General features: G+C 72.3%; 43 protein-coding genes and 1 riboswitch (2 of these 44 running past the window's edge). Of the genes, 18 read left to right on the plus strand and 25 right to left on the minus strand.

Going from position 1 to position 57,671, the window contains the following annotated elements:
* A protein-coding gene (locus tag ACIQWA_RS11475; protein ID WP_402481052.1) for an acyltransferase family protein crosses the window boundary here: on the plus strand, positions 1–178 show its final stretch. The gene continues 1,241 nt to the left of window position 1, outside the view; 178 of the gene's 1,419 nt are visible here — the last part of the coding sequence; its start codon lies beyond the left edge, outside the window; the stop codon is at positions 176–178.
* A gap of 93 nt (positions 179–271) precedes the next feature.
* Here ACIQWA_RS11475 and ACIQWA_RS11480 read toward each other — a convergent pair whose 3' ends face one another.
* The 7 genes from ACIQWA_RS11480 to ACIQWA_RS11510 all read right to left on the minus strand — a co-directional run bounded on the left by ACIQWA_RS11480 (position 272) and on the right by ACIQWA_RS11510 (position 8,692).
* On the minus strand, positions 272–1,309 hold the full coding sequence (locus ACIQWA_RS11480; protein WP_360232949.1) for a dipeptide ABC transporter ATP-binding protein: 1,038 nt from the start codon (positions 1,307–1,309) through the stop codon (positions 272–274).
* 34 nt (positions 1,310–1,343) lie between these two features.
* Positions 1,344–2,414 (minus strand): ABC transporter ATP-binding protein, encoded by a 1,071-nt coding sequence (locus ACIQWA_RS11485; RefSeq protein WP_402481055.1) that lies wholly within the window; start codon positions 2,412–2,414, stop codon positions 1,344–1,346.
* Positions 2,411–3,421, minus strand: a complete 1,011-nt coding sequence (locus ACIQWA_RS11490; RefSeq protein WP_360232943.1) for an ABC transporter permease — start codon at positions 3,419–3,421, stop codon at positions 2,411–2,413. The genes ACIQWA_RS11485 and ACIQWA_RS11490 overlap by 4 nt, the downstream gene beginning before the upstream one ends.
* Before the next feature lie 99 nt (positions 3,422–3,520).
* A complete protein-coding gene (locus ACIQWA_RS11495; RefSeq protein ID WP_402481058.1) occupies positions 3,521–5,290 on the minus strand; it encodes an ABC transporter substrate-binding protein in 1,770 nt (589 codons plus the stop codon).
* A gap of 65 nt (positions 5,291–5,355) precedes the next feature.
* Positions 5,356–6,345 (minus strand): ABC transporter permease, encoded by a 990-nt coding sequence (locus ACIQWA_RS11500; protein ID WP_360232937.1) that lies wholly within the window; start codon positions 6,343–6,345, stop codon positions 5,356–5,358.
* Between the two features lie 456 nt (positions 6,346–6,801).
* Positions 6,802–7,767, minus strand: coding sequence for an enhanced serine sensitivity protein SseB C-terminal domain-containing protein (locus tag ACIQWA_RS11505; RefSeq protein ID WP_402481063.1), 966 nt, complete (start codon positions 7,765–7,767; stop codon positions 6,802–6,804).
* 115 nt (positions 7,768–7,882) lie between these two features.
* Entirely contained in the window at positions 7,883–8,692 is an 810-nt protein-coding gene (locus ACIQWA_RS11510; protein WP_402481065.1) for an enhanced serine sensitivity protein SseB C-terminal domain-containing protein, read from the minus strand.
* Positions 8,693–8,878: 186 nt separating this feature from the next.
* Positions 8,879–8,983: riboswitch (glycine riboswitch) on the plus strand.
* Positions 8,984–9,229: 246 nt separating this feature from the next.
* On the opposite strand from ACIQWA_RS11510, the gene gcvT reads away from it, so the two are divergent.
* The 4 genes from gcvT (at position 9,230) to ACIQWA_RS11530 (ending at position 13,747) form a co-directional block, all read left to right on the plus strand.
* A complete protein-coding gene (gcvT, locus tag ACIQWA_RS11515; RefSeq protein ID WP_402481068.1) occupies positions 9,230–10,351 on the plus strand; it encodes a glycine cleavage system aminomethyltransferase GcvT in 1,122 nt (373 codons plus the stop codon).
* Between the two features lie 99 nt (positions 10,352–10,450).
* A complete protein-coding gene (gene gcvH, locus ACIQWA_RS11520; RefSeq protein WP_360232925.1) occupies positions 10,451–10,831 on the plus strand; it encodes a glycine cleavage system protein GcvH in 381 nt (126 codons plus the stop codon).
* Between the two features lie 81 nt (positions 10,832–10,912).
* A complete protein-coding gene (gene glyA, locus ACIQWA_RS11525; RefSeq protein WP_402481071.1) occupies positions 10,913–12,193 on the plus strand; it encodes a serine hydroxymethyltransferase in 1,281 nt (426 codons plus the stop codon).
* A 186-nt stretch (positions 12,194–12,379) separates the two neighbouring features.
* Positions 12,380–13,747, plus strand: a complete 1,368-nt coding sequence (locus ACIQWA_RS11530; protein ID WP_402481074.1) for an L-serine ammonia-lyase — start codon at positions 12,380–12,382, stop codon at positions 13,745–13,747.
* A 150-nt stretch (positions 13,748–13,897) separates the two neighbouring features.
* On the opposite strand, the gene ACIQWA_RS11535 is transcribed toward ACIQWA_RS11530, so the two are convergent.
* The 6 genes from ACIQWA_RS11535 to ACIQWA_RS11560 all read right to left on the minus strand — a co-directional run bounded on the left by ACIQWA_RS11535 (position 13,898) and on the right by ACIQWA_RS11560 (position 20,681).
* On the minus strand, positions 13,898–14,353 hold the full coding sequence (locus ACIQWA_RS11535; protein WP_402481077.1) for a nuclear transport factor 2 family protein: 456 nt from the start codon (positions 14,351–14,353) through the stop codon (positions 13,898–13,900).
* Between the two features lie 124 nt (positions 14,354–14,477).
* On the minus strand, positions 14,478–15,338 hold the full coding sequence (locus ACIQWA_RS11540) for a DMT family transporter (protein ID WP_402481080.1): 861 nt from the start codon (positions 15,336–15,338) through the stop codon (positions 14,478–14,480).
* 632 nt (positions 15,339–15,970) lie between these two features.
* Positions 15,971–16,468, minus strand: coding sequence for an ATP-binding protein (locus ACIQWA_RS11545; protein WP_360232907.1), 498 nt, complete (start codon positions 16,466–16,468; stop codon positions 15,971–15,973).
* A gap of 209 nt (positions 16,469–16,677) precedes the next feature.
* Positions 16,678–17,904 carry an Ig-like domain-containing protein gene (locus tag ACIQWA_RS11550; RefSeq protein WP_402481083.1) on the minus strand — a complete coding sequence of 409 codons (1,227 nt, stop codon included), beginning with the start codon at positions 17,902–17,904 and terminating at the stop codon, positions 16,678–16,680.
* Between the two features lie 175 nt (positions 17,905–18,079).
* A complete protein-coding gene (locus ACIQWA_RS11555) occupies positions 18,080–19,270 on the minus strand; it encodes an Ig-like domain-containing protein (RefSeq protein ID WP_402481085.1) in 1,191 nt (396 codons plus the stop codon).
* 205 nt (positions 19,271–19,475) lie between these two features.
* A complete protein-coding gene (locus ACIQWA_RS11560; RefSeq protein ID WP_402481088.1) occupies positions 19,476–20,681 on the minus strand; it encodes an Ig-like domain-containing protein in 1,206 nt (401 codons plus the stop codon).
* Positions 20,682–21,094: 413 nt separating this feature from the next.
* On the opposite strand from ACIQWA_RS11560, the gene glgX reads away from it, so the two are divergent.
* Positions 21,095–23,305: a glycogen debranching protein GlgX gene (glgX, locus tag ACIQWA_RS11565; RefSeq protein ID WP_402481091.1), complete on the plus strand. Its 2,211-nt coding sequence runs from the start codon at positions 21,095–21,097 to the stop codon at positions 23,303–23,305.
* Positions 23,306–23,375: 70 nt separating this feature from the next.
* On the opposite strand, the gene ACIQWA_RS11570 is transcribed toward glgX, so the two are convergent.
* Positions 23,376–24,803, minus strand: coding sequence for a family 2B encapsulin nanocompartment shell protein (locus tag ACIQWA_RS11570; RefSeq protein WP_402481094.1), 1,428 nt, complete (start codon positions 24,801–24,803; stop codon positions 23,376–23,378).
* A gap of 235 nt (positions 24,804–25,038) precedes the next feature.
* Between ACIQWA_RS11570 and ACIQWA_RS11575 the strand changes: the two genes are divergently transcribed.
* Together ACIQWA_RS11575 and ACIQWA_RS11580 are read left to right on the plus strand one after the other, a co-directional pair.
* Positions 25,039–26,916: an ABC transporter ATP-binding protein gene (locus ACIQWA_RS11575; RefSeq protein WP_402481096.1), complete on the plus strand. Its 1,878-nt coding sequence runs from the start codon at positions 25,039–25,041 to the stop codon at positions 26,914–26,916.
* Positions 26,913–28,793, plus strand: a complete 1,881-nt coding sequence (locus tag ACIQWA_RS11580) for an ABC transporter ATP-binding protein (protein WP_402481099.1) — start codon at positions 26,913–26,915, stop codon at positions 28,791–28,793. Before ACIQWA_RS11575 ends, ACIQWA_RS11580 begins: the two co-directional genes overlap by 4 nt.
* Before the next feature lie 88 nt (positions 28,794–28,881).
* Here ACIQWA_RS11580 and ACIQWA_RS11585 read toward each other — a convergent pair whose 3' ends face one another.
* On the minus strand, positions 28,882–29,781 hold the full coding sequence (locus ACIQWA_RS11585) for a hypothetical protein (RefSeq protein ID WP_402481102.1): 900 nt from the start codon (positions 29,779–29,781) through the stop codon (positions 28,882–28,884).
* Positions 29,782–29,869: 88 nt separating this feature from the next.
* Positions 29,870–32,533: an alpha-glucan family phosphorylase gene (gene glgP / locus ACIQWA_RS11590; protein ID WP_402481104.1), complete on the minus strand. Its 2,664-nt coding sequence runs from the start codon at positions 32,531–32,533 to the stop codon at positions 29,870–29,872.
* Between the two features lie 1,061 nt (positions 32,534–33,594).
* Between glgP and ACIQWA_RS11595 the strand changes: the two genes are divergently transcribed.
* From ACIQWA_RS11595 to ACIQWA_RS11615, 5 genes are all read left to right on the plus strand, one after another.
* A complete protein-coding gene (locus ACIQWA_RS11595; RefSeq protein WP_360243767.1) occupies positions 33,595–35,550 on the plus strand; it encodes an alpha-1,4-glucan--maltose-1-phosphate maltosyltransferase in 1,956 nt (651 codons plus the stop codon).
* Positions 35,547–37,271 (plus strand): maltose alpha-D-glucosyltransferase, encoded by a 1,725-nt coding sequence (gene treS / locus ACIQWA_RS11600; RefSeq protein WP_360243698.1) that lies wholly within the window; start codon positions 35,547–35,549, stop codon positions 37,269–37,271. The genes ACIQWA_RS11595 and treS overlap by 4 nt, the downstream gene beginning before the upstream one ends.
* A 253-nt stretch (positions 37,272–37,524) precedes the next feature.
* Entirely contained in the window at positions 37,525–39,015 is a 1,491-nt protein-coding gene (locus ACIQWA_RS11605; protein WP_360243701.1) for a maltokinase N-terminal cap-like domain-containing protein, read from the plus strand.
* A 64-nt stretch (positions 39,016–39,079) separates the two neighbouring features.
* Complete coding sequence (glgB, locus tag ACIQWA_RS11610; RefSeq protein ID WP_402481109.1) at positions 39,080–41,515, plus strand: 1,4-alpha-glucan branching enzyme; 2,436 nt, start codon at positions 39,080–39,082, stop codon at positions 41,513–41,515.
* Between the two features lie 46 nt (positions 41,516–41,561).
* Complete coding sequence (locus ACIQWA_RS11615; RefSeq protein ID WP_402481112.1) at positions 41,562–42,233, plus strand: hypothetical protein; 672 nt, start codon at positions 41,562–41,564, stop codon at positions 42,231–42,233.
* A 39-nt stretch (positions 42,234–42,272) separates the two neighbouring features.
* On the opposite strand, the gene ACIQWA_RS11620 is transcribed toward ACIQWA_RS11615, so the two are convergent.
* Complete coding sequence (locus ACIQWA_RS11620) at positions 42,273–42,677, minus strand: type II toxin-antitoxin system VapC family toxin (RefSeq protein ID WP_402481116.1); 405 nt, start codon at positions 42,675–42,677, stop codon at positions 42,273–42,275.
* A complete protein-coding gene (locus ACIQWA_RS11625) occupies positions 42,674–42,955 on the minus strand; it encodes a type II toxin-antitoxin system prevent-host-death family antitoxin (protein ID WP_360243713.1) in 282 nt (93 codons plus the stop codon). Before ACIQWA_RS11625 ends, ACIQWA_RS11620 begins: the two co-directional genes overlap by 4 nt.
* Before the next feature lie 179 nt (positions 42,956–43,134).
* Between ACIQWA_RS11625 and pta the strand changes: the two genes are divergently transcribed.
* The 3 genes from pta to pyk all read left to right on the plus strand — a co-directional run bounded on the left by pta (position 43,135) and on the right by pyk (position 48,006).
* Positions 43,135–45,264, plus strand: a complete 2,130-nt coding sequence (gene pta / locus ACIQWA_RS11630) for a phosphate acetyltransferase (RefSeq protein WP_402481119.1) — start codon at positions 43,135–43,137, stop codon at positions 45,262–45,264.
* On the plus strand, positions 45,261–46,484 hold the full coding sequence (locus ACIQWA_RS11635; protein ID WP_360243719.1) for an acetate kinase: 1,224 nt from the start codon (positions 45,261–45,263) through the stop codon (positions 46,482–46,484). The genes pta and ACIQWA_RS11635 overlap by 4 nt, the downstream gene beginning before the upstream one ends.
* 94 nt (positions 46,485–46,578) lie before the next feature.
* Positions 46,579–48,006, plus strand: a complete 1,428-nt coding sequence (gene pyk, locus ACIQWA_RS11640) for a pyruvate kinase (RefSeq protein ID WP_360243722.1) — start codon at positions 46,579–46,581, stop codon at positions 48,004–48,006.
* Between the two features lie 75 nt (positions 48,007–48,081).
* On the opposite strand, the gene ACIQWA_RS11645 is transcribed toward pyk, so the two are convergent.
* The 4 genes from ACIQWA_RS11645 to ACIQWA_RS11660 form a co-directional block, all read right to left on the minus strand.
* Positions 48,082–49,569, minus strand: a complete 1,488-nt coding sequence (locus ACIQWA_RS11645; protein ID WP_402481122.1) for a hypothetical protein — start codon at positions 49,567–49,569, stop codon at positions 48,082–48,084.
* Positions 49,566–50,294 (minus strand): DUF6114 domain-containing protein, encoded by a 729-nt coding sequence (locus ACIQWA_RS11650; RefSeq protein WP_402481125.1) that lies wholly within the window; start codon positions 50,292–50,294, stop codon positions 49,566–49,568. Before ACIQWA_RS11650 ends, ACIQWA_RS11645 begins: the two co-directional genes overlap by 4 nt.
* A gap of 133 nt (positions 50,295–50,427) precedes the next feature.
* On the minus strand, positions 50,428–51,099 hold the full coding sequence (locus ACIQWA_RS11655; RefSeq protein ID WP_360243731.1) for a DUF6230 family protein: 672 nt from the start codon (positions 51,097–51,099) through the stop codon (positions 50,428–50,430).
* A gap of 750 nt (positions 51,100–51,849) precedes the next feature.
* A complete protein-coding gene (locus ACIQWA_RS11660; protein WP_360243734.1) occupies positions 51,850–52,842 on the minus strand; it encodes a tetratricopeptide repeat protein in 993 nt (330 codons plus the stop codon).
* Positions 52,843–53,226: 384 nt separating this feature from the next.
* On the opposite strand from ACIQWA_RS11660, the gene ACIQWA_RS11665 reads away from it, so the two are divergent.
* Entirely contained in the window at positions 53,227–53,871 is a 645-nt protein-coding gene (locus ACIQWA_RS11665; protein WP_402481601.1) for a TetR/AcrR family transcriptional regulator, read from the plus strand.
* Between the two features lie 56 nt (positions 53,872–53,927).
* Here the strand turns inward: ACIQWA_RS11665 and ACIQWA_RS11670 are convergent, their stop codons facing one another.
* The 3 genes from ACIQWA_RS11670 to ACIQWA_RS11680 form a co-directional block, all read right to left on the minus strand.
* Positions 53,928–55,613: a methylmalonyl-CoA mutase family protein gene (locus ACIQWA_RS11670; protein WP_360243737.1), complete on the minus strand. Its 1,686-nt coding sequence runs from the start codon at positions 55,611–55,613 to the stop codon at positions 53,928–53,930.
* Positions 55,614–55,864: 251 nt separating this feature from the next.
* On the minus strand, positions 55,865–56,203 hold the full coding sequence (locus tag ACIQWA_RS11675; protein ID WP_360243740.1) for a DUF3817 domain-containing protein: 339 nt from the start codon (positions 56,201–56,203) through the stop codon (positions 55,865–55,867).
* A 76-nt stretch (positions 56,204–56,279) separates the two neighbouring features.
* Entirely contained in the window at positions 56,280–56,816 is a 537-nt protein-coding gene (locus ACIQWA_RS11680; protein ID WP_360243743.1) for a MarR family transcriptional regulator, read from the minus strand.
* Positions 56,817–57,313: 497 nt separating this feature from the next.
* On the opposite strand from ACIQWA_RS11680, the gene ACIQWA_RS11685 reads away from it, so the two are divergent.
* On the plus strand, positions 57,314–57,671 hold the beginning of the coding sequence (locus ACIQWA_RS11685) for a M4 family metallopeptidase (RefSeq protein ID WP_402481131.1). The gene runs 1,271 nt beyond the window's last position; 358 of the gene's 1,629 nt are visible here — the first part of the coding sequence; its start codon is at positions 57,314–57,316; its stop codon lies beyond the right edge, outside the window.

The following is a 57,671-nucleotide window of genomic DNA, read 5'->3' on the forward strand; positions in this document are numbered from 1 at the left end:
CCCGTTCCAGAACCTGGGCCGCAAGGTGATCAAGGCGCTGAACCGCCGCTTCCCGGCCGAGCTGCCGTCGGCCCGACCGGCCGCCCCGGGCACCCCCGCCGCGCGCGCGCCGCAGCCGGCCGGCCCGGCCGCGGAGGCCGAGGCGCAGCCCGTCCTGGACGGCGCCGGGCGCGGCTGACACCCGCCCGCCACGACGTGAGGCCGCCCGCCCCCGATTCCCGGGAGCGGGCGGCCTCTCTTTCGTCGGTACTGGGCGTTCTCAGGGCTGCGCCTAGTCGGTCCCCTCGGGGAAGTGACACGCCACCTGGTGCCCGGTCCTCGCCACCGCCAGCGGCGGCTCCTGGCTCGCGCACACGTCCTGCGCCTTCCAGCAACGGGTGCGGAACCGGCAGCCGCTGGGCGGGTTGATCGGCGAGGGCACGTCGCCCTTGAGCAGGATCCGCTCGCGCCCGCCCTGCTGGCGCCGGCGCGGGTCCGGCACCGGGACGGCCGACATCAGGGCCGTGGTGTACGGGTGCATCGGGCTGCGGTAGAGCGAGTCGCGGTCGGCGATCTCGACGATCTTGCCGAGGTACATCACCGCCACCCGGTCGGAGACGTGCCGGACCACCGAGAGGTCGTGCGCGATGATCAGGTAGGTCAGGCCGAGCTCCTGCTGGAGGTCGTCGAGCAGGTTGACCACCTGCGCCTGGATCGACACGTCCAGCGCCGAGACCGGCTCGTCCGCGATGATCATCTTCGGCTTGAGCGCGAGTGCCCGGGCGATGCCGATGCGCTGGCGCTGGCCGCCGGAGAACTCGTGCGGGTAGCGGTTGTAGTGCTCGGGACTGAGCCCGCACAGCTCCAGCAGGTCCTGGACGGCCTTCTTGACGCCGCCCTCGGGGTGGACCCCCTGGAGCTTGAACGGCGCGCTGACGATGGTGCCGACGGTGTGCCGGGGGTTCAGCGAGGAGTACGGGTCCTGGAAGATCATCTGGATGTCTCGGCGCAGCGGCCGCATCGCCCCGGTGCCGAGGTGGCTGATGTCGGTGCCCTCGAACTCGATCGTCCCGCCGGTGGGTTCGTCGAGCCGGGTGACCAGCCGCCCCATCGTCGACTTGCCGCAGCCGGACTCGCCGACGACGCCCAGCGTCTCGCCGGCGTTGACGGTGAAGTCGATGCCGTCGACGGCCCGCACCGCGCCGGTCGGGCGCCGCAGCAGTCCGCCGCGGATCGGGAAGTGCCGGGTCAGGCCGGTGACCTTCAACAGCGGCTCGCGCTCGGGGGCGGGCGCCGGTGCAGGGATGGTGGCCCCCTGAGTGTCCGTCATCGGTTCTCTCCAGAATGGTGGTACGGGGCCGGGCTCACAGCCGGGGCGCGATCTCTTCGGCGAAGATGCGGTGCCGCTCGTCGGCCGCCAGGTGGCAGGCCGCGAAGTGCCCGGGTGCGGCCTCGGTGAGCACCGGGACCTCGCCCGTGGAGCGCCCGCCGGTCAGGGCGGCGTACGGGCAGCGCGGGTGGAAGGCGCAGCCGGACGGCACGTTGATCAGGCTGGGCGGGGTGCCCCGGACCGGCACCAGCCGGTCCTGCAGTTCCCGGTCCAGTCGCGGCATCGAGCCCAACAGGCCCCAGGTGTAGGGGTGTTCGGGCGCGTCGAAGAGGGTCTCGGCGGGCCCGCGCTCGATGCACTTGCCGCCGTACATGACCAGGATGTCGTCGGCGAGCTCGGCGACCACCCCGAGGTCGTGGGTGATGATGATGACGGCGGAGCCGAACTCCTGCTGGAGGTCCCGGATGAGGTCCAGGATCTGCGCCTGGACGGTGACGTCCAGGGCGGTGGTGGGCTCGTCGGCGATCAGCAGCGAGGGGTCGTTGACCAGGGCCATGGCGATCATGGCGCGCTGGCGCATGCCGCCGGAGAACTGGTGCGGGTAGTCGTCGACCCGGCGGTCCGGCTGCGGGATGCCGACCCGGTCGAGCATCTCGATCGCGCGGGTCCTGGCCTGCTTCTTGGAGGCCTGGGGGTGGTGCACCCGGTAGGCCTCGACGATCTGCTGCCCCACCGTGTAGTAGGGGTGCATCGCGGTCAGCGGGTCCTGGAAGATCATCGCCAGTTCCCGGCCGCGCAGTTGGCGCACCCGGTCCGGTCCGGCGGCGATCAGGTCCTCGCCGTCCAGCCGGATCTCGCCGCTGATCCGGGCCCGCTTGGAGCGGTGCAGGCCCATGATGCCGAGCGAGGTGACGGACTTGCCGGAGCCGGACTCGCCGACGATGCCGAGGGTGCGGCCCTTGTGCAGGTCGAAGCTGACCCCGTCCACCGAGCGGACCAGGCCGTCGTCGGTGTCGAAGTGGATCCGCAGGTCGCGCACGGACAGGAAGGGGTCGCCCGCAGAGCTGGGCGCGGCGTCCGCCGGGTTCTTCTGGAGGTCGGTCACGAGAGCCTCACGCGGGGGTCGACGAGGGCGTACAGGAGGTCGACCACGAGGTTGCAGGCGACGATGAAGAAGGCGGCCAGCAGGGTGACGCCGAGGATCTTGGGCAGGTCGTTGTCGGAGATCGCCTGGACGGCGAACTGGCCGATGCCCTTGAGCGAGAAGACCTGCTCGGTGATCAGTGCACCGCCGAGCAGCAGGCCGAGGTCCATGCCGAAGATGGTGACGATCGGGGTGAGCGCGGAGCGCAGACCGTGCTTGACCACCACCTTGCGCTCGACCAGGCCCTTGGCCCGGGCGGTGCGGATGTAGTCCTCGCTCATCGTCTCCAGCATCCCGGCGCGGGTGAGCCGGGCGTAGAGCGCGGAGTAGAGGAAGGCCAGCGAGATCCACGGGAGGATCAGGTTGCGGGCCCACATCAGCGGGTCGGCGGTGAAGTCGACGTACTCCAGGTTGTCCAGGATCGGCCACTCGTAGCTGAACACGGTCAGCAGCAGGGCGCCGGTGAAGAAGACCGGGAGCGAGACGCCGGCCAGCGCGATGCCCATGGAGAGCCGGTCGAAGATCGAGCGCGGCTTGAGGGCGGAGATCACGCCGGTGGTGACGCCGGAGACCAGCCAGAGCACCGCCGCGCCGATGGCGAGCGAGATGGTGACCGGGATCCGGCTGGTCATCTCCGGCCAGACCTCCAGGTGGTTCTTGAAGGAGTAGCCGAAGCAGGGCACGTGGCAGGTGGCCGGTTCCGGGCCGAACTTGTACTCGGCGCCGCTGACCAGCGCCTTGAGGAAGTTCCAGTACTGGGTGTACAGCGGCTGGTCGAAGCCGAGGTTCTGCTTGACCGCCTGGATCGCCTCGGGCGAGGGGTTCTTCCCGATGTACTGCGCGGCCAGCTGGTCGGTGGTCTCGCCGGCGATGCGCGGGAGCAGGAAGAAGATCGCGAAGGTGACCGCGCTGACGACGACCAGCAGTGCCGCGGCCGCGAGGATCCTGCGGATGATGTAGGCAAACACAGTTGGGCGGCTCCGGCGGCCCGCCGCCGTCCGGGGTCTTCCGGACGGCGGCGGGCGCCGCTGCCTTCACCTGCCTTCAGGGATGCGGAGCCAGGCTCTTTACTTGGTGGTGCCGATGTTCAGGTAGTCGTACTCACCCGAGAAGGCCGGGGTGGACGCCAGGTTGGTGGCGCTGTCCGGGCGGTACAGGAAGACCTTGAAGTCGGTCAGCGGGACGTACACCGCGGACTCCATGACCTTCTTGTCGATGTCGCCGTAGATCTTCTCGCGGGCGGCCCGGTCCGGGTTGACCGCGGCGTCGTCCAGCAGCTTGTTGACGGCCGGGTCGTTCAGCTGGGCCAGGTTGCTGTTGCCGGAGGCCTTGATCGCGCGGCCGTCGACGATCTGCTGCAGGAAGCCGTAGCCGGTCGGCCAGTCGGCGCCCCACTGCATCATCATCAGACCGATGTTGTGGTCCTGGGTGTACTGCGGCGCACCGGCCGAGTCGGTCAGGTACTTGCCCTGCGGGAACTGCTGGATCTCGGCGTTGATGCCGATGTTCTTGAGCTGCGCCTGGATCGCGGTGGCCGCGGCGACCTCGGTCGCGCGCTCGGTGCGGGCGGACAGCACGGTGGTGAAGCCGCCGTCCTTGCCGCAGGCCTTCAGGGCGTCCTTGGCCTTGGCCTGGTCACCCTTGTTGTCCTTGGTCTCGAACAGGTTGAAGTCCTGGTGGCCCGGGATGTCCGGCGGGAGCACGGTGTTGGCCACCTGGCCGCGGATCGGGCCGCCGAGCGCGGTCTGCACCGCGACCTTGTCGACCGCGAACTGGACGGCCTTGCGGCACTCGATGTTGTCGAACGGCGCGACCTTGGTGTTGATCGCCATGTAGACCAGGCGGCCGCCGTAGGCGTTGTCGGTCTTCGCCTTGAGCTTCGAGTCGCGCAGGATCTGCGCCTGGGTCTGCGGGTCGACGCCGCCGCCGACCAGGTCGACCTGGGCGTTGCCGGCCAGCAGGTCCTTGTCGATGGTGGCCTGGTCGATGTTCATCTTGAGCACGATCTTGTCCGGCAGCTGCTTCCGGATCGGGTCGGTGCTCTTGTCCCAGTTGGTGTTCGGGACCAGGACGGCCTGCTTGCCGTCCTCGTAGGACTCGAACTTGTAGGTGCCCGAGGACGCGATGTGCTTCACGTAGTCGGCACCGGTGTCCTTGGCCTGCGGGACGGGCGCCGTCTGCGGGGCGCTGACCAGGTAGTCGAAGTCCGCGAACGGGTGCTGCAGGTGGAAGACGACCGTGGTGTCGTCCGGCGTCTCGATCGACTTGAGGTCGCCGGTCTTGTCCTTGTACGGGCCCTGGTACGGCGTCGGGTTGTCGACCAGCAGGTCGTGGAAGTACGTCGGGCCGTTGGAGTTCACCTCGGGCGCGAAGTTCGAGCGCTCCACGGCGTACTTGACGTCCTTGGAGGTGATCGGGGTGCCGTCGTCGTACTTGAGGCCGGCCCGCAGCTTGTACGTCCAGGTCAGGCCGTCCGTGCTGGGCTGGCCCAGCGACTCGGCGAGGTCCGGGACCAGCTTGTTGCCGTCCGCGCCGGCGGCCGGGTTGAAGGTGGTCAGCGGACGCCCGTACAGGCGCGAGAAGTTGTAGATGTAGGCGTAGTAGGTGTTGCCCGGGTCGAGGGAGTCCGGGGTGCCCTTCATCTCGTAGGTGACCGTCCCGCCCTTCTTGTCCGAGGCGTTGACGATCTGCTTGGTGGCCGCGTCGGCGCCGCCACCGTTGGAATCGGCCGAGTTCGAGCTTCCGCCGTTGTTCTTGGTGCTGGACGAGCAGCCGGTGACGACCAGGACCGCGGCTGCGGCCACGGCGGTCAACGCGACGGTACGGGACCTACGCATGGGTGAGATCAACCCCTTGAGGATGTGGAGGAGGAAGGGCCTGGCGCCTGCGCATTGACGCAGGGTCAGTTGCTCTTGGGATCGAGGGCGTCACGCAGCCCGTCGCCGAGCAGGTTGAACGCGAGCACGGTGATGAAGATCGCCACACCGGGGACCACCATGTACTGGGGGTCGACCTGGTAGTAGTTCTTCGCGTCCGCCAGCATGCCGCCCCAGGAGGACTGCGGGGGCTGGATGCCGACGCCGAGGAAGCTCAGCCCGGCCTCGAAGAGGATGTTGGTCGGGATCAGCAGGGTCGAGTAGACCAGGATCGGGCCGACCAGGTTGGGCAGCAGTTCCTTGAACAGGATGAACGGGCCGCGCGCACCGAGGCTGCGGGCCGCGAAGACGAACTCCCGCTCGCGCAGCGAGAGGGTCTGTCCGCGCACGATCCGGCCCATGTAGGGCCAGTTGAAGAAGCCGATCACGAAGATCAGCACCAGGATGTGCAGCGGCAGGCCGTGCAGGCCGAACGCGCCGCCCTGGAGCGAGGCGGAGATCGCGATGGCGAACAGCAGCAGCGGGAACGCCAGGAAGACGTCCATCAGCCGGCTGATCAGGGTGTCCACCCAGCCGCCGTAGTAGCCGGCCATCACGCCGAGCACGGTGCCGATGGTGTTGGAGAGCACGGTCGCGCCGAAGGCGACCAGCAGGGAGACCCAGGAGCCGTCGACCACGCGGGCGAGCAGGTCGCGGCCCTGCAGCGGGTCGATGCCGAGCAGGTGGTCCCCGCTCATCCCGCCCCAGTCCCCGAGCGGGAGTCCGCCGAGGTTGGCGTCCAGCAGGTCCGGGTTCGGCTGGTCGGGGTCGAGCCCGAACAGGGCCTCGATCGGGCCGGACAGGACGGCCAGGAGGATCAGCAGGATCACCACGACGCCGCCGGCGACGGCGGCCTTGTCCCGCTTGAAGCGGGTCCAGGCGATCCGCCCGAGGGAGCGGCCCTCGATCGTGGTGGCCGGGCTCGGGGAGGCGGGCGCCTCGGGTTCGTTCCCGGCGGTAGTGATGGGTGCGGTCATGGTCAGTTGGTCCCCTCGCCGACGGTGGCCGGCCCACGGGTGCCGGGCGCCGGCTTCGGCGGTACGGCTGCGGACGTGCGGAGGTGCTAGGAGCAGGTGGTCGCGGCAGTGCGTCGTGCACGGGCACTGCCTCCACGCGGGATGGGCTTCGCGTGGATCGAGCGGTCGGCGTGCGCGTTCACCTTCGTGGGGTTTCCAGTACGCGCGATGCGTTGCGCAGAACTCTCTGTCATCCGAACTGGCTTGCGCCAGCCCTGACAACCGACAGATGCCCAACTGTGATCTGCCTGCATGCACGCCTCCGATCTTCGGCATATACCTCTTCACACGGGTGTAACTGCCATGTCAAGATGCCTCTGCGGAGAGTGCGGAAATTCGTCCGGAAAGCACCGAAGCCGACCTGTTGGTGAATCAAGTCGGCTTCGGGTGAGCGATTTTGGCTATTGGGTCTACCGGTCAGCGCCCGGGGTAGCCGGGCCACTGCGGCTGGGGCTGCTGCCCCCAGCCCGGCGCGGGCGGCTGGGTGCCGTACGCGTAGCCCGGCATCGACTGCCCGGGCACCGGCCGGCCCGGCACCGGCTGCCCCGGCATCGACTGGCCCGGGTACGGCGGCGGCACCGGCGGGTACGGGCCGGTCGGCGGGCGCCCGGCCTCCCGGTCGAAGAACGGCCGCGCGTTGGCGCGCATCCACAGCGCCACCGGGTCGAACTCGTCCGCCATCGCCACCGTGGACACCGCGAGCCCCTCCGGGGCCACCGCGATCGCGCGCTGCATCAGCGCCCGCACCGCCTCCACGGCCGGCGGCGAACTCTCGTACAGGTCCAGACCGATCGCCAGGTACGGCTCCCCCACCGCCGGCTGCACCCAGGCCCGGCGCAGCGCCCGCACCGCGCGCACCTCACCGGCCTGCCGCTCCAGCAGGGCGAAGAACTGCTGCGCGTCGACCTGCGGCTCGCTCAGCTTCAACGGACCGGCCGGCAGCCGGTCCAGGCCCGCGGCGACCCGCCGCAGGTCCGCCCAGGGCACGCCCACCCCGCCGCCCGGCGCGTGCGGGTTCAGCCACAGGCCCCAGCGGGTGCGGTACAGCGAGGCGGCGATCTCCCGCCCCGAGATGACCTCGTGGGCCCGCGCCCAGCCGGAGGCCGTCAGCTGCTCGGGCGAGGTCACGGCCGGCGCGTAGCCGTGACCGCTGATCTCCATGTTCCCGTACTGCGCGTCCGGGCTGCCCGGCGTACCGTGCCAGAGCAGCATCCAGACCTGGCCGTCGGCCAGCGCGTGCAGCAGCCGCTCGTACGCGTCGAAGCGCTCCGGCGCGACCTCGCGCAGAGCCTGCTCCAACCCGCCCGGGTCCGCGCCCGGGCGCCCGGCCGGTGCCTGGCCCCAGGGCCCCGGCGCCCCGCCCGCTCCCGTTCCCGCACTCATGCGCCCACCTCGCCGCGCCTCTTTCCTGAACCCGCCGGCCCGTCAGCCGCCTGCACGCACCCTATGGCGCGGCACCGGCCGCCGCCACGGCGACGTGCCTGTGAAGGATCCCCGCTCACACCCGCGAGTAGAAGGGCATGACCCGGGTCAACAGCCACTCGACCACCGGGTCGTCGGCGAGGTCGAGCAGCACGAGGTGGACGCCGCCCGGCAGCGGTGCGGTTCCCAGCGCCCGGCCGAGCGCCTCGTTCACCGCCCCCGGGTCGGCCGGGGCGGCCGGATCCAGCTGCACGCCCACGAACATCACGGTCGGCTCGCCCTCGATGCTGGCCAGCGCCCGGCGCGCGGTCAACACCCCCGGCAAGGCCGACAGTTCCGCCCGGCAGGCGGCCAGGAAGTGCTCCGGGTCCTCGCCCGGCACCGGCTCGCGCAGGGCCACCCGGCCACCGGTCGGCCCCTCCGGCGCGTTCTCGGTGTGCTCCCACCGAGCGGCCTCCCGGGGCCCGCGGCGCAGCTCCGCCACGCCCTGCGGCGGCACCGGGATGCCCACCGCCGCCTCCGGGTTGACCGCGATGCCCACGCCCAGCGGCAGCCCGCGGGCGAACTCCCAGGCCGGCGCGACCGCGAAGGCCATCCCCGGCGCCTGCTGCAGGAAAACCTCCTGCGAGGAGAACACCGGCACGTACGGGGCCCCGGCCAGCTCGACGGTCGGCAGGTCCAGCGACTGCCCGGCCGGGTCGCCCCCGGCCGGCAGCGGGATCCACACCTGGCTGCGGGCCAGCACCTCGATCACCCGCGGGGTCGCCCCCGGGTCACCCAGCGCGGCCATCAGCACCTGCTCCAGCTCGTTCGCCGGCCACGTGCCGCCCGCCGGCGCCGCCTGCGGCCCGCCCCACCCCTGCTGCTGCTCCACCGGGTACTCCATGCGCCGCCGATCCGGCCCACGGCCGGGTCGGCCGCCCACTGCTGCGCCGACGCGATGATTTTAGGGCCCGGGTCCGCCCGGCCGTGGTGTGACCGGGTCCCCTCTCCCCTCCTCCGCGAGGACGTGCCATGATGTGCGCGTCCGACGGCATGCGCCGCGGGCCCCCACAACTCCACACCGGCCGCTCGAACCCGCGCGGGAGAGCCCGGAGTGCCCCTCAGGGAGCACAGCCGGCGCCGAAGGAGCAAGTCCTCCCCGGAATCTCTCAGGCCCCCCTACCGCGCGGGTTAGGCACATCTGGAAAGCGGCGCACGACCGTGTCGCGCGCCCACCCACGGTGCAAGCCGCCGTCCTGTCCCCGATGCTGGAACCAGCCGACGCTGGTGCCGGCTGCGGGCAGGTGGGCGGTGAAGCTCTCAGGTTCGACGACAGATGGGGAGACCCACGCCGCCGCATGCCCGCGCGCGGGGTCGGTCCCCCAGCGGGTCCGGTCCGGCGCGTGCACCCCTGAGTGCCCCGACCGAGGAGTTCCTGGCCATGTCGTCCCTCCGCCTGACCGCGCTCGACGCGCTGCACCGCGCCCTCGGCGCGACCATGACCGACTTCGCCGGCTGGGACATGCCGCTGCGCTACGGCAGCGAGCGCGAGGAGCACCTCGCGGTCCGCACCAAGGCCGGTCTGTTCGACCTCTCGCACATGGGCGAGATCACCGTCACCGGCCCGCAGGCCGGCGAGATGCTGGACCACGCGCTGGTCGGCTTCGTCTCCGCGCTCGGCGAGCTGCGCGCCCGCTACACCATGATCTGCGCCGAGGACGGCGGCATCCTGGACGACCTGATCGTCTACCGGCTGCGCGAGGACGCCTTCCTGGTCGTCGCCAACGCCTCCAACGCCCAGCTGGTGCTGGACGAGCTGATCGCCCGGGCCAAGGGCTTCGACGCCGTCGTCACCGACGACCGCGACACCTACGCGCTGATCGCCGTCCAAGGCCCGGAGGCCACCGCGATCCTGGCCGACACCACCGACGCCGACCTGCCCGGTCTCAAGTACTACGCGATCCTCCCGGCCACCGTGGCCGGGAAGGACGTGCTGCTGGCCCGCACCGGCTACACCGGCGAGGACGGCTTCGAGATCTTCTGCGCCCCGGCCGACGCCGAGCCGGTCTGGCAGGCGCTGACCGCCGCCGGCGAGGGCCGCGGCCTGGTCCCGTGCGGCCTGTCCTGCCGCGACACGCTGCGCCTGGAGGCGGGCATGCCGCTGTACGGGCACGAGCTGTCCACCGACCTGACCCCGTTCGACGCCGGTCTGGGCCGGGTCGTGCGCTTCGACAAGACCACCAACGAGGGCGCGTTCATCGGCCGCAGGGCGCTGGAGCAGGCCGCCGCCGCGGCCGAGACCAACCCGCCGAAGGTGCTGGTCGGCCTGGTCTCCGAGGGCAAGCGGGTGCCGCGCGCCGAGTACACGGTGGTCTCCACCGAGGGCGCCCCGATCGGCCGGATCACCTCGGGCGCGCCGTCCCCCACGCTGGGCAAGCCGATCGCGATGGCCTACGTGGACGCGGCCCACGCCGCCCCCGGCAGCACCGTCGCGGTGGACGTCCGCGGCAAGCACGAGCCGGTCCAGGTCGTGGCGCTGCCGTTCTACAAGCGCGCCCGCTGAGGCCGTCGGCGCCCCTCGTTTTCCCATCCGCGCACGTCGGAGCCGTCCGTGCGGCGGCCCGCTGCGTCGTACCCGCTTCCCATCCTGGAGAATGACGCCATGAGCAACCCCCAGCACCTGCAGTACACCAAGGAGCACGAGTGGCTGACCGCCGCCGAGGACGGTGTCTCGACGGTCGGCATCACCAAGCACGCCGCCGACGCGCTCGGTGACATCGTCTACGTGCAGCTGCCCGCGGTCGGCGACACGGTGACCGCCGGCGAGACCTGTGGCGAGCTGGAGTCGACCAAGTCGGTCAGCGACCTGTACTCCCCGGTGACCGGCGAGGTCACCGAGGTCAACGAGGACGTCCTGGACGACAACAGCCTGGTCAACAGCGCCCCGTTCGAGGGCGGCTGGCTGTTCAAGGTCCGCGTGGAGGCCACCGACACGCTGCTCAGCGCCGCCGAGTACGACGCGCTCACCCACGCCGAGGGCTGAGCCACCCCGGGACGGACCGCAGCACGGCGGTCCGTCCCACTCCCACCGTCCCTCCGCTCTCCTCCCCGGGAAGACCACACCATGACGGTTCTCAACCAGTCCCTGCACGCCCTCGACCCGGAGATCGCCGCCGCGGTCGACGCCGAGCTGCACCGCCAGCAGACCACGCTGGAGATGATCGCCTCCGAGAACTTCGCCCCGGTGGCGGTCATGGAGGCCCAGGGTTCGGTACTCACCAACAAGTACGCCGAGGGTTACCCCGGCCGCCGGTACTACGGCGGTTGCGAGCACGTCGACGTGGTCGAGCAGATCGCGATCGACCGGGTGAAGGCCCTGTTCGGCGCCGAGCACGCCAACGTCCAGCCGCACTCGGGCGCGCAGGCCAACGCCGCCGCGATGTTCGCGCTGATCCAGCCGGGCGACACCATCCTGGGCCTGAACCTGGCCCACGGCGGTCACCTGACCCACGGCATGAAGATCAACTTCTCCGGCAAGCTCTACAACGTGGTCGCGTACCACGTCGACGAGAAGACCGGCCAGGTCGACATGGCCGAGGTCGAGCGCCTGGCCAAGGAGCACCAGCCGAAGCTGATCATCGCCGGCTGGTCCGCCTACCCGCGCCAGCTGGACTTCGCCGCGTTCCGCCGGGTCGCCGACGAGGTCGGCGCCCTGCTCATGGTGGACATGGCGCACTTCGCCGGCCTGGTGGCCGCGGGCCTGCACCCGAACCCGGTGCCGTACGCGGACGTGGTCACCACCACCACCCACAAGACCCTGGGCGGCCCGCGCGGCGGCGTCATCCTGTCCAAGGCCGAGTGGGCCAAGAAGATCAACTCCGCGGTCTTCCCGGGCCAGCAGGGCGGTCCGCTGGAGCACGTGATCGCGGGCAAGGCCGTCGCCTTCAAGGTCGCCGCCTCGGAGGACTTCAAGGAGCGCCAGCAGCGCACCCTGGAGGGCGCAAAGATCCTCGCCGACCGCCTGCTCCAGGCCGACGTCGCCGAGGCCGGCGCCACCGTGCTGTCCGGCGGCACCGACGTCCACCTGGTCCTGGTCGACCTGCGCAACAGCCAGCTCGACGGCCAGCAGGCCGAGGACCGGCTGCACGAGGTCGGCATCACGGTCAACCGCAACGCCGTCCCGAACGACCCGCGCCCGCCGATGGTCACCTCGGGCCTGCGGATCGGCACCCCGGCCCTGGCCACCCGCGGCTTCGTCGCCGAGGACTTCCGCGAGGTCGCCGACGTCATCGCCGAGGCGCTCAAGCCCGCCTTCGACGAGACCGTCGCCGCCGCGCTCAAGGCCCGGGTCACCGCCCTGGCCGAGAAGTACCCGCTCTACCCGAACCTGGCCGACCAGGGCTGATCCGGAGCGGCCCGGTCCGCCGGGCCGTCCGGCTCCGGGTGACCGGCCTCACTCCGCCGGCGTACCGGGGACCCCGGGGCACCGCGCACACTGGACAGTGCGCGCGGTGCCCCGTCCCTTGTCAGCCCGCCCCGCCCGCCGCCCTGCCCGCAAGTCCTTCCACGAGACCAGACAAGGACGTCCTCCGTGGCCATCAGTGTCTTCGACCTCTTCTCCATCGGCATCGGCCCGTCGAGCTCCCACACCGTCGGCCCGATGCGCGCCGCCCGGATGTTCGCCCGCCGCCTGCGTTCCGAAGGCCTGCTGGAGCAGGTGACCGGCCTGCGCGCCGAGCTCTACGGCTCCCTGGGCGCCACCGGCCACGGCCACGGCACCCCGAAGGCCGTCCTGCTGGGCCTGGAGGGCAACTCGCCCCGCACCGTCGACGTCGACCAGGCCGACAAGGACGTCGAGCGGATCACCGCCGAGAAGCGGATCTCCCTGCTCGGCGAGCACACCGTCGACTTCGACCCGGACGACCGGCTGATCCTGCACCGGCGCCGCTCGCTGCCGTACCACGCCAACGGCATGACCCTGTGGGCGTACGCGGCGGACGGCTCGACGCTGCTGGAGAAGACCTACTACTCGGTCGGCGGCGGCTTCGTCGTGGACGAGGACGCGATCGGCGCGGACCGGGTCAAGCCCGACGACACCGTGCTCAAGTACCCCTTCCGCACCGGCGACGAACTGCTGCGGCTCAGCCGGGAGACCGGGCTGTCGATCTCCGGCCTGATGCTGGAGAACGAGAAGGCCTGGCGCAGCGAGGAGGAGATCCGCACCGGGCTGCTGGAGATCTGGCGGGTCATGCAGGAGTGCGTGCGGGCCGGCATGTCCCGCGAGGGCATCCTGCCGGGCGGCCTCAAGGTGCGCCGCCGGGCGGCGGCCGCGGCCCGGGCGCTGCGGGCCGAGGGCATCGGCCCGGCCAACGCGATGGAGTGGGTGACCCTCTACGCGATGGCGGTCAACGAGGAGAACGCCTCCGGCCGCCGGGTGGTCACCGCGCCGACCAACGGCGCGGCCGGGATCATCCCCGCCACCCTGCACTACTACCTGAACTTCATCCCGGGCGCCGACGACGACGGCATCGTCCGCTTCCTGCTCGCGGCCGGCGCCATCGGCATGCTCTTCAAGGAGAACGCCTCCATCTCCGGCGCCGAGGTCGGCTGCCAGGGCGAGGTCGGCTCCGCCTGCTCGATGGCCGCGGGCGGCCTCGCCGAGGTCCTCGGCGGCACCCCCGAGCAGGTCGAGAACGCCGCCGAGATCGGCATCGAGCACAACCTCGGCCTCACCTGCGACCCGGTCGGCGGCCTGGTCCAGATCCCCTGCATCGAGCGCAACGGCATGGCCTCGGTCAAGGCCGTCACCGCGGCCCGGATGGCGCTGCGCGGCGACGGGCGCCACCACGTCTCGCTGGACAAGGCGATCAAGACGATGAAGGAGACCGGGGCGGACATGAAGATCAAGTACAAGGAGACCTCGCGCGGCGGCCTCGCCGTGAACGTCATCGAGTGCTGATCGCGGCGCGCTGACGAGCGGCCCCCGGGTGGATCGGATCCACCCGGGGGCCGCTCGTGCATCGAATTCTCCCTGGACACTCCCCGGACCCGTCCTCGACGGCATCGCCACCCACTTCGCCATCTGAGCCGCAGGCCTGGGGCCCGGCCCTCAGGCCCGGCCCTCCAGGCGCGCGGCCACCGCGCCCAGCCGCCCCATCGCGTGGGCGACGCCGAGGCCGTCCATGTAGTCCCGGACGTGCACCAGCAGCCCGTCCCGGGCCCGCAGCACCAGCAGGCCCGGGAGGGCGAACGGCGCACCGGTGGTGGCGACCGTCCCGATCACCACCTGCTCGACGGTGAGCACCTCGGGATCCGCCCCCGGATGGACGGCCACCTCCCTGATCTCCCGCGGCCGGGCCTCGCTCGCCCCCCACGCGGCCCGGTACCCGGCTCGGACCTCCTCCCGCCCCCGGTAGCACTCGGGCATCCCCGGGAACAGGAACGGGAACTCGTGCACCCCGTCCTCGGCGTACAGCCCGGCCAGCGCGTCCGCATCCAGCTCGAGCATCGCCCTCCGGTACCGGGCCAGCAGCTCCACCGGACCGGGCACAGCGAATTCCGACATGACGAGCGCCCCCTTCGATGTCAGAGGATCAGTCAGGACACCGTCACAGCACCAGACTTGGCCCCCCGCAGCTCATTCGGTCCGCCTCAGCCTACCCAGCACCGGCCGTACGTCGAGACACGCCTCAGCGCCGGCCGGGGAGCGTGAGCGCGGCCAGGCCGCCCGCGAGGACGGCGAGGCCGCACCAGGAGAGGGCCGGGAGGCGCTCGCCCAGGGCCGCGACGCCGAGGACGGCGGCGACGGCGGGTTCGGCGAGGGTGAGGGTGGTGGCGGTCTGCGCCGGGGTGTGGCGCAGGCCGTGGCCGAAGAGCCGGTAGGCGAGGAAGGTGGTGACCACGCCGAGGTGCAGCACGATGCCCGCGCCGCGCGCCGAGAGCAGCCAGCCCACCGGGCCCAGGGCGAGCACGGGCAGCACCAGCACCGCCGCCCCGCCGAACATCGCGCCCATCACCCCGCCGGCCGGGCGCCCGGCCGCGATCAGCCGCCCGGCGATCAGCGAGTACACCGCGTACGAGAGCCCGGCGAGCGCCGCCAGCAGCACCCCCGGGAGGTCCACCGCCGCGCCGTCGCCGAGGAGTTCGGGCCCGAGCACCAGCACCGCGCAGCCGAGCACGGCCAGCCCCGTGGCCCCGGCCCACCGCCCGGACGGCCGCCCCTGCCGGGCGAGCCACCCCAGCAGCCCGGTGAACACCGGCGCGCTGCCGAGCGCGATCACGGTGGAGACCGCGACCCCGGTCCGGGTCACCGCCGGGTAGAAGGTGACCGGGTACCCCACCACGGCCACCGCCCCGACCAGCAGCAGCCACCGCTCGCCCGCCCCGCACACCCGGGGCAGCGACCAGGCGGCGCGGTCGGTGAGGAACAGCAGCATTCCGCCGAGCATCAGGGCCGCCGCCCCGATCCCGGCCGCCGGAGCGCCCGCGGGCGCGAACGAGGCGGCCGTCCCGGTGGTGCCCCACAGCAGCGCGGAGGCCAGGATCGGCACCGGCCCGTCGATCGGGCGGGTACGGCGGGGGGCGGGGGTCAGGCGAGCGCGCGCGGACGTGGGCGCAGGCGCTGAGAAACGATTCGGCACAGTCGTGAACTTCCGTCGTCGAGGACCGTCGAGGGGACTGGTTCCGAGAACGGGCGCACGCCGCAGGGCCCCTGGAGGGGGCTGCGGAGATCAAGTCACCGGAGCGGGCGCCCGATCAGGCGCGGAGCGGTGGCAGTGCGACGTGCCAGTAAGGGTTCACGCCCCCGAGGTTACCGGGGCCGGAGACGGTGCCGCGCAGGGGGCGGGCAGCACACACCCGCACGCGTCCACCGCGCAGTGATCAGGAGCGGTGGCCACCGACAGGATCGTGAATATTCACAGGCCGAAGCGTGAACCTATGCAAAATCCAAAGGTGAAGTAGGTTACAAACCTTGCAATCCAAGACGCCCGGTTTGCCCACATGCTGAGACTCGTGCGATAGTCAAGACATCGAGAACTTCGGCGGGCCCGACCTGGCACTGCCGACGCCCATCGCGCGACACGCACCCCCTTGGCCGCGCGATGACCTGCACGGGCCCCCACCGCCGACCACGGCGAATCCGGGGGCCCTGCGCGTTTTCCGGGCCCGGGAGCCCGCCGCCTCAGCCCCGCTCGCGGACCCTCAGCTCGAACCACACGCCCTTGCCCCGCGGCAGCAGGTCGGCCCCCCAGCGGTCGGCGAGGTCGTCGACGATCTTCAACCCGCGGCCGCGCTCGTTCACCGGCCGGGGCTCGGCGAGGATCATGCAGGGCAGCGCGCGGGAGGAGTCCCGGACCTCGATCCGCAGCCACCCGGGCTTGCGGCTGACGTACAGTCCGATGGTGCGCCCGGCGGCGTGCCGGACGGCGTTGGAGACCAGCTCGCTGGTCAGCAGTTCGCCCGCCTCCAGGTGCTGGTGGAGCTCCCAGGACTCCAGGACGTTCAGGACCAGCCGACGGGCCACCGGGCCCGACTCCGGCCGGGACGGCAGCCGCGCCTCGTTGGGCGCGGACTGGTCGCACAGTCTGCCGGTGTACATCTCCTGCAGCTCCTCGGAGCTGAGCCGCTCCAGCGCCGAGAGCGCACCCTGGACGTCGATCCACGACGCCTGTGCGACCACGCCGGCCGCGGGAACCGATGACTGATCTGTTTCGCCCCAACCCGCCATGCGGTCCATCATTGCGGAACGCAAGCGGCCGCGTACGGACAATGAGCAAACGATCTCCCCCGAGTCGGCATATGCCTCCAGCAACCCGACCCCGGAAAAGCGTCGACCCGGGCCGACCGAAGTCAAGCCCGGGTTGACGCCGAACCCCGCCTACCTGGCGGTTACCACTTGCTCCACGGCAGGTTCCAGCCGCTCAGCCCGTTCGCCGGGTCGAGCGGCTCCTTCTTGATGGAGTTCTTCACGGTGACTACGTCCCCGACCAGCGTGCCCGCGTAGAACTTGCCCATCGAGGTGCCCTCCCCGCCGCCCTTGACGTCGCGCAGGCCCACGCAGCCGTGGCTGACGTTGTCCTCGCCGAAGGCGGAGCCGCTCCAGTAGTTGCCGTGCACGTACGTCCCGCTGGTGGTCAGCCGGATCGAGTGCGGCACCTGGAGGTCGTACGGGGCGCCGGTCATGCCGGGCAGGGTGCTGGACTGCATCCGCACCGTGTCCTCCTTGGCCATGACCACCATCGTGCCGTTCCAGGTGGGGTGTTGGTCCGACCCGGAGGTGATGTCGATGTCGCTGGACTGCCCGTCCCGGACCACCGTCATCCGGTGCGCGGCGGCGTCAACCGTCGAGATCTGGGATCGCCCGATCGTGAAGGGCTCGTCCCGGTCGGCGCCGTACACCCCGGGGGCGATCTCCACGCTCTTGAGGCGGTAGCGCACCGTCACCTTGGTGCCCGGCTTCCAGTACTCCTCCGGGCGGAAGTCCAGCCGGCGGTCGTCGAACCAGTGGCCCTTGACCACGGTGCCGTTGTCGGTCTCGAAGGAGATGCCCTTGAGCACGGCGTCCTTGTTCGTGACGTCCTTGCTGAAGTCCACCGAGACGATCATGCCGACGCCGTAGGTCGCGTTGTCGTCCACGTTGTCCACGGCCTTGGCGAGCGCCGCCGGGGTCAGCGTGGTGAAGCTGCTGTCCGCCTCGGCGACCGCGCCGTTGGCGTCCGCCGCCATCGCGCTGACCTGGTAGGCGGTGCCCACCGCGAGGCCGGTGGACGGGGTCCAGCTGGCGCCGTCGGCGGCGATCGTGCCGGGGACCTCCTTGCCCGCCTTGTCGCTCACCTTGACGGTGGTCAGCTTGCCGCCCGTCGCGCCGATCTTGAGCGCGCCCGGCGCCACGTCCACCGCGCCGTTCTTCGGCTCTATGCTCACCGCGGCCGTGGACACCTTCGGCACCGAGCTGCTGGGCGCCGCGGCGGACGCCGAGGCCCCGGCACCGGCCCCCAGGTCGGCCTTGGCGGCGCCGCTCCCGCTGCCGCCCCCGTTGCCGCCGCCACAGGCCGCGGTCAACGTCATCGCCCCGCCGACCAGTCCGACGGCCACCACTCTGCGTATCGACCTCATCGCCGATTCCCTCCCTTGCTCCCCGCGGTCACGACGGACCCGCCCCATAGATGTGTCGAGCCACCGGAAAGGTTGCGCCATTCGAGGGTCTTTCCGCCCCGAAAACCGAGCGGCCCGACCCCAACGGGTGAGGTCCGGGCCGCTCGACGACAAACGCGACGACAGACTGCCGGGCCTACCAGTTGGCCCAGGACACGTTCCAGCCGCCCAGCCCGTTGGAGGGCGAGACGGTCTTCTCCTTGGTGTTCACGATCTTCACCACGTCGCCGACCATCGAGTCGTTGTAGAACTTGCCCGCGACGGAGGAGTCGCTGCCGCCCTTCACGTCCTGCATCGAGATGCAGCCGTGGCTGCCGTTGGACTTGCCGAACGGGTTGGACCAGTAGTTGCCGTGCAGGAAGGTGCCGGAGGTGGTCAGCCTCATCGCGTGCGGCACGTCCTGGATGTCGTACTCGCCGCCCAGACCGACGGTCTGCGAGTTCATCCGGGTGACCGGCTCCTTGTCCATGATCACCATGGTCCCGCCCCAGGATGGCGTCGCGTCCGCGCCCAGGGTGACCGGCAGGACGGTGCTCTTGCCGTCCCGCTCGACCGTCATCCTGTGGGTCTTGGCGTCCGCGGTGGAGACCATCGACCGGCCGATGGTGAACGGCTCGTCCTTGTCCACGTCGCCGTAGACGCCCGGCGCGATCTCGACGCTCTTCAACCGGTACTTGATGGTCACCTTGGTGCCCGGCTTCCAGTACTCCTCCGGGCGGAAGTCCACCCGGCGGCTGTCGAACCAGTGACCCTTGACCACGGTGCCGTTGTCGGTCTCGAAGGAGATGCCCTTGAGGACGGCGTCCTTGTTCTTGACGTCCTTGGTGAAGTTCACCGAGACGATCATGCCGACGCCGTAGGTGCCGCCGTCGGCGATGTTGTCGTTGGCCGAGGCCTTCTTCTCCGGCGTCAGCGTGGTGAACGAGGTGGTCGACGCGGCCACCAGCCCGGCGTCGTCCTTCGCCTGCGCGTTCACCTTGTACGTCATGCCGACGGCGAGCGCCGCCGCGGGCTTCCAGCCGGCGCCGTCCGGGGTGATCGCGCCCTCGACCGGCTTGCCGTTCTTGTCGGTCACCTCGACCGCGGTCAGCTTGCCGCTGGCGACGGAGACCTGGAGCCCGTTCGGCGCGACGTCCTGGGCGCCGTCCTTCGCCGACACCGAGAGCACGGCCGCCGAGGTCTTCGGCGTGGCCGCGTTGCCGCCGCCGGGGGCGGTCGTCCCGCCGGCGTCCGCCGGGGCCGTCGCCGCCGCGTCCGCCGAGGTGCCGCCCTTGTCGTCGTTGCACGCCGCGGTGAGCAGCAGCACGCTGCCCATGACCAGTGCCATCGCGCCCCTGCGCCGGTATCGCCCGCCGGTGCGTATCGCAGCGCCGGCCGTGTTCCCCGTCTTCACGGAATCTCCCCTCCAGGTACTCACTCACTTGACGCGACGGGCGACCGGAAGAGTTGCACCGGGTCCCGATCTTTCGCGTCGGGGCCGACGCGCCGGAGCAGGATAACCGGGGGGTCTGAGGGGATCCCGGGGAGGTGGCCTACCGCAGCGCGCTGCCCGCCACCCACTGGTCCCACGGCAGGTTCCAGCCGTTCAGCCCGTTCGACGGCGGCACGACGTCCCCGGCCGAGGCCCGCACCTCGACCACGTCCCCGGGGAGGGTGTGCTCGAACAGCCACCCCGCCGGGGTGTCCTTGCCGGCGCCCCCCTTGGCGTCCGCCAGCCCGATGCAGCCGTGGCTGGTGTTCGCGGTGCCGAACACCCCGGGGTCCGTCCAGTAGTTGCCGTGCAGGAAGGTGCCGGAGGCGGTCAGCCGCATCGCGTGCGGGACGTCCTTGATGTCGTACTCGTCGCCCATCCCGACGGTCTGCGAGTTCATCCGGGTCAGCTTGTACTTCTCCGACACCACCATCACCCCCCGGTAGGTGGAGTGCTCGGGGCTGCCCCCGGAGACCTTGAGCACCCGCACCACCTTGCCGCCCGGCCCGGACCGGACCGTCAGGGTGTGCGCGTCCAGGTCCACCGTGGACACCTGCGCCCGGCCCACCGTGAAGTGCACGTCCCGGTTCTGGCTGCCGAGCTCCCCCGGCGCCCCCTGTACGTCCTTGAGCCGCAGCGCCACCGTCACCCTGGTGCCGGCCGCCCAGTACTGCCGCGGACGGACGTCCAGGCGCTGGTTGCCGAACCAGTGCGCCGCCACCGGCACCGGCGGGTCCGCGGTGACCTGTACGGCCCGCTCCACCGCCGCCCGGTCGGCGATCGGCCTGCTGAACCGCAGCGAGACCGGCATCCCCACCCCGACCGTGGACCCGTCCTCCGGCGTGAAGAACGCCACGAAGGTGTGCGCCCGGGCCGCCGTGGAGAACTCCGAGTGCAGGGCCGCCCGCTGCCCCTGGTCGTCCTCCGCGACCGAGTCCAGGGTGAACGCCGTCCCCAGCGGCAGCGCCCCCTCCGGCGCCCAACTGGCACCGTCCGCACCGATCACCCCCGGCAGCTCGACCCCCTTCGCATCGGCCAGCCGCACCGACACCAGCCGCCCCTGCGTCACACTCACCCGCACCGGCCCCTCCGACGGCACGTCCTGCGCCCCGTCCGCCGGCACCACCGCCAGCACCGCCCGCGACACCGCCGGAGGCGGCATGTGCACCCCGCCCCCCACCCCGTCCCCCGCCGACCCCCCACCCGACCCACCACACCCACTGACCACAGCCAGACAGCACACCACCGCCGCCACCCAGCGCCGCATCCCGGGGCCTCCCACTACTCGGATCCGACACCTGGAACACCGGACTCCGGGAACAACGACCCCCAACCACCCCAGGACACGCGCCCCCCAACCCCCCACCCACCTCCCCACCCGACCCAGGCGAGAGGGACGCGCTGCGGGAGGGGGCGGTGGAGGGGGTGGGTGCGGAAGGGGGCGTGACGGGTGATTTTCAGACCGCCAACGGCGCCCAACACTTCACCCACAGAGTCGGCGGTCCGAAAATCATCCAGCCCCCGGAGCGCCCCCCCCCGGAACCGCCCCCGGACCCACCCACCCTCCCGAAAGCCCCCCAAACCCCCCAGCCCCGCGCAGCGCCCTGCTTTCCGGTCCCACATTCCGGGAAAGAGAAGGTGAACGGGGCCCGGGACCCCCCGTTCAGGGAGGGCACGACCATGACCTCAGGTCAGGATCTGGAAACCGAGGAAACCGAGGAAACCGAGGAGGCCGCAGTACGGCCCGGCAGCTGGCAGCCCCTGGGCGCCCGCTTCCGGCCGGACCGGCCGGACCGTCCGGGCGGCCCCGGCACCAACTTCGCCCTCTGGGCGGCCGGCGCCGAGGCCGTCGACCTGTGCCTGTTCGACGAGGACGGCCGGGAGCACCGCCACCGCCTCACCGAGCAGGACCTCCAGGTCTGGCACGCCTTCGTCCCCGGCGTCCGCCCCGGCACCCGCTACGGCTTCCGGGTGCACGGCCGCTGGGACCCGTGGACGGGCGCCCGCTGGAACCCCGCGAAGCTGCTGCTCGACCCGTACGCCCGCGCCGTCGACGGCTGCTACACCTCCCACGACGCCGCGTGCTCCGCCGTCCGCAACTGGCCGGAGGCCGACGTCGCCGACACCGTCCGGGACAACCGCGACTCCGCCCCGTACATGCCCAGATCCGTGGTCGTCCACGACGACGACGACTGGTACGACGACCACCGCCCGAAGACCCCCTGGGCCGAGACGGTCCTCTACGAGCTCCACGTCCGCGGCTTCACCATGCGCCACCCCGACGTCCCCCCGCACCTGCGCGGCACCTACGCCGGCCTGGCCCACCCGGCCGCCCTCGCCCACCTCACCCGCCTCGGGGTGACCGCCGTCGAGCTGCTGCCGGTGCACCAGTACGTCAGCGAGGACCACCTCCAGGCCCGCGGCCTGGTCAACTACTGGGGCTACAACACGGTCGGCTACTTCGCCCCGCACGCCGGCTACTCCGCCTCGGGCTCCCGCGGCGGCCAGGTCGGCGAGTTCAAGCGGATGGTCCGCGCCCTGCACGCCGCCGGGATCGAGGTGATCCTGGACGTGGTGTTCAACCACACCGCCGAGGGCGCCGAGCTGGGGCCCGCACTCTCCCTGCGCGGCATCGACAACGCCGCGTACTACCGGCTGGCCCCGCACCGCCCGCGCGGCTACACCGACTACACCGGCTGCGGCAACACCCTGGACACCCGCCGCCCGCAGGTGATCCGGCTGATCACCGACTCCTTGCGCTACTGGGTCTCCGAGATGGGCGTGGACGGCTTCCGCTTCGACCTCGCGGCCGCCCTGGCCCGGGCGAGCGACGGCGTCGACATGGAGCACCCCTTCCTCGCCGCGATCGCCCAGGACCCCCTGCTGAGCCGGGTGAAGCTGATCGCCGAGCCGTGGGACGTCGGCCCGGGCGGCTACCAGGTCGGCGGCTTCCCCCCGCTGTGGGCCGAGTGGAACGACCGCTACCGCGACACCGTACGGGACTTCTGGCGCGGCGCCCGCCCGGACGTGCGCGAGCTCGGCTACCGGCTGGCCGGCTCCTCGGACCTCTACCAGCGCGGCGGCCGCCGCCCGTACGCCTCCGTCAACTACGTGACGGCGCACGACGGTTTCACCTTGCGCGACCTGGTCTCCTACGACCGCAAGCACAACGAGGCCAACGGCGAGGCCAACCGGGACGGCACGGACGACAACCGCTCCTGGAACCACGGCACCGAGGGCGAGACCACCGACCCGGAGGTGAACGCCCTACGACTGCGCCAACTGCGCAACCTGATGGCCACGTTGCTGCTCTCCACGGGCGTCCCGATGATCACCGCCGGGGACGAGCTGGGCCGCACCCAGGGCGGCAACAACAACGCCTACTGCCAGGACGGCGAGGTCAGTTGGCTGGACTGGTCGCTGCTGGAACAGCCCGGCTGGCGGGGGCTGTGCGAACTGACCGCCCGGCTGGTCCGGCTGCGCCGGGCCCACCCGGTGCTGCGCCGAAGGGCGTTCTTCTCCGGCCGGGCCGCCACCCCCGGCGGACAGCCGGACCTCGCCTGGTTCACCCCGCTGGGCAAGGAGATGACCGAGGCGGACTGGTTCGGCCCCACGGCCTGCCTCGGCATGCTGCTCTCCGGCGCCGCGCTGCCCGAACAGGACGACACCGGGCTCCCGTTGGCCGACGACAGCTTCCTGCTGCTGCTCAACGCCGGCCCCGAACCGGTGGTGTTCACGCTGCCCGGCGAGCCCTGGGCGGAGCCGGAGGCCGCCTACGAGACGGTGCTGGACACGGCCGCCGCGGGCACCGGCGAGGCCCGGCCGCGGGGCGCGACAGTGCTGGGCGGGCGCTCGCTGCAACTGCTGCGCGCACCCGCCCGCGACGCCTAGGCCTCACGCCCGACCCCGGCCCCGACCCCGGCCCCGCGCCCGGACCCCGCGCCCGGCCTCAGCCCCCGACTCAGCCCCGGGCGTGCCCGATCTCGACGTTCTCCAGCACGCCGATCGCGTCCGGCACCAGCACCGCCGCCGAGTAGTAGGTGCTGACCAGGTAGGAGGCGATCGCCTTCTCGTCGATGCCCATGAAGCGGACGTTCAGGCCCGGCTCGACCTCGTCCGGGATGCCGACCTGGGTGAGGCCGACCACGCCCTGGTTGTCCTCGCCGACGCGCAGCGCGATGAAGGAGGTGGTCTGGCCGCCCAGCACCGGGATCTTGTCGCAGGTGAGGATCGGCACCCCGCGCCAGACCGGCCGCTGCTTGCCAAGGACGTCGACGGTGCCGGGGTTGATGCCGCGCTTGTTGCACTCCCGCTCGAAGGCGGCGATCGCCCTCCGGTGGGCGAACAGGTAGTCGGTGTCGCGGCGCATGGCGAGCAGCTCGTCCAGGTCGTCCGGGGTGGGCGCCCCCGAGTGGGTCTGGATCCGCTGGTCGAAGTCGGCGTTGTGGAGCAGGCCGAACTCCGGGTTGTTGATCATCTCGTGTTCCTGCCGCTCGCGCAGCGCCTCGATGGTCAGCCGCAGCTGTTCCTCGGTCTGGTTCATCGGCTTGCTGTAGAGGTCGGAGACCCGGGTGTGCACCTTGAGCACCGTCTGCGCGACGCTCAGCTCGTACTCGCGCGGCTCCGGCTCGTAGTCCACGAAGGCGCCGGGCAGCTCGTACTCGCCCTGGTGGCCGGCCGAGAGGTCGATCTCCGCCTCGCCGTGGGCGTTCTGCGCCTGGGCGGCGTCGGCGGCGAATCCCAGCAGCTGCTCGCGCAGCGGCGCGGAGCGGTCGACCAGCTCCTGCAGCCCGGCCGCGTTCAGCGCCATGGCGACACCGGCGGTGGCGGCCCGCACGGTGTACGGCCAGCTGCCGCCGGGCTCGGTGATCACCTCGTCGCCGACGTGGTCGCCGTCCGCGAGGGTGCCGAGCACGGTCTCCTCGCCGTACTTGCCGGTGCCGATCCGGTCGACCTTGCCGTGGGCGATCAGGAACACCTCCTCGATCGGCGTCCCCTCCCGCACCAGGACGTCACCCGGCGCGAAGTCCCGCTGCACGAAGCGGCGGGCCAGCTCGGCCAGCACCTCCTGGTCCTCGAACCCGCGCAGCGCCGGCACCTCGGCCAGCGAGGGCCCGATCACCGTCACCGTGGAACCGGCCTTGGCGAAGCCCACCCGACCGCGCCCGGAGGCGTAGCTGAGGCGACGGTTGACCCGGTACGTACCCGCGCTGACCTGCACCCACGGCAGCACCTTGAGCAGCAGCCGGGAGGTGATCTCCTGCATCTGCGGCTTCGACTTGGTGGTCGTCGCCAGGTTGCGCGCGGCAGTGGTGCTGAGACTGAGCTGGGCCCTGACCTGCACAGTCGTCGTTCCGGGGCCGGGCGTGGGCTCGGTGTCGACCGTCATGTCCACACACTCCTGTCACTCGCTTACCAATGAGCATCCGTCAGGAGATGTAATCGGCCCTTCGGCGGGCGCTCGCAAGAGGCGCACGGCGCACTCCTCCCTGCACGAACGACTCTGCACGCCCCTCCCCGCGCCCTCGCCTCACCCGTTCGGGTGGCCGGTTCTCGGCGGCCGTCGCCGACAGGGGCGAAAAACCGGATGAGAAATGACGGGCAATCCGCCTACCCTCACCGCGATGGCCGAGAACCGACAGGACTCCGAGCTCACGACCGCGCGACGCCGCTCCACGGTCCGCTCACTGCTGCGCCTGTGGCCCTACGCCCGGGCTGTCCGCGGCCGGCTCCTGGTCTCGGTGTCGGCCGCCACCCTCGCCATGCTGAGCACCCTGGCCGTCCCGGTGGTGCTCGGCCGGATCGTCGACGGCCCGCTCGCCGCGCACGACCTCGACGCCCTGTGGCCGCCGGTCGGCCTGCTGCTGCTCCTCGGCTTGGTCGAGGCCGCCCTGTTCTACACCCGCCGGGTGGTGCTGTCCCGCCCGCTGGGCCGGCTGGAGGCGGCCATGCGCGCCGACCTCTACGCCCGGCTCCAGCGGCTGCCGGTCTCCTTCCACGACCGCTGGGGCTCCGGCCAGATGCTCTCCCGGGCCACCACCGACATGAACGCCATGCGGATCTTCCTGGCCTTCCCGCTGGTGTTCCTGGTCGTCAACTCGGTGACCCTGCTGGCCGGCGCGGTGCTGATGTTCGCCCAGGACTGGCGGCTCGCCCTGATCCTCCTGCTGCCCGCCGCGCCGCTGCTGGTGCTCACCCGGCGCTTCGTGTCCGAGTTCTCGGTCACCGCCCGGCTCGCCCAGGACCAGAACGGCGACCTCGCCACCGTGGTCGAGGAGTCGGTGCTCGGCATCCGCGTCCTCAAGTCCTTCGGCCGGCACCGCTCGATGGCCGAGCACTTCCGCGCCCAGTCCCACCGGTTGCGCCGCACCGAACTGAGCAAGGCGCACCAGCTCGCCAAGCTGTGGGCGGTCATCGTCGGCCTGCCGGAGATCGCCCTGGGCTGCGCCCTGGCCGTCGGCGCCTACCTGGTCGCCCACGACGAGCTGAGCGCCGGCACCCTGGTCGCCTTCCTCTCCACCGCGCTCGCGCTGCGCTGGCCGGTCGAGTCGATCGGCTGGCTGCTCGCCTACGCCAACGAGGCCGCCACCGCCACCGACCGGTTCTTCGAGGTCATCGACGAGCCCGAGCCCGCCGACCCGGCCGCCACGACCACCGCGACCACCGCGACCACCGCAGCCGCCACGACCGCCGCGACCGCCGCCGCCGGGGCCCCGGGCACCCCGGACGGCATCCGCTTCACCGGCGTCCGCTTCCGCTACCCCGACGCCCCCGACGACACCCCCGACCTGCTGGCCGGCATCGACCTGCACGTCCGCAGCGGCGAGACGATGGCCCTGGTCGGCGCCACCGGCAGCGGCAAGACCACGCTCACCGCCCTGCTCCCCCGGCTGTACGAGGCCACCGGCGGCCGGATCACCCTGGACGGCCGGGACATCGCCGAGCTGCCCCGGCAGGAGCTGCGCGAACTCGTCGCGGTCGCCTTCGAGGAGCCCACCCTGTTCTCCGCCACCGTCCGGGAGAACGTCCTGATGGGCGCCCCCGGCGCGGACGACCGACAGCTGGCCGCCGCCCTGGCCACCGCCCAGGCCGGTTTCGTCGAGAGGCTCCCGGACGGCGTGGAGACCGAGGTCGGCGAGCAGGGCCTGAGCCTGTCCGGCGGCCAGCGCCAGCGCCTCGCGCTGGCCCGCGCCGTGGTCGGCGACCCGCCCTTCCTGGTGCTGGACGACCCGCTCTCCGCGCTCGACGTGCACACCGAGGCCCTGGTCGAACGGGCGCTGCGCGAGGTGCTCGGCTCCACCACCGCCCTGGTGGTCGCCCACCGCCCCAGCACGGTGCTGCTCGCCGACCGGGTCGCGGTGCTCGCGGACGGCCGGATCGAGGCCGTCGGCACCCACCAGGAGCTGCTCCGGGACTGCCCCCGCTACCGCGAACTGATGTCGGGCGAGGCCGCCCCGGCACCCGAGCGCCCCTTCGTCCTCGAGGAGGGCTCCGCCCGATGACCACCACCGTCGACCCCAGCGGGCCCGCCGCGGCCGAGCCGGCCGACCAGGCCGACCCGGCCGAGGAGGAGCTGCCCGCGCCCCCGGCTGACGAGGAGGACATCCCCGTCCCGCCCGGCGCGCCCCGGGCGCTGCTGCGCTCCCTGCTCGGCCCGCACCGGGCCCGGATCGCCGTCGCCATGGTGGTGATCCTGGTCCAGCAGGCCGCCCTGCAGTCCGGCCCGCTGCTGGTCGCGGTGGCGATGGACCGCGGCATCCCGGCGCTGCGCGAGCACGACTCCGGCCCGCTGGTCGCGGTGGTGGCCGGCTACCTCTGCTGCGCCCTGCTCAGCCCGCTGCTGCAGTGGGTGTTCATCAAGATCAGCGCCCGGGTGAACCAGGACGTCCTGCTGGACCTGCGCGGCCGGATCTTCCGGCACGCCCAGCGGCTCAGCCTGGACTTCCACGAGCGCTACACCTCGGGCCGGATCATCTCCCGGGCCACCAGCGACATCGACGCGCTGCGCGAACTGCTCTCCGAGGGCCTCCAGGAGCTGCTGACGGTCTTCCTGTCGGTCTGCTACATCTCGGTGCTGCTGGTGGTGCTGGACTGGCGGCTGGGCCTGGCCTCGCTGACGGCCTTCCTGCCGCTGGCCCTGATCGCCCACTCCTTCCGCACTCGCTCGCGCCGGGTCTACCGCCGCTCGCGGACGGCCGCCGCCTCGATGATCGTGCGCTTCACCGAGACCATGAACGGCATCCGCCCGGTGCAGGCCTTCCGCCGCGAGAAAGCCAACGACGCCGCCTTCGGGGTGGTCAACCAGCAGGCCTCGGCGGCCAACGCGGAGGGCTTCCTGGAGCTCGCCCGGTACGTCGGCCTCTCCCGCGCCACCGCCAACGTCTGGTTCACCGGCAGCGTGCTGCTGGGCGCCTACCTGGTCGCCGACGACGCCCTGGAACTGGGCGTGCTGACCGCCTTCGCGCTCTACCTCCGCCGCCTGTTCGACCCGCTCGACCAGCTGGCGATGTTCCTGAACAGCTACCAGTCCGCCGCCGCGGCGCTGGAGAAGATCGCCGGCCTGCTCGCCCACGAGCCGACCGTCGTCGAGCCGGCCGAGCCGAGGAAACTGCCACCGCCGGCGAGCGGGCGAGTCACGGTCAAGGGCCGCGAGGTCTCCTTCGAGCGGACGCGCTTCGCGTACCGCACCGGCAAGGAGGTGCTGCCGCCCTTCGACCTGCTGATCCCGGCCGGGCAGACGGTCGCGGTGGTCGGTGCGACCGGCGCCGGCAAGTCGACGGTCGCCAAGCTGCTGGCCCGCTTCTACGACCCGACGGACGGCCGGATCCGGCTGGACGGCGTGGACCTGCGCGACCTCGCCACCCCCGAGCTGCGGCGCGGGGTGGTGATGGTGACCCAGGAGTCCTTCCTGTTCTCCGGCACCGTCGCCGAGAACATCGCGATCGGCCGCCCCGACGCCACCCGCGCCGAGGTCGAGCAGGCCGCCCGGGAGATCGGCGCGTACGGGTTCATCGCCTCGCTCCCGGACGGCTTCGACACCGACGTGCGCAAGCGCGGCGGCCGGATCTCCGCCGGGCAGCGCCAGTTGGTCGCCTTCGCCCGTGCCCTGCTGGCCGACCCGGCCGTGCTGATCCTGGACGAGGCGACCAGTTCCCTGGACGTACCGGGCGAGCAGGCGGTGCAGCGGGCGATGCGCACGGTGCTGGCCGGCCGCACGGCGGTGATCATCGCGCACCGGCTCTCCACGGTGGAGATCGCCGACCGGGTGCTGGTGATGGACCAGGGGCGGATCGTCGAGGACGGCACACCGCGGCAGCTGATCGAGGGGGCGGGCCGTTTCGCCACCCTGCATCGTGCCTGGCGGGACAGCCTGGTGTAAGAAAGGCCCTGGCCGCAGGGCCCACAGTTGTGCCCGTCCGGGTGCGCCGTCACGCACCCGGGCGGGCCGCTCCGCGTCCGGGCCGGCGTCAGCTCACGGTCACCACGTAGTCGGTGTGCCAGTCGGGTGACGGGCAGTCCTCCACCGCGGCCACCACGTCCAGCGTGCCGCCCGGCAGCACCTGCCCGGCGACGGTCGAGGGGTCGATCACCACGGCCGGGTCGATGAAGACCGCGTCGTGGTAGCGCGGCCCGGTCGGGTAGTGGCAGCTCAGCGTGCGCGGCCCGGTGGCGGTGCAGCCGTACGGGGGCGTGCCGGTCAGCGTGGTGTGCTCGGGCACGGTGATCGCCAGGTCGATCGGGTGCCGCGAGTACGAGGGGCCCGCGTTGTACACCCACAGCGGCAGGTTGATGGTCGCCCCGGGCGCGCCGGTGAGGTCGCCCGGCTGCGGGACGGGGTGCCCGGCCTGCCAGGCGGAGGAGGCGCCGACCATGAAGTGGGCCTTGGTGTCGGCGGTGGTGAGGCTGTACGCGGTGGTGTGGCCGGACTGGTCCGGGTCACCCGGGTAGTAGGCCTGGACGTCGCCGCTGATGGTGATGAACGGGTCGGTGACCGGCGCGACGTACAGCGCCAGCCGCTCGACCGAGGCCGCCCCCGGTGCCAGCCCGGCCGGGATCTTGTAGGAGCTGCCGGTGCCGAAGTAGGTCAGGGTGACGGCCGGGTCGGCCGACTGCACCACGCCGGGCGCGGGGAAGTGCACCACCACCAGGGTGTCGTCGGTGGTGGCGGACGGGCCCCGGTTGGTGACCTTCACCTCCAGGGTCCCGGTCTCGCCCGGGACCACCGGGTGCTGCGGCGGGCAGACCTCCAGGGACAGCTGCGCGGTCGCCGGTGGCGCCGCGAGGGGGGCGGTGGCGGCCTGGGCCGGCCCCGCCACGAGGAGCACGGAGAGCGCGGCCAGGGCGGTCGCGCGCAAGGTTCGCATCATGACCATCACGCTCCCCCCGCCCGCCACGCAGGGCAAGCGGGCGGCTGCCGTCCGTAGCAACGAGGACGGCAGCCACCCGCCAGGGGCCTCAGCGCAGCAGCCCGGCGTCCATCCCCGTCGACTCGGCCGGGAGGGCGACCAGCCCCAGTTCGGCCGGCGAGGCCAGCCGGGGGTGCGCGGGCAGCACCCGCACGGTGTAGCCGAACGGCCCGGTGCGGCCGAGCTCCAGCGAGCCCTCGTAGCGGGTGCGGCCGTCCAGGTCGGGCCCGCCGACCGGCTTGAGGGCGAGCACCTCGGCGTCCGAGATGCCGTCCGTCTCGTCGACCCGGCCGGAGACCACCTGCACCTCGACGTCGCCCGGTTCCAGCGCGCCGAGCGCGACCTGCACCCGCAGCGCCAGCGAGCTGCCCAGCTCCTGGGCCTCGGCCGGGCAGTCCGCCTCGACGTGCTCGACCCGCACGCCCGGCCAGCCGTCCCGGACCTTGGCCTTCCAGCCGGCCAGCTCCCGGGCGCAGGCGTGGTCCCGGACCGCCAGCTCGCGCTGGGCCAGCGCCGCCGGGGTGTACAGCCGCTCGACGTACTCGCGCACCATCCGCCCGGCCAGCACCTTGGGGCCGAGGGTGACCAGGGTGTGCCGGACCATGGCGATCCAGCGGTGCGGCAGCCCGTCCGAGCCCCGGTCGTAGAACCGGCCGGCGACCTGCTCCTCGATCAGGTCGTACAGCGCGGCGGCCTCGATGTCGTCGCGCCGCTCGGCCTCGCTGCTCTCCGGGTCGAGCACCCCGGCGTCCTCGTCGGCGGTGGGGATAGCCCAGCCGTTCTGGCCGTCGTACCACTCGTCCCACCAGCCGTCCAGGACGGACAGGTTGAGGCAGCCGTTGAGCGCGGCCTTCATCCCGGAGGTGCCGCAGGCCTCCAGCGGGCGCAGCGGGTTGTTCAGCCAGACGTCGCAGCCCGGGTAGAGGTGCTGGGCCATCGCCATGTCGTAGTCCGGCAGGAAGACGATCCGGTGGCGCACCGTCGGGTCGTCGGCGAAGGCGACCATCTGCTGGATCAGCCGCTTGCCCCCGTCGTCGGCCGGGTGGGCCTTGCCGGCGACCACGATCTGCACCGGCCGGGTGGGGTGCAGCAGCAGGGCGCGCAGCCGGGCCGGGTCGCGCAGCATCAGGGTGAGCCGCTTGTACGAGGGCACCCGGCGGGCGAAGCCGATGGTGAGCACGTCGGGGTCGAGCACCGAGGAGACCCAGCCGAGTTCGGCCTCGCCGGCCCCGCGCTGGCGCCAGGAGGCGCGCAGCCGGCGGCGGGCCTCCTCCACCAGCTGGGCCCGCAGGCTGCGGCGCAGGTCCCAGATCTCGGTGTTGCCGATCCGCTCCAGACCGGTCCAGCGCTGGGTGTCGCCGGTGGTCATCGCCTCCTCGGCGCGTTCGGCGCCGATCTCGGCGGCGCCAAGGCGGACCACGGCCGGGTCGATCCAGGTGGCGGCGTGCACCCCGTTGGTGACCGAGGTGATCGGCACCTCGGCGGAGTCGAAGCCGGGCCAGAGGCCGTTGAACATCGAGCGGCTGACCTCGCCGTGCAGGGTGGAGACCCCGTTGGCGCGCTGGGCGAGCCGCAGGCCCATGGCGGCCATGTTGAAGAGCTTCGGGTCCCCGCCGGCCCAGGTCTCGGCACCGAGGGCGAGCACCGGCTCGACCGGGACGCCGGGCAGCGCGGCGTCGCCGTCGAAGTGACGGGCGACCAGCTCGCGGTCGAAGCGGTCGATGCCGGCCGGAACGGGCGTGTGGGTGGTGAACAGGGTGCCGGCCCGGACGGACTCCAGGGCGGCGGCGAAGTCCAGCCCGGCCCCGGTGGCGACCAGTTCGCGGATCCGCTCGACGCCGAGGAAGCCGGCGTGGCCCTCGTTGGTGTGGAAGACCTCGGGAGCGGGGTGCCCGGTGAGCCGGCAGTAGGCGCGCACGGCCCGGACCCCGCCGATGCCGAGCAGCATCTCCTGGAGCAGCCGGTGCTCGCTGCCGCCGCCGTAGAGCCGGTCGGTGACGTCCCGCTCGGCGGGCGAGTTGGCCTCGATGTCGGAGTCGAGCAGCAGCAGCGGGACCCGCCCGACCTGGGCCTTCCAGATGTGCGCGGCCAGGGTGCGGCCGCCGGGCAGGGCGAGGTCGACCCGGCAGGGGGTGCCGTCGGCCTCCCGGAACAGGCTGACGGCCAGTTCGTCCGGGTCCAGCAGGGGGTAGCGCTCCTGCTGCCAGCCGCTCCGGTCGAGGGACTGCCGGAAGTAGCCGTGCCGGTAGAACAGCCCGACGCCGATGATCGGGACGCCGAGGTCGCTGGCGGCCTTGAGGTGGTCGCCGGCCAGGATGCCGAGACCGCCGGAGTACTGGGGCAGCGCGGCGGCGATGCCGTACTCGGGTGAGAAGTAGGCGATGGCGGTGGGCGGCGGGGTGGCTGCGCCGTCCTGTTGGGCCTGGTACCAGCGCGGGCCGGTGAGGTACTCGCGCAGGTCGTCGGCGAGGTCGCCGAGTCTGCGCAGGAAGCGCCGGTCGGCGGCGAGCGCGGCCAGCCGGGCGGCCGGGACCTCCCCGAGCAGCCGCACCGGGTCCTCGCCGGTCGCGGCCCAGACCTCCGGGTCCACGGACCGGAAGAGGTCCCTGGTCTCGGGGTGCCAGGACCAGCGCAGGTTGAGGGCCAGCTCGTGCAGCGGCTGGAGTTGTTCGGGCAGGACGGTGCGGACGGTGAATCTGCGGATTGCCTTCACAGCGGTGAAGCGTAGCCGCGACGCTCGGTCCGACTACGGGTCAAGTGGACTATTGGGCATCCGTTCGGCCTATTGATGAGATCGCATTCGGCGCACTGGTCTGCACGGGGGGCGCGCGAGGCGCACATTTCCGGGCGTCGCGCTACCAATGCGTGAACTCCGCGGAACAGATCCATTTCCGGCCGCTCCCCGGCCCCGGACAAAACCCGAAACTACTGTCGTACCGCTGCGAAAACCGCGTCGCCGATGCGAGGATGGCCGAAGGTCGTTGATGCCTCGGGGACAACGACGACGGGTGGCGTCCCCCGTGGAACAGCACGTCCGAATCCTTTTCGCGTTGATCGTTCCCCTTCTCCCTTAGCCCGTTCGGCGCTCACCGCGCACCGGCGCGTGTCCTCGCGCACGGTCGGCTCGTTCACGGGTCGACCGGCCCGCCCGGGGGCGTGCCCGCGGAGGCGTGCGCCGGAACGCGCACCGGTTCCGGGGCGCCCCGCCACCGGTTCGGCGGGCGCCGGGCAGGTTGCCGGGGACAGCGGCGCGGGCAGGCTCCGGTCGCACGTCCACCCCACCCAGCAGTCCTCCCGGTACTCCCCCCGGCCCACCCCCGGCCCGCGGGAGCTGCCGCTGATCTCGGGCAGGAGTTTGGCATGCACGGTGACACGCGGGACCAGTCCACACCGGTGGCCGACAGCGTCGACGCAGCGGTCGCGGAATCCGCCGGGCGGATGGATTCTGACACTCGGACAGACCCGGCGATGCCGTCGCCCCGGGTGTCCGGGGCGGTCCGTACCGAATCCTCCGCAGCACAGGCTCCCGCGGCACAGCCCTCCGCAACGGCCCCACACCCCGGGGCCGAGGAGGGCCCGGCGGCGGCACCGCGCAGGCGCGCCACCACCACGCGCCGCAGCACCGCCGCCGCGGGGGCCGGCGCCGCGGCCGCCTCGCCGGAGCCCTCGGGAGCCGCCGCGAAGACGCCCGCGCGCACGACCCCCGCCCGCAAGACCGCCGCCCGCAAGACCGCCACCAAGCCCTCCGCCCGCAAGACGACAGAGAGCGACACCGTGATCGGCCGCATCCCCGTCCTGGACGTCAGCCCCCAGATCGACGCCGGCCGCCGCCCGGCCAAGGCCGTCGTCGGCGAGACCTTCCTGGTCACCGCGACCGTCTTCCGCGAGGGCCACGACGCCGTCAACGCCAACGTGGTGCTGCGCGACCCGCGCGGCCGCAGCGGCCCGTGGACGCCGATGCGCGAGCTGGCCGAGGGCACCGACCGCTGGGGGGCGCACGTCACCCCGACCGCGCCCGGCCGCTGGTCGTACCTGGTGGAGGCGTGGAGCGACCCGGTCGCCACCTGGCGCAGGACCGCCGCCGTGAAGCTCCCGGCCGGGATCGACACCGCGCTGGTCCTGGAGGAGGGCGCCCGGCTGCTGGAGCAGGCCGCCGCCGGGGTGCCGAAGAAGGAGGGCCGGGCGCACGTGCTGGCCGCCGTGGACGCGCTGCGCGACCCGGGCCTGCCGCCGCTCTCCCGGCTGGCCGCCGCGCTCGCCCCCGAGGTGCTGGAGCTGCTGGCCCGCTACCCGCTGCGGGAGCTGCTCAGCGCCTCCCGTCCGCTGCCGCTCCAGGTGGACCGCGAGCGCGCGCTGTTCGGCTCCTGGTACGAGTTCTTCCCGCGCTCGGAGGGCGCGGTGGTGGACCCGAACGGGGTGGAGCCGCCGCGGTCGGGCACCCTGCGCACCGCCGCCGAGCGGCTGCCGGCGATCGCCGCGATGGACTTCGACGTGGTCTACCTGCCGCCCGTCCACCCGATCGGACGAGCGTTCCGCAAGGGCCCGGACAACACCCTGACGGCCGGTCCGCACGACGTCGGCTCGCCGTGGGCGATCGGCTCGCCGGAGGGCGGCCACGACGCCGTCCACCCGGACCTCGGCACCATCGAGGACTTCGACCACTTCGTCGCCGAGGCCAGGGCGCTGCACCTGGAGGTGGCGCTGGACTTCGCCCTCCAGTGCTCCCCGGACCACCCGTGGGTGAACAAGCATCCGGAATGGTTCAGCCATCGCGCCGACGGCACCATCGCGTACGCCGAGAACCCGCCGAAGAAGTACCAGGACATCTACCCGGTCAACTTCGATCAGGACATGGACGGAATCGTCAAGGAAACCGTCCGGATCCTCCGGTTCTGGATGTCGCACGGCGTCCGGATCTTCCGGGTCGACAACCCCCACACCAAACCGGTGGTGTTCTGGGACAAGGTGCTCGGCGACATCGCCCGTACCGACCCGGACGTGGTGTTCCTGGCGGAGGCGTTCACCCGCCCCGCGATGATGCACACCCTGGCGAAGATCGGTTTCCACCAGTCGTACACGTACTTCACCTGGCGCAACACCAAGCGCGAACTCACCGAGTACCTCACCGAACTCACCGGCGACGCGGCCGCCTACATGCGCCCGAACTTCTTCGCCAACACCCCGGACATCCTGCACGCCTACCTCCAGCACGGCGGCCGCGCCGCCTTCGCGATCCGCGCCGTGCTCGCCGCCACCCTCTCCCCCAGCTACGGCGTCTACGCCGGCTACGAGCTGTTCGAGAACGAGCCGGCCCACCCCGGCTCCGAGGAGTACCTGCACTCGGAGAAGTACGAGCTGCGCCCCCGCGACTGGAACCGCACCGACACCCTCGCCCCGCTGCTCACCGTGCTGAACCGGCTGCGCCGGCGCCACCCCGCCCTGCAGCAGCTGCGCGACCTGCGCTTCCACCCGACCGACAACGAGCAGGTGCTCGCCTACTCCAAGACCGCGACCACCCCCGACGGCCTGACCGACCGGGTCATCACGGTGGTCAACCTCGACCCGCACCACGTCCAGGAGGCGACCGTCACGCTCGACGGCGACGGGCCCCACGCGGTGCACGACGAGCTCACCGGCGCCGCCTACACCTGGGGCCGGCACAACTACGTCCGGCTCGATCCCTCAGCCGAGCCGGCTCACCTCCTCACGGTTCGGAGGAACCCAGCGTGACAGTGAACGAGCCCGTCCCCGACACCTTCCCGGAGACCTCGAAGAAGAACCTGGACCCGGAATGGTTCAAACGTGCGGTCTTCTACGAGGTGCTGGTGCGGTCCTTCCAGGACAGCAACGGCGACGGGGTCGGGGACCTCAAGGGGCTCACGGCCAAGCTCGACTACCTGCAGTGGCTCGGCGTCGACTGCCTCTGGCTCCCGCCGTTCTTCGCCTCGCCGCTGCGCGACGGCGGGTACGACGTCGCCGACTACAAGTCGGTGCTGCCGGAGTTCGGCGACCTCGCCGACTTCATGGAGTTCACCGACGCCGCGCACGCCCGCGGCATGCGCGTGATCATCGACTTCGTGATGAACCACACCAGCGACCAGCACCCGTGGTTCCAGGCCTCCCGGGCGGACCCCGACGGGCCGTACGGCGACTTCTACATGTGGGCCGACGACGACAAGCAGTACCCGGACGCCCGGATCATCTTCGTCGACACCGAGACCTCCAACTGGACCTACGACCCGGTGCGCAAGCAGTACTACTGGCACCGGTTCTTCTCCCACCAGCCGGACCTCAACTACGACAACCCCCGCGTCCAGGACGAGATGATCGCCGGGCTGCGGTTCTGGCTCGACCTCGGCATCGACGGCTTCCGGCTGGACGCGGTGCCGTACCTGTTCGCCCGCGAGGGCACCAACTGCGAGAACCTCCCGGAGACCCACGAGTTCCTCCGGCGGGTCCGCAAGGAGATCGACGCCGACTACCCGGACACCGTGCTGCTCGCCGAGGCCAACCAGTGGCCGGAGGACGTGGTCGACTACTTCGGCGACTTCACGGCCGGCGGCGACGAGTGCCACATGGCGTTCCACTTCCCGGTGATGCCGCGGATCTTCATGGCCGTGCGCCGGGAGTCCCGGTACCCGGTGTCGGAGATCCTGGCCAAGACCCCGGCGATCCCGGGCGGCTGCCAGTGGGGCATCTTCCTGCGCAACCACGACGAGCTGACCCTGGAGATGGTCACCGACGAGGAGCGCGACTACATGTACGCGGAGTACGCCAAGGACCCGCGGATGCGCGCCAACGTGGGCATCCGCCGCCGGCTCGCCCCGCTGCTGGAGAACGACCGCAACCAGATCGAGCTGTTCACCGCCCTGCTGCTCTCCCTGCCCGGCTCGCCGGTGCTCTACTACGGGGACGAGATCGGCATGGGCGACAACATCTGGCTGGGCGACCGGGACGGCGTGCGCACGCCGATGCAGTGGACCCCGGACCGCAACGCGGGTTTCTCCTCCGCCGACCCGGGCAGGCTCAGTCTGCCGCCCATCATGGACCCGGTGTACGGCTACCAGGTGACCAACGTCGAAGCGCAGCAGAGCAGTTCGAGTTCACTGCTGCACTGGACGCGTCGCATGATCGAGATCCGCAAGCTCAACCCGGCGTTCGGCCTGGGCACCTACACCGAACTGCCGTCCAGCAACCCCGCCGTGCTGGCCTTCGTGCGCGAGTACGAGGGGGACCTGGTCATGTGCGTGAACAACTTCTCGCGGTTCGCGCAACCGACCGAGCTGGACCTTCGGCAGTACGGCGGGCGGTACCCGGTCGAGCTGATCGGCGGAGTGCGCTTCCCGTCGATCGGCGAGTGGCCCTACCTGCTCACGCTGGCCGGGCACGGCTTCTACTGGTTCCAACTCCGGCAGCCCCCGCGCACGAGCGGAACCGGGCGGTCGAAGTAACGATCCGCCGTGCCCTGCCACCAGCGGCCCGCACAGCACCACCAGACCCTCCGGGGGCGCGAGTTGACCCCCGCGCCCCCGGAGTTCTCTGCACCACCGCGTACGGAGAACAGCCCAACGGCCACCCACACGAAGGCGTGACACCCGAGCCGTGCTCGCGTGCCGCGACCGCCGCGCCGCCGAAATCCGGAAGACTGACGGACCCCGGCCACGACCCGTCGGGCCGTCCGCGTGCTTCCGGGGAAAGGGAGTCATGTCCGAAACCTCCCGTTCGCAAGCCCATGTGCAGCACGACGCCCCGGCCGGCTCCGCCGCGCACCCGGGCGCGCGGGGCACCGGGGTCCGGAGAACGGCCCTGGGCGTCAGCGAGCTCGTCCAGGCGGCCCTGCCGCTGATCGCCGACTGGCTCCCCACCCAGCGCTGGTACGCCGGGAAGGGACGCCCCATCACCGGACTCGTGCCGGTGGTCGGCACCCCGCTGCAGGTCGGCGACCCGGCCCTGCTGCACCTGCTGCTGCGGGTCGAACACGCCACCACGGCCGGCCTCCCGCACGGCGACACCTACCAACTGCTGCTCGGCGTCCGCTCCCAGGGGCCCGCCGGCATCGAACCCGGCGCCGTGCTCGGCCGGCTCACCCAGGGCCCGTACGACGGCGCCGCCCTCTACGACGCCGTGCACGACCCCGAACTCACCGGACGCCTGCTGGAACACCTGGCCACCGGCGACCGGTTCGGCTCGCTGTCCTTCCGCCGCACCCCCGGCTCCGGACTGCCCGCCAACCTCCCCGGCCGCGCCTCCACCGCCGAACAGTCCAACAGCTCGGTCATCTACGGCACCTCGTACATCCTCAAACTGTTCCGGCGCATCCACCCCGGCACCAACCCCGACCTGGAGCTCTCCCTCGCCCTCTCCCGGGCCGGCTCCACCCGCATCCCCCGGGTCGCCGCCTGGTTCGAGAGCCGGATGGAACGCGCCGAACCCGCCACCCTCGGACTGCTTCAGCGCTACCTGCCGGACGCCGAGGACGGCTGGGAGCTCGCCCTCGACCAGGTCGGCCGGCTCAAGGGCGACCGCTCCCCCGGCAACTTCGCCATCGAGGCGCACCGGCTCGGCCGGGCCACCGCCGAGGTGCACCGGGTGCTCGCCCGCTCCATGCCCGTCGCCCGGCTCGACCGCACCCAGACCGGCCGGCTCGCCACCGCGATGGCCGACCGGCTGGACAGCGCCGTCGCCGCCGTCCCCGGCCTGCTGCGCTTCCGCGCCGCCCTGCGGGCCGCCTTCCAGCAGCTCGCCGACGCCCACCCGGACGGCCTGCCGGTCCAGCGCATCCACGGCGACCTCCACCTCGGCCAGGCCATGCGCACCCCGCACGGCTGGGTGCTGCTGGACTTCGAGGGCGAGCCCGCCAAGTCCGTCAGCGAGCGCCGCGAACCCCAGCCCGCCCTGCGCGACGTCGCCGCGATGCTGCGCTCCTTCGACTACGCGGCCGCCCACCTGCTGGCCGGCGGCCCGGTCGACCCCGAGCTGGCCCACCTCGCCGCCGCCTGGGCCCAGCGCAACCGCACCGCCTTCTGCGCCGGCTACACCGCCGGGGGCGGCGCCGACCCGGCCGCCTCGCCGGAGCTGATGCGGGCGCTGGAGATCGACAAGGCGGTGTACGAGGTGGTGTACGAGGCCCGGCACCGGCCCAGCTGGCTGCCGATCCCGCTCGCCGCGATCAACCGGCTCGCCCTGTCCGTCTGACCCGCGCTCCCGCCCCGCCCGCCCGCCACGAGTTCGCCCATCCCCGCCGCTGGAGGACCACACCGTGACGCCGCTCGACCCGACCGGCCGCCCCACCCGCCCCGTTCCGGCCACCTTCCTGGCCGGGGCCGCCGAACCCGGGGCCGCCGAACCCGGGGCCGCCGAACCCGGGGCCGCCGACCGCGGGGGCTCCGAACGCGGGGCCGCCGACCACGGGAGCTCCGAACGCGAGAGCTCCGGCCGCGGGGGCTCAGCACCCGGGGCCGCCGCCCCGGCCGGTCCCCCCGCGGACGCCCCGGCCGGCGCCCTGCGCCTGCCCGACGCCCCGCTGCCGCCGGCCGAGGTGGACCGGCTGGTGAACGGGCAGCACCACGACCCGCACGCCCTGCTCGGCGCCCACCCGGTGCACGGCGGGACGGCGATCCGGGTGCTGCGCCCGTTCGCCGAGCGGGTGGTGGTGGAGACCGCCCACGGCCCCGCCGAACTCACCCACCAGCAGGGCGGGCTGTTCACCGGCCTGCTGGCGGGCGGCGAACTCCCGGACTACACCCTGCTGGTGACCTACCCCGACGGCGAACCGCTGCGCCAGCACGACGGCTACCGCACTGCGCCCACCCTCGGCGAACTCGACCTGCACCTGATCTCCGAGGGCCGGCACGAACAGCTCTGGCAGGCGCTCGGCTCGCACGTGCGCACCGTCGACGGCGTGGCGGGCACCGCCTTCGCGGTCTGGGCGCCCAACGCCGTCGGAGTGCGGCTGATCGGCGACTTCAACCACTGGAACGGCACCGGCCACCCGATGCGCTCGCTGGGCTCCTCCGGTATCTGGGAGCTGTTCGTCCCCGGCCTCGCCGAGGGCGCCACCTACAAGTACGAGATCCACACCCGGCAGGGCTGGGTCCTCGACAAGGCCGACCCGCTCGCCCGGGCCGCCCAGTGCCCGCCCGGCACCGCCTCGGTGGTCACCTCCTCCGCCTACCGGTGGCAGGACGACGAGTGGATGGCCCGCCGGGCCCGCACCGCGCACCACCGGGCCCCGATGTCGGTGTACGAGCTGCACCTGGCCTCCTGGCGGCCCGACCTCACCACCTACCGCGCCATCGCCGAGGAACTGCCGCGCTACCTCAAGGAGTTGAACTTCACCCACGTGGAGTTCATGCCGGTGATGGAGCACCCCTTCGGCGGCTCCTGGGGGTACCAGGTCTCCGGCTACTACGCCCCCACCGCCCGGCTCGGCTCCCCGGACGACTTCCGGTACCTGGTCGACACCCTGCACCGGCACGGCATCGGCGTGATCGTCGACTGGGTGCCCGCGCACTTCCCCAAGGACGACTTCGCCCTCGCCCGCTTCGACGGCGAGCCGCTGTACGAGCCCGCCGACCCGCAGCGCGCCGAGCACCCCGACTGGGGGACGCTGGAGTTCGACTACGGCCGCACCGAGGTGCGCAACTTCCTGGTCGCCAACGCCGTCTACTGGTGCGAGGAGTTCCACATCGACGGCCTGCGGGTCGACGCGGTCGCCTCGATGCTCTACCTCGACTACTCCCGCGAGGGCGGCGGCTGGACGCCCAACCAGTACGGCGGCCGGGAGAACCTGGACGCGGCGGCCTTCCTCCAGGAGATGAACGCCACCGTCTACCGGCGCTGCCCCGGCGTGATCACCATCGCCGAGGAGTCCACCGCCTGGGACGGCGTCACCCGGCCCACCGACGCCGGCGGCCTCGGCTTCGGGCTCAAGTGGAACATGGGCTGGATGCACGACTCGCTGGTCTACATGTCCAAGGAGCCGGTGCACCGCAAGTACCACCACAACGAGATCACCTTCTCGATGGTGTACGCCTACTCCGAGAACTACGTCCTGCCGATCTCCCACGACGAGGTCGTCCACGGCAAGCAGGCCCTGGTCTCCAAGATGCCCGGCGACTGGTGGCAGCAGCGCGCCAACCACCGCGCCTACCTGGGCTTCATGTGGTCCCACCCCGGCAAGCAACTGCTCTTCATGGGGCAGGAGTTCGCCCAGGGCGCGGAGTGGGACCACGAGCAGGGCCCGCAGTGGTGGGTGCTCGACGAGCAGTGGCCCGCCCACCGGGACCACCAGGGCGTGCGCCGCCTCGTCCGCGACCTCAACCGGACCTACCGCGACACCCCCGCCCTCTGGGAGCTGGACACCACCCCGGACGGCTTCCGCTGGCTGGACGGCGGCGCCGCCGAGGACAACCTGCTCTCCTTCGTCCGCTTCGCCGCCGACGGCACCCCGCTGGTCGCCGTCTGCAACTTCTCCCCGGTCGTCCGGCACGGCCACCGGGTCGGCCTGCCCGCCCTGGACGGCCGCGAGCAGCTCTGGGAGGAGCTGCTGAACACCGACGCCGAGGCCTACGGCGGCAGCGGCACCGGCAACTCCCGCCCGATCAAGGCCGATCCGGTCGAGTGGAACGGCCAGCCCCGCTCCGCCGAACTGGTCCTGCCCCCGCTCGCCACCCTCTGGCTCCGGCCCGCCTGACCCCGTAGGCTCCCCGCCTGGCAGTGATCGTCGGCAGGCGGGGGGCTTGCTCGTGTACGTGGTCCTGGCACTGGCCTATCTGCTGCCGCCGCTGGTCTGCTGGGCGTTCCTGGTCCGCACCCGGGCCGTCGGAGCGGCCGTCCTCGCCGTCCTCGCCGCGCTGGCCCTCGCGCTGGTCGGCCTGGAGCAGGAGTGGTACTTCACCCGCGCCACCGCCGAGATCGAGGCCGGGTACCCGCTCGCGGCCGGCCTGGTGGTGCCGGCGGGCGCACTGGTCGAGCGGCGCCTGCGCGGCCCCCGACCGGAGCGGCAGTTCTACCACCCGGTCGCCGGAGCGGCCGTCGCGCTCACCGTCCACGCCCTGGTCGGAGCGGCCGTCGCCGTCGCCTACCCGCTGTTCGCCCACGACGCCTTCCTGCCGAGCGCCGCGGAGGTGGCCGTCCCCGCCGGCCTGACCGTCACCCGCACCGACGGGGGCTACTGCGGCTCCGACTTCTGCTCCCGCACCCTCACCATCGGCAGCACCACCGGCCTGCCCGCCGCCGAACTGGAGGCCCGCATGCGCGCCGCCCTCACCGCCGACGGCTGGACCGCGGGCCGCGACGGCGCCCTGCTCCGCCCGCACGGCTGGCTGCTGGACCGGCGCCTCTCCACCATCTACCTCAACGGCCGGGAACTGGACCTGTCCGGCTCCGAAGCCGCCAACACCGCCCGCTGACCGCCTCGGTGACCGCCCCGCCGACCTCCCCGGTGGGCGTCACCGGGGAGCCGTGACCGGGAACCCGAGCTCCTCGGCGGCCCGGCCGAGCTCGCGGTCGTAGGTGACGAAGTCGGTGAGTTCGGCGCGGAAGGGCTCCGCGCTGGCCAGGTGCAGCGCGTCCAGCGAGCCCAGCCGCGGGGTGCGGTAGGCGAGCGCCCTGGCCAGCACCGCGCTGCTGAGGTCGACCCGGTAGGCCCCCCGGAGCGCCTGGTCCACGTGGTACGGGACCAGCTGGTGCGACAGGCCCGCGCGGAGCAGCGTGCGGGTGATCTCCAGCCGGGCCAGTTCGCTGGTGATCAGTTCGGTGCCGTCGGGAAGCGCCTCCCGCCAGGCGCGCAGCGCGGCCGTCTCCGGCTCCGGCTTGATGCACTTCAGCAGTGCGCAGGAGTCCAGGTAGATCAACGGTCGCGCTCCCGGTTCCGGTCCTCGATCAGCAGGTCCGACAGGCTGCCGACGTCCGGCAACAGGTCGAGGGCGAGCTCGGGCATGCCCTGGTCGGTGGGCGGAGTGACCTCGCCGGCCGCGACCAGGCGTTCGAGGGTCGACTCCGGGGCCGTCTCCGGCACCATTCGCAGCACGGGCCGCCCGCGGTCGGTCACGACGATCGTCGCACCGGCCCGGACCCGCGCGACCGCCTTCGACGGGTTCTGGTTCAGCTCACGCAGCCCCATGGTCTCCATACCGGCCAATGTAACTACATGACGTAGGTACATCAAGGGCGGGCGGTGCCGCAAGTCCCCGGTCCGGGCCCTTGGTCCCTTGCCCTTCCCCCCCTGCCTCTGCTCGCGGACGGGCGTTCGCGGTGCGAAGGTATGGTCGAGATGACCACCTTCCGAGACGACGGGACGGAGACATCCGCGTGGCGCGCAGCGTGTACGTGACCGGGATCGACCGGGGGGACGGCCGGCAGGCCGTCGAACTCGGGGTCATGGAACTGCTCACCCGCCAGGTGGACCGGGTCGGGGTGTTCCGTCCGCTGGTGCACGCGGCCGCGCCCGGCGAACCCGGCTCCGACCACGTCGTCGAGCTGCTGCGCGGACGGTACCGGATCGACCTGCCGGGCCCGGAGCTGTACGGGCTCGGCTACGAGGAGGCCGCCGCGCTGCAGGCCGCCCGGGGGCAGGACGAGCTGGTCTCCGCGCTGGTCGACCGCTTCCGCGCGCTGGAGCGGCGCTGCCAGGCGGTACTGGTGCTCGGCACCGACTTCGCCGACACCAACATCCCGGACGAGCTGGCCTTCAACGCCCGGCTCGCCAACGAGTTCGGCGCCGCCGTGCTGCCGGTGGTCGGCGGCCAGGGCAAGGACCCGGAGGCCGTGATCGCCGAGGTGCTGGGCGCCCACCGGGCGTACACCGACCTCGGCTGCGAGACCCTGGCGATGATCGCCAACCGGACCTCCCCCGGGGCCAAGCAGCGGATCCAGCGCGCGCTCACCGAGCGGCTGCCGATCCCGGCGTACGTGATCCCGGAGGAGCCGGCCCTGGCCGCGCCGACGGTCGCCCAGCTGGTGGAGGCGACCGGCGCCGAGGTGCTGCTCGGCGACGCGGCCGGTCTGGCCCGGGACGTCCGCGGCTTCGTCTTCGGCGGCGCCATGCTGCCCACCTTCCTGGACGCGCTGACCGAGGGCGCCCTGGTCGTCACCCCCGGGGACCGCGCCGACCTGGTGATCGGCTCGCTGGCCGCGCACGCGGCGGGCGCCCCGCCGATCGCCGGCGTGCTGCTGACCCTCGGCCAGCACCCCGGCCCGAACGTGCTGGCGCTGGCCGCCCGGCTCGCCCCCGGCACCCCCGTCGCGGTCGTCCCGGAGGGCAGCTGGCCCACCGCCGCCACCCTGACCCACCTGGAGGGCAAGCTCACCACGGCCAGCCCCCGGAAGGCCGAGATCGCCCTCGGACTCTTCGAACTGCACGTGGACACCGTCGAGTTGACCAACCGGATCGAGGTCGGCCGGTCCGAGCGGGTGACCCCGATGATGTTCGAGCACGAGCTGCTGGAGCGCGCCCGGGCCGGCCGCCGGCACGTGGTGCTGCCCGAGGGCACCGAGGAGCGGGTGCTGCGGGCGGCCGAGATCCTGCTGCGCCGCAACATCTGCGACCTCACCCTGCTCGGCGAGGTCGACGCGGTGCGCCGCAAGGCCGCGAGCCTGGGCATCGTCCTCCCGCAGGACGACCCGGGCGCCGACCGTGCCCAGGTCCGGATCGTCGACCCGAGCACCAGCCCGCTGCGCCGCCAGTTCGCCGAGCTGTACGCCCGGCTGCGCGCCCACAAGGGGATGACCGTCGAGCTGGCCCTGGATGTGGTCACCGACGTCTCCTACTTCGGCACCCTGATGGTCCAGGAGGGCATCGCCGACGGCATGGTCTCCGGCGCGGTGCACTCGACCGCGGCGACCATCCGCCCCGCCTTCGAGGTGATCAAGACCTCGCCGGGCGCGTCCATCGTGTCGAGCGTCTTCTTCATGTGCCTGGCCGACAGGGTGCTGGTGTACGGCGACTGCGCGGTCAACCCGGACCCGGACGCCCAGCAGCTGGCCGACATCGCGATCCAGTCGGCCGCCACCGCCGCCCAGTTCGGGGTGGAGCCGCGGGTCGCGATGCTCTCGTACTCGACCGGCACCTCCGGCTCGGGCGCGGACGTCGACAAGGTCCGCAAGGCCACCGAGCTGGTCCGCGCGCTGCGGCCGGACATCCTGGTGGAGGGCCCGATCCAGTACGACGCGGCGGTGGACGAGCACGTCGCGGCCACCAAGCTGCCGGGCTCGCCGGTGGCCGGGCGGGCGACCGTACTGATCTTCCCGGACCTCAACACCGGCAACAACACCTACAAGGCCGTCCAGCGCTCGGCCGGCGCGGTCGCGGTCGGCCCGGTGCTGCAGGGGCTGCGCAAGCCCGTCAACGACCTCTCCCGCGGCGCGCTGGTCGAGGACATCGTCAACACCGTGGCGATCACCGCCATCCAGGCCCAGGACGACAAGGAGCCGCAGGCATGACCGGAGGGACGCGCGTCCTCGTTCTCAACGCCGGCTCCTCGTCGGTGAAGTACCAGCTGATCGACATGCTGGACGGCTCCCGGCCGGCCTCCGGGCTGGTGGAGCGGATCGGCGAGGCGGGCGGCCGGCTGGTGCACACCCCGCGGTCCGGCGAGCGGCGCGAGCTGGTGCAGGCCTTCCCGGACCACTCGGCCGCGCTGAAGGCCGTCGCCGAGGAGCTGGCCGCCGACGGCCTCGGGCTGGACTCCCCCGAGCTGGCCGCGATCGGCCACCGGGTGGTGCACGGCGGCAAGCGGTTCACCGAGCCGACGGTGATCACCGACGAGGTGCTCCGGGAGATCCGCCGGCTGATCCCGGTCGCGCCGCTGCACAACCCGGCGAACATCACCGGCATCGAGGTGGCCCGGGCACTGCGGCCGGACCTGCCGCAGGTGGCGGTGTTCGACACCGCCTTCCACGCCTCGATGCCCGAGTACTCGGCCCGCTACGCGATCGACAAGGCCGTCGCCGACGAGCACCGGGTGCGCCGCTACGGCTTCCACGGCACCTCGCACCAGTACGTCTCGCGGGCCACCGCCCGGCTGCTCGGCAAGGACCCGGCCGAGGTCAACGTGATCGTGCTGCACCTGGGCAACGGCGCCTCCGCCTCGGCGGTCAGCGGCGGCCGCTGCGTGGACACCTCGATGGGCCTCACCCCGCTGGAAGGCCTGGTCATGGGCACCCGTTCGGGTGACATCGACGCGGGCGTGGTGTTCCACCTGCACCGGGTCGGCGGCCTGTCCGTCGACCAGATCGACGACCTGCTCAACCGCCGCAGCGGGCTGCGCGGCCTGTGCGGCGAGAACGACATGCGGGAGATCATGCGCCGCGCCGACGAGGGGGACGCGGACGCCAGGCTCGCCTTCGACGCGTACGTCCACCGGCTGCGCAAGTACATCGGCGGCTACTACGCGGTGCTCGGCCGGGTGGACGCGATCGCGTTCACCGCGGGGGTCGGGGAGAACGCGGCGCCGGTGCGTGCGGCGGCCACCGCGGGACTGGAGGAGCTGGGCATCGCCGTGGACCCGGAGCTGAACTCGGTGCGCTCGGGCGACGCCCGGATCATCTCGCCCGAGTTCTCCCGGGTGGCGGTCGCGGTGGTGCCGACCGACGAGGAGCTGGAGATCGCCCGGCAGGCCTTCGCCCTGGTGCACCACGAGGGCGAGCTGTCCGAGGACTGACACGGAATCGTCTCGTTCCTCGGGATCATTCGTCGGCGATTCCTCCCGGTCCGTGCCGAATACACCCATAACACGAACGGATAGACTGATCCATATGCGCCGAGCGAAAATTGTCTGCACCCTGGGTCCGGCCACGGACTCCTACGAACAGCTGAAGGCCATCGTCGAGGCGGGCATGAACGTCGCCCGACTGAACATGAGCCACGGCAACCACGCGGACCACGAGGAGCGGTACCGGAAGGTCCGCCAGGTCTCGGAGGACACCGGCAAGGCCATCGGCGTCCTGGCCGACCTCCAGGGTCCCAAGATCCGTCTGGCGACCTTCGCCAACGGCCCGGTGACCGTCGACAACGGCGACGAGTTCACCATCACCACCGAGGACGTCCCCGGTGACCAGCACATCTGCGGCACCACCTACAAGGGCCTGCCCGGCGACGTGAAGCCCGGCGACCCGATCCTGATCAACGACGGCGTCATCGCCCTGGAGGTCGTCAGCGTCGACGGCCCGCGGGTGAAGACCGTGGTGGTCGAGGGCGGCGTGCTCTCGAACAACAAGGGCATCAACCTGCCCGGTGCGGCCGTGAACGTGCCCGCCCTGTCCGAGAAGGACAAGGACGACCTGCGCTTCGCGCTGCGTCTGGGCGTCGACATGGTCGCGCTGTCCTTCGTCCGCAACGCCGAGGACATCAAGGACGTCCACGAGGTCATGGACGAGGTCGGCATCCGGGTGCCGGTCATCGCCAAGATCGAGAAGCCGCAGGCCGTCGAGGCCATGGAGGAGATCGTCCTCGCCTTCGACGCCATCATGGTCGCCCGCGGCGACCTGGCCGTCGAGTACCCGCTGGAGCGGGTGCCGCTGGTCCAGAAGCAGCTGATCACCCTGGCCCGCCGCAACGCCAAGCCGGTCATCGTCGCCACCCAGATGATGGAGTCGATGATCCACGCCTCGCGCCCGACCCGCGCCGAGGTCTCCGACGTCGCCAACGCCATCCTGGACGGCACCGACGCGGTGATGCTCTCCGCCGAGTCCAGCGTCGGCAAGTACCCGGTCGAGACCGTCCGCACCATGAGCCGGATCTGCGAGAAGGCCGAGGAGGAGCTGGTCTCCCAGGGCCTCCAGCCGCTCAACCCGGGCCGCAAGCCGCGCACCCAGGGCGGCTCCGTCGCCCGCGCCGCGTGCGAGCTGGGCGACTTCCTGAACGGCAAGGCGCTGATCGCGTTCACCAAGTCCGGTGACACCGCGCGCCGGCTGTCCCGCTACCGTTCGCCGATCCCGGTGATCGCGTTCACCCCGGACGCGGCCACCCGCAACCAGCTCTCGCTGAGCTGGGGCGTCGAGTCGTACGTCACCGAGCAGGTGGCCACCACCGACGCGATGGTCGCGCAGGTCGACCGCGAGCTGCTGAAGCTGGGCGAGCTGGGCGAGGGCGACACCGTGATCGTCACCGCCGGTGTCCCGGTCGGCATCCCCGGCACCACCAACATGGTGCAGGTGCACCGCCTGGGCAGCCACGGCGAGTGACACCCCGGTAGTACGAACGCCGGTGGGGCGGTCCTCCTGTACGGGAGGGCCGCCCCACCGGCGTTGCCGGGTCCGCTACTTGTCGCTGTAGGGCGCGTCGTCGTTGAACAGGTGCATCCCCGGGATGTGCAGCGTGCCGCCGAACTGGCCGGCCTGCTTGGCGGTCACCCCGGTCAGCTCGATGTCCAGCGGGATCGGGATGGCGCCGATCAGGTCGTACAGCCAGCGGGGCAGGGTGTCCGGGGTGAGGGTGATCTCGCCCAGGTCGATCGGGATCGGCAGGCCGAGCAGCTTGGACAGGTGGCCGGACAGCCGCTCCACGTACATGGTGACCGGGCCGTTGCGCATGGTCGAGGTCGAACCCGGGGCGCCCTGGACGTGGAAGGTGACGCCATTGCCCTCCAGGGTCGACATGTCGAGGTTCTCGATGTCCACGCTGTCCACCACGAACTTCAGCACCCGCTTGGTGCCGGTCGGGGTCTTCACGTCGTAGACGCCGTGGAAGACCGCGCCGTGCAGGCCGAGCCGGCTGGTCCGGAGCGTCCAGTTCTGCTCCGGGACGACGTGCTCGGCGGTGGCCGCGCCGGCGGTCAGGTTCCGGGTGTCCACGGCGCAGTTGGGGTTCGCGGTGGGCGAGCCGGACGGGGTGGGGGTGGCCGAGGAGCTCGCCGACGCACCCGCCGACGGGGTCGCGGACGGGGCCGCCTTGCCACCACTCGCCTTGCCGCCCGCCTTGCCGCTGGGGGCGGCGGCGGCCGGCGAGGGCTGCCCGCCCGAGGGCTGCCCGCCCGAGGGCTGGGCGGCGGACGGCCCGTCCGAGGACCGGTCGGCGGGCGGCGCGGCCTGCTGGGTGCCGGCGGCCGGGGCCTGCGGCTGGGCGGGCTGCGCCGGGGTGCCGACCCGCGGGGCGGGGGCGGCCGGCCCCTGGGGGGTGGCACTCGGTGTCGCGCTCGGCGTCGGACTGGCCGAACTGCCGGGGTTCAGCAGGTGGTTGATGCCGCCGACGATGTCGTCGATCAGCCCGGCCTGGCTCGCGGTGGCCGTGCCGGCCTCGGTGCCCCGGTAGACGGCGCTGACCGCGCCGGAGCCGCCGGTGGTGGCGGAGCGGACGGCGGGCTGGGTGGCCGTCGTCGCCGGGGGCTTCACCGGCGCGGTGGTCGGCGCGGTGGTGGGCACCGTGGTGGGCGCCTGGGTCGGCGTGGTGGTCGGCAGCGAGCTCGGGCCGGACGAGGGCGGCGCCGTCGGGCTCCCGGTCGCCCCGGGCGTACCGGTCGGCGCGGGCGGCGGCTCGGGCAGCTCGCTCTTGGGGACAGGCGTCTCCTCGACCGGCGCCACGTCCGGCACGGTCACCGGGGCGTTGCCGCACGGCTTGCCCGCGGCGGACTCGGCCACCGCCGGGTTGGGCGTGTAGGCGGCCGCCATCAGCAGCGCGGTCGGCACCGCGGCCATCGCCAGGGCGCGGCCTCTCAGCCGGACCCGGACCGGCGGGCGCGGCGCGGCGTGCCGGCCGGAGCGCTGCGCGGGGACGGCCGTGCCCTCTGCTTGCTCGGCCGGCCCGGTCACCGCGCCCCCTCCTGCTCCCCGGCGGTGCCCTGCTTCGGAACGGCGGCCTCGGCGGGCTCGACGGCGGGCTCGGCGGCGGGCTGGGCGGCGGGCTGCTCGGGTGCGCCGCCCTGGGCGGGCAGCTTGGCGGTGGGCGCCTCGGTGGCGGCCTCGGCGGTGGTGGCCTCAGCGGCGGTGGCCGTCTCGGTGGCAGCGGTCTCGGCGGCGGCGGTCTCGGCGGCGGCCGTCTCGGTGGCGACGCTCTCCGCCACCGCACCGTCCGCCTGCTTGCCGTGCCGTGCGCGCCGCCCCTTGGCCGGCGCGGTCGCGGTGGACGGCTCCGGCAGCGGCGCCCAGGAGACCATCAGTCCGCCGCCGATCAGACCGGGCAGCAGGGAGAGGCCGAAGCCCGCGAGGTTGGAGACCGGGATCGAGACCAGCGTCAGCAGGATGGTCGCGATGCCCGCGAAGACCCGTACGGCGGGCTGGAACCAGGCGGTCAGCCCGAGGATGATCATCAGCACCCCGATGATCAGCGACCCGGCACCGGCCGTGGTGGACATCGCGATGGTCAGCCCGCCGAAGGTCAGGTGGGCGTACGGGAAGTAGAGGATCGGGACGCCGGCGATCATGGCCAGCAGGCCGCCCCAGAAGGGCCTGGAGCGGCGGAATTCACGGAAGTGCCGCCAGAGCCACCCGATGGGGTTCTGCTGACGGGGCCGTGTCTCGACCGTTGCGCTGGACATGGTGCAGCTCCTCGACGTCGCTACGAGGGAAGAACGAAAAAGGTGGGTGCCGGGGGCGGCGGTCGCCCGCCACCCCCGGCCCCGGGTTGCCCGGTCATCCGGGCACGCCGGTCGGCGTGCCGTCAGACGTGGCTCAGAAGCACTCGTTGCCCGCGCCGTCGCCGCTCTTGAGCGCGAGGTTGAGGCCGTTCAGCTTGAACGTGCCGGCCGAGGTGGCCCGCGCGGTCTGCTGAACGCCGCTCAGGTCGGCGGTCTTGGCGGACTGGGCGAAGCCGGTCGCGCCGGACGGCAGGCCGGCGCCGCCGCCCGCCTTGGTGACACCCGCGTGCGGGGCCCAGCCCTGGGTGGCCGTACCCGAGAGGGTGGAGGCGTCCTGGCCGATGTTCATCTGGCTGAAGGTCGCGTCCGCCTTGAGCTGCTCAAGGTCGATCAGCAGGTTGTCGGCCTGGACCGGCTTGCCCGCCTCGGTGCCGGCGTGCAGCTGGAGGGTGATCTTGCCCAGGCCGAACGCGGACAGGTCCGTCACCACCGACTGGCACAGGTTGGTGATGTCGGCGTGGTCGAAGGCCGAGACCGCGACCGGGTGGGGCTTGCCGTTCGCCTCGATGTCGACCGAGCCGAACTGAGCGAAGTTGGTGCCGTGCAGCTGGTCGGTGCTGACCTTGAACTGCTGGCCGGAAATGCTGAACGAGGCGGCGAGCGCGCTGTTGGCGATCGAGACGCCGACCATCGCGGTGGCCGCGACGCTCGGCACCATCACCAGGGCGAAGCGCTTCCAGCGGGTCTTGCCGTAGGTCTTGGACATGCGAGTCCTCCTTCTAGGACGTACATCTCCGGCCTCCCGGCGGCGCGTCCCGCGCCGGTGGGAGCCTGGGATGGGAGAGAGCTACGTCCTCGGTAGCGGAGAGCGCCTCGGTCGTCGTCGGCCCGGGAGCGGCCTGCGTGCTGCGGCACTCCCGTCCCGTAACCGGCCGTCCTTGCGGGACGACGGGTCGGACCGACGACATCGGCGATCACCCCCGAGCGACAACCAGCGACCGCGCAGGGCCGCGCGGCCGGTCGAGGACAGGAACCGCCGTGGGACCGCGGATACCCCCCTGCCCTCCCTACCGCCGACCGGAGCCGGCGGATCACCCGGTGGGGATCCCGCACTCCGCGTGGCCGACGGGCTGTCGGAGGGTGTGGAGTCAGGGACCGGGCGTGGCCGATCGTGCTTGAATCCCGGGCGAAGCACAAGGGGTGCCTTACTGACGGGTAATGCAACACCAGGTGGCATTGATCATGGAATCGACCCGCATTGCACCGTGCGTGACGTGTTGAAGGAAACGTGACGGCGAAATCTGCCGGAAACAGCAGCGAAACACCCGTGGGTGGTCACGGATAGTGACCACCCACGGGTGAAATCAAGATTTGGTAAACCTCTGTCCGGTTGACCGGATTGTCGCCAAATCACCAGGCGACACCGCAGGTCATCCGAGGTGCCAGGCACCCGGTGCCAGCACCGGGCCGGGCCGCCGCGGGGGCGGCTCAGAACACCCGGCTCAGAACAGCCGGCTCAGAACAGCACGCGGGCCAGCGCCGCACGGGCCACGACCACCCGCGGGTCCTCCGGGCCGATCACCTCGAACAGCTCCAGCAGGCGCCGCCGGACGGTGTCCCGGTCCTCCCCGAAGGTCCGGCCGACGGTGTCCACCAGACGCCCGAAGGCGTCCTCGACATGACCGCCCACCAGGTCCAGGTCGGCGGCCTGGAGCTGGATGCCGATGTCCTTCGGGTCGGCGGCGGCGGCCGTCCGGACCGACTGGAGGTCCAGGCCCTCGACCCGCTGGAGCAGCTCGGCCTGGGCCAGGCCCAACTTGGCCTCGGTGTTGCCCGGCTGGTCGACCAGCACGTTCCGGTACGCCTGGATGGCGCCGCTCAGGTCGCCGGCGTCCAGCGCGTCGTGCGCGGCGGCCAGCGCCGGGTCCTCCGGCCGCTGCGGGGCGGCGGCGCCGGCCTCGCCCGGGACGACCGAGCCGCCGGAGATGCCGAAGCGCTGCTCGGCGACCAGGATCAGCTGGTCCAGCACCTTGCGGACGTTGGCGGCGCTCTCCGCGCCCTGGAACAGCGGCACCAGCTGACCGGCCACCACGGCCATCACGGCCGGGATGCCCTGGATGCCGAACTGCTGGGCGATCAGCTGGTTGGCGTCCACGTCGATCTTGGCGAGCACGAAGCGGCCGGCGTACTCCTCGGCCAGGCCCTCCAGGATCGGGCTGAGCTGCTTGCAGGGCCCGCACCACTCGGCCCAGAAGTCGATGACGACCGGCACCTCGGCGGAGCGCTGGACGACCTCCGTCTCGAAGGTGTCCTCGGTGACGTCGATGACGAGCTGGTAGGCGGGCTGGGGGGCGGCGACTCCGTCCGCTTCGGCGGCGGCCGCCTGACGGGCCCGCTCGGCCCGGGCCTGCTCGGCCTTCTGGGCGGCCTCACCGGCCGCCTTCACTGCGGCGAGGTCGACCGCACCGCGCAGGGAGGAGCTGTTGAGACGCGAATTCCGTGGCTGCATGGCACCATCCTCCCCCGTCCTCGCTGCTCGCGGGCGCCAACCTCCGGAAAGTCGCCCCGCGCGGGCTGCGCGGTGCGGGTTCCCGGCCGGTGCGCCCTTCCCCCGGTAGCCTGAACCGTTCGGCGCGGATCCCCACCCGCACCCGCGCCGCCCCGTCCCACGGGGTCGGCGCCTGGTTGTCACTGCTTTCGCTACAGGTCGTAGCGTAACTGGAGCCGGTGCCCCGGCCGCAAGCCCCACCGGCGGTTCGGGGACGTGAGCTGCCCCACTTTCCCGGGCCGCCCGACTGCCCGAATCCCCGAACAGTCGCTACCGTTACCAGCCCCACCCAGGTTACTTACCAGTAGATCGCAAGGAGGTCCGGTGCCGGCCGCCCAGCCCTCCGTGAGACCGGACGACGCCGTCCGGGACGGTGCCGTACGGGACGGCGCCGTACGGGCCAAGGGCCGCCCGCGCAGCGCCGCCGCCGACCTCGCGATCCTCGACGCCACCCGCGAGGCCCTCGCCGAACTCGGCTGGGGCGGACTGACCATGGGCCACGTCGCGACCCGGGCCGGGGTCGCCAAGACCACCCTCTACCGGCGCTGGCCCTCCAAGAACGAGCTGGTGGTCGACGCCGTCGCCAGCCTCTTCGACGAGCTGGTGATGCCCGACCTCGGCAGCCTGCGGGCCGACATCGAGGCCGTGGTCGGCCAGTTCGCCGACCTGCTGGCCCGCCCGGAGACCCAGGCCGCGCTGCTCGCCCTGTTCGCCGAGGGCACCCGGGACCCTCAGCTGCGCCGCCGGATCCGGGAGGCCATCGTGGACCCGCAGAAGCGGCTGGTCCGGCAGGGCCGGGCGGCCGCCCAGGCGCGCGGCGAACTGGAGGCGGACACCGACACCGCCTCGGCCCGCGAGGAGGTCGACATCATCTTCGACACCATCGCCGGCACCGTCGAGCACCGCGTGCTGGTCAGCGGAGAGCCGATCACCCCCGCGTGGACCCGCCGCTTCATCGACCTGCTGCTCGGACCGCTGGTCATCGGCTGACGGCACGCCGAAGCCGCCGTACGGACCTCCGTACGGCGGCTCGGACGTTCAACGGGTCAGAAGGCCGCGTTCTCCTGGTACGTCCCCCACTCCTGCCGCAGCGCGTTGCAGATCTCGCCCAGGGTCGCCTCGGCGCGCACCGCGTCCAGCATCGGCGGGATCATCGACTCGCCCGAGCGGGCCGCCGCCAGCATGGCGTCCAGCCCGGCCCGCACCGCCGCCTCGTCCCGGGCCGCCTTGCGCTCGCCCAGCACCCGCACCTGCTCGCGCTCGACCTCGTGGCTGACCCGCAGGATCTCCAGGTCGGGGGTGACGCTGCGCGGGTGGCAGTTGACGCCGACCACGCGCTTCTCGCCCTTCTCCACCGACTGCTGGTACTGGAAGGCCGCCTCGGCGATCTCGCCGGTGAACCAGCCCTCCTCGATCCCGCGCAGGATGCCGGAGGTGATCGGGCCGATCTCGTGGTCCGCCCGGCCCTTGTCCAGGATCCGTTGGAAGATCGCCTCGGCCTGCTGCTCGATCCGGTCGGTCAGCGCCTCGACGTACCAGGAACCGCCCAGCGGGTCGGCCACGTTGGTGACGCCGGTCTCCTCCATCAGCACCTGCTGGGTGCGCAGCGCGATCTCGGCGGCCTGCTCGGAGGGCAGCGCCAGGGTCTCGTCCAGCGCGTTGGTGTGCAGCGAGTTGGTGCCGCCGAGCACCGCGGAGAGCGCCTCGACCGCGGTGCGCACCACGTTGTTGTACGGCTGCTGCGCGGTGAGCGAGACGCCGGCGGTCTGGGTGTGGAAGCGCAGCCACTGCGCCTTGTCGGTCTTGGCGCCGAAGCGGTCGCGCATCCAGCGGGCCCAGATCCGGCGCGCGGCGCGGAACTTGGCGATCTCCTCGAAGAAGTCCAGGTGGGCGTCGAAGAAGAAGGACAGGCCGGGCGCGAAGACGTCCACGTCCAGACCGCGGGACAGGCCCAGTTCGACGTAGGCGAAGCCGTCCGCGAGGGTGTACGCCAGCTCCTGCGCGGCCGTCGCCCCGGCCTCGCGGATGTGGTAGCCCGAGACGGAGAGCGGCTTGTACGCCGGGATGCCCTGGGCGCAGTGCTCCATCAGGTCGCCGATCAGGCGCAGGTGCGGCTCGGGGGCGAAGAGCCACTCCTTCTGGGCGATGTACTCCTTGAAGATGTCGGTCTGCAGGGTGCCGTTGAGCACCGCCGGGTCCACGCCCTGGCGCTCGGCGGCGACCAGGTACATGCAGAAGATCGGGACGGCCGGGCCGCTGATCGTCATCGAGGTGGTGACCTCGCCGAGCGGGATGCCGGCGAACAGCACCTCCATGTCGGCGGCCGAGTCGATGGCGACGCCGCAGTGGCCGACCTCGCCGAGCGACTTGGGGTCGTCCGAGTCGTAGCCCATCAGGGTGGGCATGTCGAAGGCGACCGAGAGGCCGCCGCCGCCCGCGTCCAGGATCATCCGGTAGCGCTCATTGGTCTGCTGGGCGTTGCCGAACCCGGCGAACTGCCGGATGGTCCAGGTGCGGCCGCGGTAGCCGGTGGGGTGCAGGCCGCGGGTGAAGGGGTACTCGCCGGGCCAGCCGATCCGCTCGAAGCCCTCGACGGGCTGGCCGGGCGCCGGGCCGTAGACCGGCTCGACCTCGTCGCCGGAGAGGGTGGTGAAGTCCGCGTCGCGCTTGCGGGCCTTGTCGTACCGCTGCTGCCAGCGCTGGCGTCCGCGCTCGATGTCCTCGGCGTCCATGGGCCGAACTCCGCTCCGTACGGCCGCCACGGCACCGGGCGGCACAGCTATTAGGACGTCCTACTAATTTACTCGGACGTCCTAGTACTTGTCGATGGAGCCCCGCCCGTGGAAACGGCGGCGGCCGGGAGCGGCAGCCGGGCAGCCGGGCAGCCGGGCGGCCGGGGCGGAAACGCCGAGGGCGCCCTCCCCCGGTCGGGGAAGGGCGCCCTGGTGGCGCGTGCTCGTGGCGCGTGCTCGTGGCGTGCGGCTCAGACGCCGGCCGGCTGACGGGCGCCGCCCGCCGGGAGCTGCTCGGCGGCCTCGCGGGCCACCCGGCGCTCGAAGACGAAGGAGAGGAACGGGATGCAGCCCGCCGCCAGGGTCAGCACCAGGCGGCCGAGCGGCCACTTGAGCTTCTGCCCGAGCAGGAAGGTCACCACGAAGTACCCGATGTACAGGTAGCCGTGCAGCATCGCGACATAGGTGGTCACGTCCTCGGCGGTGCTGAAACCGTACTTCGCGACCATGAAGCCGCAGAACACCAGGAGTGCCACACCGGTCGCAATGGCCAGGCCGCGGTACCAGCCCAGCAGGGGGGTCGCCTTCATACTCTTCCTCGCCTCGCTCGGCTCTTTGGGCCGGTACGCCCGGATCCGCGCACCGCTCCCACGAGGGTAGCCGTCCTCACGGCCGCCCCTGAGCAGCCCCCTCGTCCGGTTCGGCGAAGTCGCCCGCCGCGATCCGCAGCGGCCTGAGCAGTTCGAAGACCTGCCGGCACTGCTCGGGGCCGTACTCCTCCAGCCCGAACTCCATCGACATCAGCTCCCGGGTGGCCTCCTCGACCACCTCGCGGCCGCGCCCGGTGATCGCGGCGAGCACCCCGCGGCCGTCCAGCGGGTTGGGGCGGCGGGCGACCAGGCCGGCCCGCTCCAGCCGGTCGACGGTGTTGGTGACGCTGGTCGGGTGGACCATCAGCCGCTCGCCGATCTTGGAGAGCGAGAGCTCGCCGGTCCGGCTGAAGGTCAGCAGCACCAGCGCCTCGTACCGGGCGAAGGTCAGTCCGTACGGTTTGAGCACCGCGTCGACCCGGGACAGCAGGATCTGGTGGGCGCGCATGATCGAGGTGATCGCCGCCATCGAGGGCACGGTGCCCCAGCGGCGGGCCCACAGTTCGTCGGCGCGGGCGATCGGGTCGAAGTCGAGTGCGAGGGGCTTGGCCACCTCCTTACCGTACCGGCGGACGGGACGTGTGCTACCAGCCGTCCTGATGGTGGACAAGCGCGACGCGTGGCGGGATCCCGCCAATCGGACGGCCAGGTCCATACCTGGACATTGCGTCGGTGTGAACTGCGGGCAACGGTCGCCCGGCGCAACGGGGTTGACCGTCGAACGCCCGAACGCCCCGGTATCAGGCCTCGGTTCGGACCGTAACCCGCTGAAAGTCGGGGTAAAAGGTCCGCTTTGTCCGTCCGTTCACATTCCTTCGTCCTGGCGGGACTTGGCCAATTCATGAGGAAGACCTGTCATTTGATTTGCTCGATTGTCATGCTTTCCGCCAACCCCGTTCGACCGCCACCACCCCCACCCAACCGGTGGCAGCCGCACGACCGTTCGGGGTCCTCGCACGTCAGCGCCCGTCCCGCCCCGAAGGTGCCGACCCCGGCCCCCGGGACGCGGTGCGACCGCGCCCACACGCGGTTTCCCGGAAGGACTCGTCCGTGAAGCGAAAGCTCGCCGCAGTCGCCGTACTGTCCGCCACCGCTCTGCTCACCGGTGTCGTCCAGGCCGGCGCGGCCCAGGCCGACCCCGCCCCGCAGGCCGGCAGCTCCCAGCAGCTCGCCGCCCTGCTCGCCCAGGCGAACGGCCAGTCCGGCAAGGTCGCCCACGCCCTGGCCCTCGGCGGCCAGGAGCAACTGGTGGCCAAGGACGTCGTGGTGGACGCCGACGGCACCCGCCACCTCCGCTACGAGCGCACCCTCGCCGGGCTCCCCGTCCTCGGCGGCGACCTGGTCGTGCACCAGAAGGCGGACGGCACCACCACCGCCGTGGACAAGGCCGTCGGCGCCAAGCTCGCGC

It is taken from the genome of Kitasatospora sp. NPDC098652, assembly GCF_044760155.1.
In the GTDB taxonomy this organism is placed as follows: Bacteria; Actinomycetota; Actinomycetes; order Streptomycetales; family Streptomycetaceae; genus Kitasatospora.

Coding starts and splice junctions, on each gene's coding strand:
- ACIQWA_RS11480 (WP_360232949.1), bottom strand. CDS start 1,309: ATGACGGACACTCAGGGGGCCACCATCCCTGCACCGGCGCCCGCCCCC.
- ACIQWA_RS11495 (WP_402481058.1), bottom strand. CDS start 5,290: ATGCGTAGGTCCCGTACCGTCGCGTTGACCGCCGTGGCCGCAGCCGCG.
- ACIQWA_RS11500 (WP_360232937.1), bottom strand. CDS start 6,345: ATGACCGCACCCATCACTACCGCCGGGAACGAACCCGAGGCGCCCGCC.
- ACIQWA_RS11505 (WP_402481063.1), bottom strand. CDS start 7,767: ATGAGTGCGGGAACGGGAGCGGGCGGGGCGCCGGGGCCCTGGGGCCAG.
- ACIQWA_RS11510 (WP_402481065.1), bottom strand. CDS start 8,692: ATGGAGTACCCGGTGGAGCAGCAGCAGGGGTGGGGCGGGCCGCAGGCG.
- gcvT (WP_402481068.1), top strand. CDS start 9,230: ATGTCGTCCCTCCGCCTGACCGCGCTCGACGCGCTGCACCGCGCCCTC.
- gcvH (WP_360232925.1), top strand. CDS start 10,451: ATGAGCAACCCCCAGCACCTGCAGTACACCAAGGAGCACGAGTGGCTG.
- glyA (WP_402481071.1), top strand. CDS start 10,913: ATGACGGTTCTCAACCAGTCCCTGCACGCCCTCGACCCGGAGATCGCC.
- ACIQWA_RS11535 (WP_402481077.1), bottom strand. CDS start 14,353: ATGTCGGAATTCGCTGTGCCCGGTCCGGTGGAGCTGCTGGCCCGGTAC.
- ACIQWA_RS11550 (WP_402481083.1), bottom strand. CDS start 17,904: ATGAGGTCGATACGCAGAGTGGTGGCCGTCGGACTGGTCGGCGGGGCG.
- ACIQWA_RS11555 (WP_402481085.1), bottom strand. CDS start 19,270: ATGGCACTGGTCATGGGCAGCGTGCTGCTGCTCACCGCGGCGTGCAAC.
- ACIQWA_RS11560 (WP_402481088.1), bottom strand. CDS start 20,681: ATGCGGCGCTGGGTGGCGGCGGTGGTGTGCTGTCTGGCTGTGGTCAGT.
- glgX (WP_402481091.1), top strand. CDS start 21,095: ATGACCTCAGGTCAGGATCTGGAAACCGAGGAAACCGAGGAAACCGAG.
- ACIQWA_RS11570 (WP_402481094.1), bottom strand. CDS start 24,803: ATGACGGTCGACACCGAGCCCACGCCCGGCCCCGGAACGACGACTGTG.
- ACIQWA_RS11575 (WP_402481096.1), top strand. CDS start 25,039: ATGGCCGAGAACCGACAGGACTCCGAGCTCACGACCGCGCGACGCCGC.
- ACIQWA_RS11580 (WP_402481099.1), top strand. CDS start 26,913: ATGACCACCACCGTCGACCCCAGCGGGCCCGCCGCGGCCGAGCCGGCC.
- ACIQWA_RS11585 (WP_402481102.1), bottom strand. CDS start 29,781: ATGATGCGAACCTTGCGCGCGACCGCCCTGGCCGCGCTCTCCGTGCTC.
- ACIQWA_RS11605 (WP_360243701.1), top strand. CDS start 37,525: ATGTCCGAAACCTCCCGTTCGCAAGCCCATGTGCAGCACGACGCCCCG.
- ACIQWA_RS11625 (WP_360243713.1), bottom strand. CDS start 42,955: ATGGAGACCATGGGGCTGCGTGAGCTGAACCAGAACCCGTCGAAGGCG.
- ACIQWA_RS11635 (WP_360243719.1), top strand. CDS start 45,261: ATGACCGGAGGGACGCGCGTCCTCGTTCTCAACGCCGGCTCCTCGTCG.
- pyk (WP_360243722.1), top strand. CDS start 46,579: ATGCGCCGAGCGAAAATTGTCTGCACCCTGGGTCCGGCCACGGACTCC.
- ACIQWA_RS11650 (WP_402481125.1), bottom strand. CDS start 50,294: ATGTCCAGCGCAACGGTCGAGACACGGCCCCGTCAGCAGAACCCCATC.
- ACIQWA_RS11655 (WP_360243731.1), bottom strand. CDS start 51,099: ATGTCCAAGACCTACGGCAAGACCCGCTGGAAGCGCTTCGCCCTGGTG.
- ACIQWA_RS11660 (WP_360243734.1), bottom strand. CDS start 52,842: ATGCAGCCACGGAATTCGCGTCTCAACAGCTCCTCCCTGCGCGGTGCG.
- ACIQWA_RS11670 (WP_360243737.1), bottom strand. CDS start 55,613: ATGGACGCCGAGGACATCGAGCGCGGACGCCAGCGCTGGCAGCAGCGG.
- ACIQWA_RS11675 (WP_360243740.1), bottom strand. CDS start 56,203: ATGAAGGCGACCCCCCTGCTGGGCTGGTACCGCGGCCTGGCCATTGCG.